Below are 56,178 nucleotides of genomic sequence, written 5' to 3'. Positions count from 1 at the left end.
ATTTATCTATAAAGCCTACATAAGCCATGAAAGAGAGTAGTTTAGCATACTTATCGCATGCATAATGAACCTGCGTTATATTTAGCTTCTTGGCAAGTAATGAACCTGACATCGCAGTATATTCACTATAATTCCCATCAACTTCAACGGTATTGTCAACCAATATTTCTAACACATCTATCATATCCGTCAATTTATCACCTATGCATCTTTGTATCGCGGGATAATCTTGTCTCACATCTATGGAACTAATTCTTTTGCTTAATTTAGCTAAGCTTTCTCTCACACTTGAGGCATGTTGTGATTCTAAATTCATATATTTCAATAAATAACGTTCTGCTTCTTTATAAGGTATCTTTCTAAGTTTAGCTACAACTTCTACGATATTCCCACAAAAAGAGGCACTATCACTGTGACATTTGTAAAGATAGATTCCCTCTTCATTTTGGAAAATGCTTGCTGATGGGCTACTCTCATCATGGAAAATATCATAAAATGTGCTGTCTCCTTCTATTTCTAAAACTTCCTTCATATCCAAAGTAAACAGGTACCTTTGTGCATCTCTTAAATTACTAATTCCCGATTCATTATATACCTTTAATTTCTCAGATACTTCTTCATCCTTAAAACACTTGATTAGTTCCCATACATTCGTTCCGCTTAACTGCTCATAGCTCTCAGTAACAACTTTTTTAGGACTCGTAGGTACATCAGTATATTCTCGTCGGATTGATTCACAAAAACGTTCTGACAATTTGTTATCAAAGTTCACTTCGTATACTTCTTTACCACCTAAATTTATTCTAGTAGAAGATTTGTGGACTTTATCTACTCCCACTGGCAAATTTTCGAAAATAGCTTTATAAATTTTCTGCTGCTCTTCGAAATTAGTTATCGCATCCTTTAACACAAAGACTAATCGATATCTATTACATTCAGGAGTAGAACTTAGTGTCTCATAAACAAAAGCACAGTTTTCTTTGACAAATGAATCCTTTAGTATATCTGTGACAGGAATATAGTTTTCTGAATCCTTATTGTCAACATCAACCATTATTAAATTAGTACTTTTAAAATATTCATCTTTTCGTTTTGGCCCGCTAAACTCACATGGTATCACAGCATAGCCATTACCCAAAAAATAAGCTAATTCTCTCACGCTAACTTCTACAGGGTTACCCTCTATTCTTTTAGATATCTTCCCCCACTCAGCATTAGCATCATTCTTGTCCGTATACTTATGTGTATCTCGGTATACTTTTAATGTCATTATTTAACCCCTTTTCTGATTATTGTTAATATATTAGTGAATTATAGTGTATGTAATATATACTAACTACATACATCATAATTTACTAATATGTATTATTCAGATTAAGAAGGGATAAATAAGACCTGCTCAGCTACACCTCTATTATATCATGTAACGTCAAAATATATTTAATAACTTAATAAAATTTAATATAAGTCATCAAAGTACATATCTAGATACAGCGCTGTAGAAAAACACTACTATCGAGTGTCACTTTCCCCAAACTATATTTTTATCATCAAGATAGTACCTTGATAATTCTCGATTGGAAAAAAGGATGTTTTATTCCACTATTTAGTTATTATTTTGCTATACCTTGATGAAAATACAATTTAATTACCGTTATAGCTTTTTAACTAAAAACACACCCCTTAAGCTGTATATAACCAGTATATAAGCTACAGGGGTATGGTATAGCGGTATATGAACGGGGTGGGGTTAACTAATCAATTATTTTGTAAACTCCCATCTCTTTTTCTGATCCATCATCATAACGAATCATCATAGTCAGCTTCTTATTTCTGTCTGACAAAACAAATCTTACGTCTACCACGGAGTCAATATAACTATTATATACATCGTTTTGATCTATGATTAGATTTTTTCCTTTCTTTTTATATTTCAATAAATCATTACCACTAATTCTTGTCTGTATCAGATTATGATCTTCAATCTTGATTTGGTAACGTTGCTCACCGCTTAGACTGTACTCATTTCCTACCAACTGACTATTTGAACATTCTTTTACTGTAAAGATTACGCCAACTACAATTAAAATGATTATGAGCGCTCGTTTAAGCATTCCTGATGTATACTGATTGATAAGTGTTCCAACAATAACAACAAGTGCAACCGTTATAATGATATTCAGCAAATAAGTCCCTCTTCTCTATTTTTTTATGAGATTAATAAGTTCAAAATTTCTAGTTAAGCCACCTCTCTATTGTAGTTCAGGATCATTCCCTAGTTTTGTTTTAAGAGCATTATCTGCATCCAATAAATACATATCCACATCCTCTTTTACGGATGAAATTTCTATCAGCATACCTTGATCGTAGTTAAACGCAGCATCTACAACATTTCCTGTTATAAACAATATCCCCTCGGACGCTTTATTTAACTTTTCCTGTACACTATCATAGCCCTTTGCTGGTCTCAAATCCTTGACTTCTAGCGCACATTTTTCTAATTCACTTACTGATTCTAGGAATGCGTCTTGCCACTCTTCACTCGTATAGGAATTATAAACCAAGAGATCATAATACCTATCATAAGAACGTCTTAACGCACCAACTTTTACAGATAATGCTTCTTCATATACTTCAACACTAGGTGCCTTATCCTGATTTCCGTTTTCAGAAATCGTAGAACACGCAGTCATATTTAAGATTAGTAAGATCATACCAAAGCAAGTTATCCAACGTTTCATAGTTCTATCCCTCCCTCTTCGCCTTTATAGAAAGCATCTTGAAATATTATCTCTTTTCTCACCCCAAAAATACCCTCGATTTTCTGCATATAGTATGGAGATGGGCTGGTTCTTCCTCTTTCCCATGAGCTAACTGTCTGCTGTTTAATATTCAGCACTTCTGCTAAGCTTTTCTGAGATAATCCCATACTTTCTCGTAATTTACCTAGTTGATTCATGCATTCCCCTCCTAAATTCATTATATAACTACAAATAGTTGTTATCAACTCTTATTAGTAGTATTACATCTTTTTTATTTTTTTATACAACAATTCGTTGTAAGGTATAATTGAGGTGTTAATTATGAATGTAAAATATAGTGCCAAAATTAAACTCGCCAGACAAAAGAAGAAATTATCTCAGGTAGAGCTAGCCCGACTGATTAATGTATCACAACAAGCTGTTGCAAGCTGGGAAGTTGGGCGTACCGAGCCGAAGTCAGAAAACTTTCATGCCTTATCTAGAGTCCTAGAACAGCCTATAAGCTACTTTGTAGATAATGAAGAGGAATACCGCCAGTTGTCTTTTAACAAGCTCTATGAGTCTTTAAATGCCTCTGATAAGGAATTAGTAATTAACTACATGCGCTTGTTAAAAAAACAAGAAGAAGAACGTCAAAATTTCCTCAATTAATCATGCTCACTCTGCCTTGCTGGTCGTTGAATGTCTTAAAATAATTTGCTGTAGTCCTTTTTCAGTTTGGACTGTCCTTTTAAATCATTTCCCCATATCTGAACATACCGCTTCGTAACCTCTAAAGATGAGTGACCTAACAAAGTAGCTAGTGAAAAAGCGTCCATACCTGCCAAAATAGCATTTTTAGCGTAAGTTCTCCTGCAAACATGGGGACTTACTTGTTTTTGCACTTTGCACGCCTTTCCAGCTTCTCTGAGATTCTGTTGGAAAGTATTTTTACTATACGGAAGCTGATCTCTATTAATAAATACTTTAGTATGTGAAATAGTACCTCGTATTTTTAAATAAGAATCTAATTTCCCCTTCATTCCCTTCGAAATATACACTATTCTTTGCTTAAGATTCTTTGATTCAACAACAACGATATAATCATTATGAATATCTTGTATATTAATACCCACAGCTTCCGAAATACGCACTCCCGTATCTAATAACAATTGGAAAATAACCAGATCTCGATAAGAACTAAACGTTTCTTTTTTCTTGAAATGGTTAGCTATTTTCTTGATTTCATCAGGATTTAAAGTCTCTCTTATTTCTTCTCTAACTCTTAATAAACTGAGATTTTCGCACGGGTTTAGCTTTATAAAACCTTGCTGATGTAGATAGTTATAATACGCCTTAATAGCCTTTATTTTGCTATTAATTGTATTAATCCTCATAAATCCTTTCCAATACATAATCATGTCCTCAAGGTCTCTCTGCGACAGATGCATGACAGGCTTCTCAACCTGAATATAGCCCCTATCTCTTTTGAGAACATTAATTGCATCCACATAGTACTTAATAGTCGTTTCCCGTACATTTCTAATCCGTCTTGATCGTATAAATTCCTCTAATACAAAATCATCGTCAGGCACAATCGTTTGATAAACGATTGCCTTCTCTTCTACACTTAATCGATTACTTCTTCTCATAAAAAAAATGACCTCCCCACTAGACTTACCCACTAGGTCAGAGACTCATTTAGCCTATCAAAAAAGCTTGCGGTCGTGGCGGAATTGGCATACGCGCAGGACTCACAAACTTATTGATATTACAGTATTCTTAATCCAAAATGATGCGGCCGAGAGGACTTGAACCTCCACGGGTTTTACCCCACTAGGCCCTCAACCTGGCGCGTCTGCCGATTCCGCCACGACCGCTCTATTAACACTAATTAATATTATATTATTGGAACCCCACCATGTCAATGGTTATCTCAAAAAACATGAATATTTATTCATCCACGACGCGAAATTAGCGAATCTCACATACAAAAAAACGTCCACCCATCTCTTTTCTTTCCGGGTAGGACGAAATCTCCGCTTCACACAAATCGAGCGAAAGCGTTTGTATTCCTCCGCATATACACAAAATAATGCTATGACCCGTACGGGAATCGAACCCGTGATACCGCCGTGAAAGGGCGGTGTCTTAACCGCTTGACCAACGGGCCTTGGTGTGTAGCCCTAAAGCCAACTTTTTCATTATAGCATACTCACCAAAACTTGCAATACCTATTTCAAATTTTCTAGAGAAGTCCCTACTTATCGCTAAGCAGAGACTCTTCCTATTTCCTAGATTTGTCTTCTTTTCCAACGAATCAGTATCAGCACACCCAACATGCTAAGTACCAATCCTAGGACAATGGCTAAATCCATCGACTTGTCTCCAGTTGTTGGTAGCACTCCTTTGTCTTCACTGTTTTCCGGACTCTTCACTATTTTTTCAACAGTTGGTGCTTTTTCTGGCTGATTCGGCACAATCTCTTTCTCTGGCGGTATTACGATTGTTCCATCTGGTTTTGGTGCCGGATCTGGTTTTGGTGTCGGCTCAGGTTCTGGCTCTGTTGGCGCGACTTTCGTATAGCTCACAATGACGGTCTGCGCTTGATCTGTGAACGTTCCCGTTGTTTGCGATGCTTTTTGTGTGTAGCCTGCAATCGCTTTTATTTCCGCTGCAAAATTTTCACCGACGTTCCCTTTTAAAACTACCGGTGACGCGATTTCTGCCCCATTTTCATCTTGGTATAAAACGGTCACATCGGCGCCTTGTATTTGGGCGATAACTGGGGCGGATTCATTGCTGGCAGCGTCCAGTGCGGTCACGACATAAGTGCCGGATTCGCTAATTGGATAGCTGAATTCCGATGCATCGCCGCGCCAAATTTTTGTAACGATATTGGCTGGGTTAGCGGTGATTTCTGCGGCGGTTCCGGTGCCTTATTCCACCACCTTGCCAAATCACCATAAGGAGCGGCTGCTTGGTCAAAACTCCAGTAAATTTGCGGTGTCATATAATCGACTTTCTCGTCTTTAATCCACTGATATGTATCAGCGAAAATGCTTTGGGAATAGGACTGCGAGGAACCTGTCGGCGTGTTGGAGCCGAGCGGATTATTCGCTTTATGCTCCCAAATTCCGAATGGACTAATACCGAATTGGACGGCAGTTTTTTTGGCCTGATTGCTCGTATCAATGGTACTTTTCACCTTGTCAATTAATGTCGTAATATTGTCACGGCGCCAGTCATCGATTCCCGCTTTCGTATTTGGATACCCAGCTGGAATACCATATTTAGCGAATGTTGCCGCATCTTCATCTTTATCGCCAAACAAGACATTTTTCCCATCCACTGTAATGCGATATGGGTAAAAATAGTCATCGAAATGAATCGCGTCCACATCATAATTTGTCACAACTTCCTTGATTGTTGCAGCAACGTGATCCTGCACTTCTGGAATACCAGGATTCAGAAATAGTTTTTCATCAAAGCGCAACACGTTCTCAGGGTGCAAAACAGCATAGTTCGTATCTGCTAAAAGTCCCGCCTTGTTCCATGCCGTGTTTGTGCGTTTCCTCGACCATGATGGCGAAGCGGATCGTACCCTGGATTCGCGCCTTGCACGCCGCTTGCGATGAACTCTGACCATGGATTTATTTTCGATGGGTAGTAAGCGTCAAGGAGCGGCCGAACTTGGAAAATCACCGCATTCATATTCCACATTTCAAAATCGTCCAGTACGGTTTTATATTGTGCACGGAAAGCTGATTCTGATGCCACTTTTGCGAAATTCAGACTTCCTTTTCACTTGACTTACTACCACTAGACTTTTTAATATCGCCAAAATTAACGATATTTTCCAGATGGCGATTACGGGTTCAATATATCATCTTCAACCACTGATTTCAACTTGTTTTTTAGAAAAATTAATCATATCGGGATTTTATAAAGAGTCAAAATAGGCCTCTATCCCTTTTATAGCAACCTATTTCACGTTTCAAACTAACTGAAATAAATTTTTAAACGTTTTTTGCAAGCGTTGACATTTTATTTCAAATGAACTAGAATACACCTTGTGAACTATTTTAATAAAAAGGAGGTTTGTCATCCATTATTCTCACAACAGAAGATAATACATAACTATCTTATAAAAGGGAGAGTCATTATGCAGAGATTTATGAATTTTTTAGAGAAGTATTTGTCGATTCCAATGGCAAAATTGTCTGAACAACGGCATCTACGCGCAATTCGTGATGGGGTTGTCTCATCGCTACCGTTTATCATTGTTGGTAGTATGTTTTTAATCGTTGCTTTTCCACCGGTTCCTGAGAGCACGGCACTTTACCAATGGGCCCAGGAGCATGCTTTTGAAATTTTAATTCCTTATAGGATGACGATGTTTATCATGTCGCTTTATATCACTTTTGGAATCGGTTACAATTTAGCGAAGAGTTACAAGCTTGATCCACTATCCGGTGGGCAGATCGCTGTTGCTTCGTTTCTACTAACCCTGACACCAGTCGCTCTTGATAAAGTCGGTTTTGTTCTGCCAATGGCCAATCTCGGCGGGCACGGATTATTTATGGCCATGATTGTTTCGATTTTTTCTGTTGAAGTGATGCGATTCTGTAAAACGCGCAACATTACAATCAAAATGCCAGAACAAGTTCCACCTAGTGTAGCAAGGTCGTTTGAAGCACTTATTCCTGTTGCTTTTGTTGTTTTATTTATGACACTAATCACGGTTGTACTCGGCATTGACCTCCATTCGCTTGTCGACCAAGCAGTGGCACCAGTTGTAAAGGCTGGCGATAGCTTATTTGGTGTCCTACTTCCCGTATTTTTAATTGGTTTCTTCTGGTCCTTTGGTATTCACGGAATTTCCGTCATTGGAGCCGTTGCAAGACCTCTTTGGGAAAAATATTTAGGTGCCAATGCCGAAGCTGTAGCGGCTGGTACTCCACTTCCTCACGTTGCTCCTGAGACATTTTTCCAATGGTTCGTGTGGATTGGTGGATCTGGTGCAACACTCGGCTTAGTTTTTGCCATGTTATTCTTTGCTAAATCTAGTTATTTGAAAGCGCTCGGCAAAACAACACTGGTTCCAAGTCTTTTCAACATTAATGAGCCTGTTATCTTTGGGACTCCGATTGTGTTGAACCCGATGTTGATTATTCCGTTTATCTTTATTCCAATGATTACAACAACGATCTCGTATTTTGCGACCGTTTTGGGATTCATCTCGCCAACGTATGTCATGGCGCCGTGGACTTTACCCGCCCCGATTGGAGCCTATCTTTCAACAGGCGGTGATTGGCGGGCCATCGTACTTGTTCTAGTCAACATTGCGATATCGTTCGTCATCTACATCCCATTCTTCAAAATGTACGATCAGAAGTTACTGGATGAAGAACAAGCGCAATCGGAGGAAAATAAAGAAACGCACAGCAGCGAGCCGAATCTGGCTTAACTTTAGAACACAAAGAGGGGCAGCATCATGTCCCTCTTCATTTAAAAAGGAGGTTTTACCCGTATGGAAACGAATAGTAAATGGATCAAGTTTAACTATAAAAGTGCGATTATCTTTTTCGCCATTACGATTCTAGCCAATCTTATTTTCCTTCCTGTACTTACCGGTCTTGGCGTTTCTAAGCCTTTCGCTTTATTTCTACTTACGAGTCTTGGCAGTAGCGCTGGGCTATCTTATATTTTACTCGCGAAACATGGTTTTTATAAGTCGAAGAAACAGGCGGCGATTTTTACAACAGTTGTTACACTAGTTTGCACGGCGAGTTGTTACTTTTTAATGTATCTGAGCTAAAATGAGGAGGTTCATATTATGTACGTTGTTGGATTAATGTCCGGTACGTCGCTTGATGGCGTGGACGTGGCTTTGCTTGATGTCAGGAAGATGGACGGAAGCTTATCGACAAAATTGATTGATTTCAAAACGGTGCCCTTTCAACCTAGAATCGTGGCGGAAATTCGTAAAAGTTTGAGTATAGAAGAATCTGATTCACAGCTGATTTGTAGTTTAAATTTCAAGTTGGGTGTGCTTTTTGCCGAAAGCGTGAAAATGATTTGTAGTAAAAATGGGCTTGCGACATCAGAACTTGGCGTGATTGGCTCGCATGGCCAGACGATTTTTCATCAGCCGGAACAAGTTGGGGATTTCGCTGCTTCGACATTGCAAATCGGCGAGCCTGCGGTGATTGCGTATGAAACTGGCGCGACGGTTGTCTCGAATTTTCGCACGATGGACATGGCTGCTGGTGGTCAAGGCGCGCCACTCGTACCATTCACGGAGTTACTGCTCTACCGTGACACGCACAAAAATCGCTTATTGCAAAATATCGGCGGGATTGGCAATGTGACTGTTTTACCTAAAAACGCGACGTTAGATCAGGTTTTTGCATTTGATACTGGTCCTGGAAATATGATTATTGATGATTTGATGCAACGCTTATTTGGACGCGGCTATGATGATGGCGGGGAAATGGCGGCGCACGGTACTGTAAACGCGGATCTTCTTGCTTATTGTATGGGTGCTCCTTTTATCACCGCTGCTATTCCAAAATCAACTGGGCGCGAACTTTTTGGGAAGGAATACACCGATGAGTTGCTGACTACATACGGACATTTGGCGCCGGAAGATTTGATTGCTACCGTGACCATGTTCACCGCCAAAACCATCGTTTCGAACTATGAACAATTCGTTTTTTCAAAAATGGCGATTGAGGAAGTAATTGTTAGCGGTGGCGGAAGTTATAACAAGACGTTATTGCGCTATTTGGCAGAACTTTTGGAGGGGCGTTGCAAGGTATTGACACAGGAAGACATTAGTTACTCTTCCGATGCAAAAGAGGCTGTCGCGTTTGGCCTGTTGGCGTACGAAACACTCCATGGTCGACCGTCTAACGTTCCGATGGCAACTGGCGCGCGCGAACATGTTATCCTCGGAAATGTCACCTATCCACCACTTAAATATAAGGAAGAAGGTACGATTCATGCATAAACTTGGTATCTCGATTTATCCAGAACACGCAACACCTGAAAAAGATAAGGCTTACATCAGTTTGGCACACAAATATGGTTTTACACGCGTATTTACGTGTTTATTGTCGGTAAGCGGCGATAAAGAACTGATTTTACGCGAATTTAAAGAGACGATTAGTCATGCGAATGCGCTTGGTATGGAAGTCTTGGTTGATATTTCGCCGCGCATTTTCGAAGCGCTTGGCATTTCTTATGATGATCTATCCTTTTTCCACGAGCTCGGAGCCTACGGAATTCGCCTGGATATGGGCTTTACTGGTAGCGAAGAAGCCGCGATGACGTTCAATCCATACGGTCTCAAAATTGAGATTAATATGAGTAACGACACGAATTATTTGAATAATATTATCGATTTCCAGCCGAATCGGGATAATTTGATCGGTTCTCATAATTTTTATCCGCATCGATATGCTGGTCTTTCCTATGATTATTTCGTGAAATGTAGCGAGCGTTTTCGTAGTTTTCAGATTCGAACTGCTGCTTTTGTCCACTCGAATGACGCAACGTACGGTCCTTGGCCAGTGACAGAAGGATTGTGCACACTTGAAATGCACCGCGGTTTGCCAATCGACACACAGGCGAAACATCTGCTGGCAACAAAGCTAATCGACGACATTATTGTGGCGAACGCCTACGCTTCTGAGGAAGAGCTCGCACAACTAAGCGCTGTGATGCAAGCAGAGAAATTCGGATTAAAAGTACAGCTTCATGATACGATAACCCCACTAGAACGCAAAATCGTCACGGAAGAACCTCACTTCTATCGCGGTGACGTATCCGATTATTTCATTCGCTCGACGCAATCACGCGTAAAATATCGCGCAGAAGATTTCAAACCAACATTCACACCAAACATCAAACGAGGCGATATTTTGATTGAAAACGAGCTGTACGGTCAATATAAAGGCGAATTGCAGATCGCTCTGAAAGACATGGAAAACCGCGGCAAAACCAATGTCGTTGGACGGATTCTAGACGAGGAGATTTTCTTGCTAGACTATATGGAACCATGGACAAAGTTTGAATTTCTTGTAGAATAGTTTGGAAGGCAGGTTAGTCTTTGGCTAATCTGTTTTTGCGCATGAAAAAAACCGATGAAGATTCATCGATTTGGATTTATAATATGGCGGAGAAGGAGGGATTTGAACCCTCGCGCCGCGTTAACGACCTATACCCTTAGCAGGGGCACCTCTTCAGCCACTTGAGTACTTCCCCATATTTGAATCGTCAGGCTTATAATATGCTCCTCGAAAGAACTCCACAGGCAAGACTCGAACTTGCGACCGATCGGTTAACAGCCGATTGCTCTACCAACTGAGCTACTGTGGAATAGCGTCATGTTTGTTTTTGCTGACTCTTTACATTATAAGCAGGAATACTGAAAAAATCAAGCTTTATCTGGTTATTTTCAGTAAAACAATTTTTCACCTGTTCACAAGTTCTTCATTCACATACGCCAATCGTCCATTACAGCGCCCACAACGGTATTTTTTCACGTCAAAACGGCGCTTGCGTAGGAATTCTGTTTGGCAGGATAAACAGGTGTAGCGGTGCATTTTTTGTATGGTTGGAATCGCTTGGCAAAACCTCGGAGCGTCGACTTCTGCTAGCAATGCCCGAAAATCGGCGTCACGGTGCTGGTAGCCTTTTCCATCGAGGTGTAGGTGGTAATGGCAAAGCTCGTGTTTCATAATTCCAATGAAATAGTCCAATCCGAAATTTTCTAAGTAGCGTGGATTCATTTCGATATCATGGCTCTGTAATAAATAACGCCCACCAGTCGTGCGCAGGCGCGAATTAAAGCGGGCTTGGTGCCGAAACCTCTTTTGGAAAAACTGCAACGACACACGTTCCATGTGCCGCTGCAACGCTTGTTCTGTCATCATCGGTTTACTTCCCTTGATCCGGACTCAGCATCGTCAGCGAAATCCGACCTTTTTTCTGATCGACGTCATCCACCCAAACCGTCACGATATCACCTACGGAAACGATGTCCATCGGCTTGCTAACGAACGTTTTGCTCAATTTCGAAATATGAACCAAACCATCTTGCTTCACGCCGATATCCACAAAAGCACCGAAATCAACGACATTGCGCACCGTTCCTTGTAGTTCCATACCGCTTTTCAAGTCTTCCATCGAAATAACATCTTGCTTCAAAAGTGGTGCATCGAGTTCGTCACGCAAATCGCGACCTGGTGCCACGAGAGAATCTACAATATCTTGCAGCGTTTCTTTACCGACCTCGAGTTCTGCCGCCATTTCCGTCAAGCTAAACTGTTCTAGCGCTTTCTTCATTTCTTGCGTGCCGAGATCCGTCAATTGGAAGCCCGCAGAAACGACGATTTTTTCTGCTGTCGCGTAGCTTTCTGGATGAATCGCGGTCGCATCGAGTGGGTGCTTTCCTTCCAAAATTCGCAGGAATCCGATGCTTTGCTCGTATGATTTTGCGCCAAGACGCGGTACTTTTTTGAGTTCTTTGCGTGATGCGAACGGTCCATTTTCCTCACGGTATTTGCGAATGTTCCCAGCGACCGTTTTGTTCAACCCAGCGACATATTGCAAAAGTGACGCTGAAGCCGTGTTCACATTTACGCCAACTTGGTTTACTGCAGTTTCCACGACGAAAGTCAGCGTATCGTTTAATTGTTTTTGCGCGACATCATGTTGGTATTGCCCAACGCCGACCGATTTTGGATCAATTTTTACGAGTTCGGCTAGTGGATCTTGCAAGCGACGGCCGATTGAAACTGCGCTCCGTTGCTCGACTTGGAAATCAGGGAATTCTTCACGCGCGATGTCACTCGCAGAATACACGCTGGCGCCGGCTTCGTTCACGATGCAATAATAAGCGTCCAGCTTCTCTTCCTTGATTAATTCCGCGACAAACTGCTCCGATTCACGCGATGCCGTCCCGTTTCCAATCGCAACAACTTCGACGCCATACGTTTTCATCAATTGCAATACTTTTTGTTTCGCGTCCGCCTTCTTGTTTTGCGGCGGGTGCGGATAAATTACATCGATAGTCAACACTTTTCCCGTTTTATCAAGCAACGCCAACTTACATCCCGTCCGATACGCTGGATCAAGCCCCAATATAATTTTCCCCTTCAAAGGCGGTTGTAAAAGTAATTTCCGCAAGTTTTCCGCAAAAATATGAATGGCCTGTTCTTCCGCGGCTTCCGTCAATTCCGCACGGATTTCGCGTTCAATCGCTGGACCGATAAAGCGTTTATAAGCATCCTCAAGCGCCGTCACGACATAACTTTCCACGATAGAACCCGATTTTTTAATCACCTGTTTGCGCAAATACTCGATGATTTTAAGTGGATCAACCACGACAGCAACACGCAAAATGTCCTCTTTCTCGCCACGGTTAAACGCCAAAACGCGGTGACTTGCCACTTTTCCGATGATTTCTTGGTAATCATAATACATCTCGTATACCGATTTCTCGTCCAATTCGACTTTTTTACCGACCGATTGCATCATGCCAAATTTCCGCGTAAATTCACGAATCCATTTACGGTAAGCTGGCTCGTCCGAAATAACTTCCGCAATGATTTCATGCGCGCCTAAAAGAACATCCTCCGTCGTTGCTAACTCATGCCCCGCCGAAATATATTTTGCCGCTTCTACCATCACGTCCCCCGATTGTGGGAATGTAAGCATCCAGATTGCAAGTGGTTCCAAACCTTTTTCCTTGGCAATCGTTGCTTTTGTGCGCTTCTTCTGCTTGTACGGCCGATACAAATCCTCCAACGCTTGGTGCTTCTCTGCCTTGGTAATCGCCGCCGCCAATTCCTCCGTCAGCTTTCCCTGCTCCTCAATCAATCGCAAAATTTCCTCTTTACGCTGTTCTAATTTTTCTACATAAGCATAGCGTTCTTCGATATTTCGAATCTCGACCTCATCCAAGCTACCAGTCATTTCCTTCCGATAACGCGCGATAAACGGCACCGTGTTTCCTTCATTTAGCAATCCGATAACCGCGTCGATTTGGTTCGGACGGTAAGGTAATGATTTATGTACTAACTGTATAATTTTCTCCATATTTTTCTTTGCCTCCATAAAATTCATCTTTTCTTATTGTACCACAGGGCGGCTCAATATGCATGAGGGCACGTGATTCCTCCAATTTATTAAAATCTCATCACATCCTCATATACCCTTCCTTTCCTTTTCATCTTGCAGCTGTAATATAGTCTTTGTAAACAAGATAGCTTTTACGTTTCCCCCCTTTTTCGTAATTGACTATCCACTCCTTTTTTCAAGCTAGTTCCCCTGCTAGCTTGTTTTTTTGTGCTTCCTTATAGTTGCGTTCGTCCAACGCGAACGTGCTATACTTCAAAAGTAAGTTCCAAATAGGAGGAGATTAGTGATGAATAAAGCAACAAAAATAACACTTATTACAGGAGCAAATCGCGGAATAGGATTGCAATTAGCAAAAGAAATCGGCAAGCACGGGCATCATATTTTAGTCGGTGCAAGAAGCAGTGAAAGCGGTCAAAACACCATCGAGGAACTGAAAAAGTTAGGAATTACAGCCTATTTTGTACAGCTCGATGTGACAGATCAACATTCTATTCAACAAGCCGTGAAAACCATCGAGCAAGACCATGGATATTTATCCGTACTAATCAATAACGCCGGCATTGCTTTAGACAATTTTGAACAACCATCTACCATGAAAACAGAGATTATGAGAAAAGACTTCGATGTTAACTTTTTCGGCACAGTTGATACGACCCAAGCGATGTTACCTCTTTTGAAGAAAAGCGGGCAAGCAAAAATCATCAATATTTCCAGTATGATGGGATCACTTGGCGCTGCAGTCGATCCAAATTCACAAATTTATAACGTCAGCGCAGTCGGCTATCAAGCTTCCAAAGCTGCACTCAACATGTTCACCATCAGACTGGCAAAAGAACTGGAAAAATTAGAAGATGTGACGATCACTGTTAATGCGATAGACCCTGGTATGGTCGCAACTGAATTCGGCGGTGGGACTCCTGATGCTGCGAAGAAAATGGGTGCAAAACCTGTGGAAGAAGGCGTCAAACGAACGGTGAAACTAGCGATAGATGAGGAAAATAACACCAATATCACATTTAGCAATACGAGCGGAATTGTTTCTTGGTGAAGGTCTCTTATGAATTAAAAATACGTATCGAAAATCTAGTTACAGATTTTCGATACGTATTTTTGCCGTTTAGAGAGTCTCTTGCTTAGCTAAATCTTTTCTGATGCGCTTAAGACGCTTCATTTTCTTTTGGAGATAGACTTCCTGCTCTTTGATTTCTAAAATATTTCGTTGAAGCTTTAAATCAAGCCGTTCTAAAAATTCGATTCGCTTTTGTAAAATGTCACTTGTAACTGTCGCTTCATCAAAATTAAATTCCTTGATTTCTTTAAGAGAAGCGCCTAATTTCCGTAAATGAACAATTTTGTTAATTTCCAGGAGATCTTTTTCAGAGTAAGAGCGAATTCCATTTTTATCACGAGCCACCGAATTTAATAGCCCCTCTTTTTCATAATAGCGTAGAGCATTTTTAGAGATGCCAAATTTTTCAGCTGTTTCAGCAATTGTGTCCATTTTTATCACGACCTTTGTTGTGGCTCTTATGAAGCATCTTTTGCTGATTTAGAGCCTCAATATGCATGAGAACGAAGGGAACATGTAATCCCTACTTCATTCTCCCCACCAAAAACGTTACATCATCCTCGGGTACATCCGCGACATTACTCTCGATGCAGTGTCCTGTATTTTCAACGGCGCCGCTCGCGTAAAGGTATTTTTTAATTCCGGCCAGCGTCAAGCCGTCCGAATGCATCAAAAACGTCGATCCAGGTTTGTATGCAAATTCTTGCGTCCGAATTTTTTGTCTTCTTCCAGACAGAAAGCCCGTCGAAGAAATCGGGTACACCAACTGGTCATCCGTACCCACTAAATAAAATCGGATATTCCCAATTCCGCAATAAATCAGCTTCTGCTTTATCCAGTCCGCACGCCATATTGCAATTGCAGCGCCCCTTAATCCGGCTACCGCTTCGTTAGAGCGCGCTATAATGTCCGCTAATGACTTTGACGAACTATTCGCATCAATTATCTCAACAACTGCTTTGGCGGCCTCCTCCGCTTCCTTACCGCTTCCAAGGCCGTCCACAATTGCACAGAGAAATCCTGATGCATCCTCTTTAATAAAAAATTGATCCCCGCAATGTCGCTGTAAATGTTTCGCCCGTTGAAAAACATAGACTTCCGTATCAAAATCCGACTGCCACATCGCATTCATTTATTCTAAATCCTCATCTTGCAATGCCGCGCGCAACTTCTTAATCGCTTGGCGCTGAATCCGTGACACGTGCATCTGCGAAATATCCAGCAAATCGCCAGTTTCTTTTTGACTGCGATTCTCAATGAACGTATACTGCAAAATTTTCTGCTCCCGCTCATCTAGTGCCGGCAACACCTTCTCAAGTAACATCCGCTGATTCACCCGTTCAAAACCGTCATCCTCGCCGCCAACAACATCTAGCAACGTAATTGTGCTCCCATCCGAGTCCGCTTCAATCGAATGATCCACTGACAACGCTTGATAGCTTTTGCCCATTTCCATTGCTTCTAAAATTTCCTCTTCCGTCGCACCGATAAAATCCGCAATATCACTAATTTGTGGTGAGCATTGCAATTCGCGCGTCAGCTCTTCCACCGCATTTTTTATCTTCGGACCGAGTTCTTTAATCCGACGTGGTACGTGAACACTCCAAGTTTTATCTCGTAAAAAGCGCTTGATTTCCCCGACAATCGTTGGTACCGCAAACGCTTCGAAACTCTTACCGAACGTTGCATCATATCTGCGAATCGCACCTAGCAATCCAATATTTCCAACTTGCACTAAATCTTCATGAAATGATTTACCTTGAGAATACTTGCGGGCAATGGATTCCACCAAATTCTTATAGTGAACAACAAGCTCATATTGCGCTTCCTCATCGCCGGTTTCTTGGTAATCACTAATCCATTTGTAGACCTTCTCTTTGGCCTTCTCACGGGCTTCCTCCCTTGCCGCTAGTTCCTCAGGTCGAGATAATTTTGGCATTCCCCTCCACCTGCTTTTCCTCTATATATTTAGTCATCACAACCGAAACGCCGTTATCATAATGCAATTCCACATCATCCATCAACGCCTCAATCAAAAATAAGCCTAAACCTCCAACGCGCAACATGTCCGCATCACTTTCTTCTTCATATGGACCAATTTCAGCCTTGCGTTTCTCCAGATCAAAGCTCTTGCCCTCATCGGTGACACGCACCTCTAATTTATCTTCATAAACGGAGAAAGTAATCTGAATTTCACCACTATCCTCTTCACTAAAAGCATGTTTTACAGCATTCGTAATCGCTTCACTAATCGCAATCTTTAAATCTTCAATCGCTTCAAAAGAAAAACCGATTCGGCTTGCGACACCCGATACTGCTAATCGTCCTAAGCTTACAAACTCAGGTTTTGCCGGAATTTTTAGCTCAATCGTGTCATACATTGTTGCCATTCATTTCACCCTCTACATTTTTGATTTCAATAATATCAGTCAAACCGGTAATCTCGAATAAACGATAAATACGATCTGACAAGCCAACTAATTCTAATTCACTCTTCTTCGCACGCAAGTTTTTAAACAGGCCGACAAAAATGCCTAAACCCGTGCTATCCATGTAACTCACGCCTGCTAAATCAATCTGTAAATGAAAACTCTCCTGATCCAAAAACTCGCTCAAGGCCTCTTTTAATTTTGGTGCCGTGTACGCGTCAATCTCGCCACCCACAACTACTTTCGCATGATTACTATCAGTTTCTCTGATCTCTACTTTGATATTCATCACTTCACCTCGCCCATTTTGTATATCCAAAGTAATTACCCTGAATACCATCACCTTAAACACGTTTTAAACAAATTAGTGTAAAATCGTCGCGCAATTCATAGTCCTGCACTTTACACAAATGATCATACACCTCCTTAACCAACCTCTGAGGTGGCAAATCAATGCGCTCTTTAAAAACAGCAATCAAATCCTCACGCTCAATGAATCCCTCCGCCGTCCGCGTTTCCGTCACACCATCCGACATAATAAAAATCATATCATCCGGCCCCACTTCCTTTTCAAAAGCACGATACGTAGCGCTACGATCAATACCCAGAGGTAACCCACGTGCATACAAATCGCTAAACTGTCGCGTTTTTGCGCTAAAATATAGCCCCACTTCATGGCCCGCCGACGCAAATTCAAACAAATGATGCGCCGTATCGTATAAGCCATAAAACATCGTGATAAACATATTATCCGCAATATTCGTTTCCGCGACCTCATTCAGGTTCTGCAACATCTCACTCGGCGTCTTTGCATCACCGCCATAGTTATCCGCCGCATATTTCAGCATCGACATACTAAATGCTGCCGGAATCCCTTTTCCAATCACATCCGCAAGCGTAACACTAATCTTATTTTCGCCCTCATTCGTAAAACTGTAAAAATCGCCACTCATCTGACGCATCGGCACACTGACCGCGCCAACCTCAAGCCCTTTGACCGTCGGGATATCCGATTTCATCATTGTTTTTTGCATGTCCTCGGCTTGAGCAATTTCATGCCGGAGCGCTATCTGCTCTGTCCGCAAACTCAAGTGCTCCATGTATGCCAACCCATAGCCGACCATCATTTCGAGCAACACATCAAACGAAGAAGAAACATATTCCGGCAAATCCGCATCATATTCCTCTAAAATCGAACGATGCAGATTCACCACTTCCTCTGGCGACACACGATTTTCCATCGCCTCACGCGTCAATCTTTCGCATGAATACAATATTTCCTCATCTTGATGTTCTAAGTATTTCAGCATAATTTCACGATATTTCTCTTTAAAATCCTTAATCTCCCTAGCTTCCATGTAGCGTCGTCCTCCCTAGCGGACCCACTTATGTGTTGTAATAATGGTTCCCTGTGCCCCTTCTTCCACGCTAGATACTAAATCAAACGTATCCATCAATCGCTTCACACCTGGTAAACCTGCACCCAGACCGCCCGATGTTGTGTAGCCATCTTGCATAACTTGCCTGACATCTTTGATTCCTGGACCTTTGTCTTTTGCGACGATTTTCAGTCCGTCTTTTCCTGCTTCTACCATCTTTTCAATACATATCTCTCCAGTTCCCGCATAGAGAAAAATATTTCTTGCAAGCTCACTAATTGCCGTTGTGATTCTCGCTTGGTCCACCGTACCAAAACCGATTTCCTTCGATATTTTTCTCCCCAACTGGCGAGCGGCGACAATGTCCCACTCATTAATAATCTTGACACAGGATTGGAATTCCATCTCTATTCCCCCAATTCCTGTTTTAATTTTTCCAAACCGCTTTCTAGATCCATCGCGGAAAGGACACCCTCAAATGTAATACCTAGCTCAATCAATGTAATCGCAACTGCCGGCTGGATTCCCGTCACAACCACTGTTGCCCCCATCAATCGAGACATGCTGACAACATCACCTAAAATTTTGGCAATGAAGGAATCGATAAAATCAATCGATGTAATATCAATCACGACTCCACGTGCAGATGTTTCATGAATTTTGGCAAGTAGGTCCTCCTGGAATTCTACAGCCGTTTGGTCATCGAGTTCACTCTGGATGGAAATTAATAGACATTCTCCCAATTTCAAAATCGGAATTCCCATTCTCTCACTCCTCTTTTTCTACAATCTCTCTATTCGTCATCGCGAGTGCCTTTTCCATGCCTTTTTTCATCGTGCTCGTCGTGATAACTTGATCTAATTCTATCCCTAAATTCACAATCGTCTGCGCAATCTCAGGCCTTATTCCAACGAGCATCGCTTGGCATCCCACCAACCTGACTGCATCACTGGCTTGAATAATATGATGCGCCACCATCGTGTCTACAATCGGAACACCCGTAATATCAATCAGTACAACATCCGAGCGATTCTTCACAACGCCAATCAGCAAATTCTCCATAATCAACTTCGCCCGCTCTGTATCAATCGTACCAATAAGTGGCATCACCGAAATCCCATCGAAAATCGGTAATAGCGGCGCCGAGAGCTCCTGTAATGCCGTTTTTTGAATCGATACCGTCTTCTCCCAAGAATCAGCATACGCATTCACAACAACATTATACATTGAGGACAACCAATTCTCAAAATGATAATAAATATCCTCATCCGCATTCTTTTTCGCGGTACTAAATAGCCCTTGCCGCTTCATCTCGCTATACACTAGAAGCCCAAACGTTCGCAAACCACTTGTCACAAAATGCACCGACCAACCGAGATGTACTACTTTTTGCGCGAAATCATCTAGCTTTTCGCTAAAAGAACCATCTTTCGTCCCTAATACATTCGCAACAATCAAATCTAAAAATTCACGACTTGTATCCTCATATAGAATATCACTCGTCACTAGAAGAATTGCTGGGTCTGCCTGCTCTTTCATCTGTTCCATCCACTTACTTAGCAACACATCTTTGTTTGTATGGATAAAATTCGCAAAATCTCTATACATATCTCTATTTCCAACCTTTCTCCTTGATTGAAGCTCAGTCTAATCTTCCTAAAAAAAAGAGACACAAGAAAAGCAAGGGGGGGAGCAAAATGGGGTTTGCCACAGCCTAAGAAGCTTTTCTCATGTCGGGTACTACAAGCCAGACATTATATTCTAAACTCAAGTATCATCTAATATGTAATTCTTTGTGTTCCTTTGAATCTTCGCGAAACCTTCACGTACTGCCTCGTCATTCGACTAGTAAAGCCGTGCTTAACCATCAATTATGTAAAAGACACATCCGCTCTACTACTCATAAATATCCGCAATTTTAAAAATCTACCAAGCCCATGCTAATTTCTAACGCTTTATTTACTTGATTCATCAAGCTATCGTCCAGATGCGTAATCTTGTCCGTCAAGCGTTGTTTATCAATCGTTCTCACCTGTTCGAGTAAAATAACAGAATCACGATCAAAACCATGTTTCCGGGCTGCCTCAACGTGAGTCGGCAATTTGGCTTTAGAAATCTTTGCCGTAATTGCCGCCACGATGACAGTAGGACTAAATCGATTGCCAATATCGTTTTGAATAACGAGAACAGGCCGTATTCCCCCTTGCTCACTTCCAACAACGGGAGATAAGTCCGCGTAGTAAACATCCCCACGCTTCACCATCGGCTCATTCATCCTCCTAAAACTTGTAAATTTTTATCCTCGGCTTCCGATTCTACATGTGTACATTCACACGCAATCGAAAAGTTAATAGAAGCCATTTCAGTATACCCACGTTCCATTTCGTCACGCAAATCGCGCGCTTTTCTTTGACGTAAAAACTGTTGTGTTGCTTCCATAATCATTTCACTCCGCCCCATTTTTTCTTTTGCCCGAGCCTCATCTAAGTCGTCCAATACCTGCTGCGTCATTTCTACCCAGATTTCTGTCGTGTCTGTCTTTTCTAACACGCGTCACACCCCCAGCTGTGTATTACTCCATAACATGTATATCGTAACACTATAGGCGCGTGATTGAAAGGCTTTTCGGAGTGTTTTTCACTAAAAATACGCTTTTAGACCTGATTCCCTATTCTTTAGGCTAGACTGAATACCTAAGAGTTAGGAAATATGTTGTGTACTTTCTCATTATAATTCCTAATTAAAAACTATGCACGTAAAAAACCTTACTAGATGTATTTTTTTGGAACCCTATCCGAAATAAGACACGTGATTTCATAATTAATCGTCTTCAAATGGCTTGCCGCAACGTCTGCTGAGTTCGGCCCACCAATGAGCGTCACTTTTGTACCAACAGGATATTCGTGTGGCAATTTAATGATGCACTGATCCATACAAACCCGACCAATAACCGGCATTAAAACACCATCTACCGATACGTGAAAACCAGTATACGCTCGAATAAACCCATCCGCGTAACCAACTGGTAAGGTCGCAACCCATTCTCGCGCTTCTGCTTCATACGTGGCGCCATAGCTCACATGATCTCCTGGCATCAATTCCTTCACCTGCACCATTTCCGTGTATAGCGATAAGGCTGGAAGTAGCTCAAACGGCAAAGCAGGAATAATTTCCGGTGACGGCGTTAAACCATACATCGAAATACCGAAACGCACCGCATCGAAATCCACCTGCTCATGCAATAACGCCGTGGCACTATTCGCACAATGCACAACAGCCGGGCGCACCTCCATCGAAGCTATCACCTCACGAAAACAGGCCAATTGCTTCTCAAAATATGATGTTTCTAGTTGATCCGCCGTAGCAAAATGCGTAAAAATACCTGCCAGCGTGATATCCTCTCGTTTGGCGATTGCTGCCTCTATCTCACGCACTGCCTCCATAGAGCGCAGACCCAATCGCCCCATACCTGTATCTACTTTCAAATGAACATCCAGATTCGCTGGCAACGGCCCCACACCGATTAACCATTCTAAATCAAATACCGTCACAGCAATCCGTTTTTGCGCAGCGAGTCCTGCAAAGCCTTGCGGAACCGCCCCCATTACCAGAATAAAATCATCAAACCCAGCTTCACGTAATGCTAAAGCCTCATCCAGAATCGCAACACAAAACCCTTTAGCACCAGCTTCTTTCGCTATTTTTGCGACTTCCAGCATCCCGTGCCCATACGCATCTGCTTTGACGACAGCAAATAAAGCAACATCAGCAGGCAAAAGCGCCCGCTCATTCTGAATATTATCCCTAATCGCCGTACGATCCACTTCCGCCCATGTCGGACGATGCCAACCTGTTACTGCCATTCTTTCTGCCTCCGATCTACCTCTTCAATGATGACTTGCGCCGCGGCACTTCTTCCCGTATGCGTAATACTAACAAAAACCTGCTCATCCAAACGCTTTGGCTTTGTCAAAATCGGCCGCCCATTCGGCAATGTCAAAATTTCCACATCCGTAAAGCTCAATTCCTTGCCAAATCCCGTCCCGTTAGCCTTCGCATAAGCTTCCTTCGCAGAAAAACGCCCTGCTAAAAACTCCACCTTGCGAGAACCACTATACTTAGCAAGCAATTTCTGCTCCTCATCCGTCAAAATTCGTTCCACAAACCGCGGATTGTGCGCTAAGACTTTCTCTACACGATCTAAATCAATCATATCTAATCCGATACCTTTTATCATGGCATCACCTGTTCCATTTGTTGACATGCCTCACTTGCCGCCGTTTTACTGGCCTGAATACAATCAGGAATTCCCACGCCACGATACGACATCCCTGCTAGAAAAATAGTTGGGTGGCTATGTCGCAGCTCTTTTTCCACAAGCGCAAGCCGTTCTTGATGACCCACCGTATATTGCGGCATAGCTTCTTTCATTCGACTTACTTCATAAAATAATGGCTCTCCTTCAAGCCCAATCATTTCTTTCAAGTCCGCTTGCACTTTATTCGCCATTTCCTCATCCGTCTGATCTAATAAGCCCACTTGCCCAGCCTTCCCAAGAAAACCGCGAAGCAAAATTTTCCCTTCCGGTACCATGTGTGGCCATTTTTCATGTACCCACGTGCAAGCCGTAATATTATAATCACCCGTTCTCGCTACCAAAAAGCCCGTGCCCTCAGGAATTGCCGGAACCGCTTCTGAATCAAAAGCTAGCGAAATCGTCGCCAAACTAGTCATCGGTTGCTCTGCCAGTGGTTTAACTGCTGGCGCGTCGAGTAGCGAAAGCACCACATCATGCGTTGCGGCAATAATAATCGCATCCGCAACAATGCGTTCGCCATTCTCCAAAACGACCGTTGTATTTTCAATCGCCTTCACCTTTGTACGTGCGTGCAGTCGCTCCTCTGGCAGGGAATCTACCAAAGCATCTGTTAACGTTGATAAACCTCCCGCAAGTGTTCGAAAAGCACCTATCGTTTTGGCAGTTCCAGTTGTATTAACCGTCTCTGGGCGATGGCTCTTCAACCCATACATCAAACTCCGGTGTTCCTTCGCTACTTGCTCAAATTGTGGAAAAGTAGCTCGCAAACTCATCTCATATATATTTCCCGCATAAATACCCGCCAGTAACGGCTCGATTAAGCGCACAACCATCTCTTTTCCAAAACGGTGTTCAAAGAAGGCACCTATCGACTGGTCCGCCTCCGTCACATTCGCATCTAACATCAATTCCTCTAATGCCCTGATTTTACCGTCTTGCGTCAATAAATCGCTTTCTAGGAGCGCACGAATATCCGTCGGGATTCCCATCACAGAGCCTTCTGGAATCGGATGCATCGCCGAGTCATGATAAATATACGATTTACCAGTCGCGTTTGTAATGAGTTGATCCGTTAATCCTAATTCATCCACAAGTGCCAGCCCCGCCGGTTTTCGTGCCAAGAAAGAATCTGGTCCTTTTTCAATGATAAAACCATCGCGATGAACCGTATTGAATTTCCCACCGAAATGATCGTCTGCCTCATATAATTGCCAATCTACCACTTCCTGATTGGTCTGCTTATTAAGATAATGTGCTGCGGATAAGCCTGTCAGTCCGCCGCCAATAATGATGATTTTTTTCATAATAGGTTCCTTCTTTCTAAATAAAGCTTTCTTATTTTGATGGCTGATACCAATGATACAATCGATTCGCATCTTGCTGAGCAATATAGTTAACCTCTGACTTCAAATGTGTTTGCCCCGATTTCATGAGTACTTTAAAATGAACAACATTGCCTTTTTTCATCCAAATACTTTGCGCGTAGTCCACCGATTGAACGCGGCGCTTCAGCATGAAATTCGTTTGCTTCGAGATAAAAGCACGACCTTGCATGACAAGTTCTGTCTCCGTCGTGTGAAAACCAGTTGCTCGGTAGGCACCGTATGCTACACATCCAAATATAGGTAACAACAACAAGCTGAATAACCCCCATGGGAACAATAAAATACTGACGAGTAAAATAACAGGAATCGTCCAAATTAGATTAATAAAGTAAAACCGTCTCAAGCTCTTTTTTGGCGCTCGCTCTAGCTTTTCTATTGGAAACTGATAATCCTCCAGAAACTGCGGTAATATCTCCAGTGCTTTCGCCTTTTTCACAATAGGCAAAATTAAAATGTCTCCGGAATGCTCATCGTCACCGGAACTTCCAGCCGTTACAACACGTACCGACGCCAATTTTAACATTTGACGAAGCGGTGATTCGATTAATTTAATCGATTGAATCCGTTCAAAAGCAATTGACGTATGCTCACGTTGCAATAATCCTTTTTCAATAACGATGTGGTCGTCGAATTTCATTAGCTTGAACTGGAAATACTTGAATAACGTGCTAACTATCGCAATTCCCCAAAGAATAAGCAGTACAACAAAGCCAATGATGACAAGGATAAGCACGCCATAACGAAGGATGGTATCGAATTGCTCTTCCACAAAATCAGCCGGAATCAAGTCACGGAATTGCTGACCGAACGCCAAAATAATGAAGAATATCCCAAAGACGCCGCCCGATGTCACCGCCATGAGTAGCAACTCTTTGACCTCTAACTGAAATGTAAGGAGTGGCTTCTCGTTCTTTTCCTCGACAACCTGAATTTCTGCCGTCTCCGAGCTCTCCTCTTCCACCAATTCAGCTACTTTTCCAGCACGTAAATCTTTCAATTCCTGTGCCACGCTTGCAGGAACTGCGCTCAAATCCGCTTCGGCTTTCCCGCCGCCAGCTGTTTCAATCAAAATTTGAACGACATGAAACGGCATATAGAAAAACCATTGTTTCTGCTGAACCGTTTGAATTCGCTCATATGGAATAAAAATATTTTTTTTGAAAAACAGGCCGTACTTCACGCGAATTCCCTTATCATCCATCCGATACCGGTATGTAAAATACTTGATTAAAGCCGGCATTAATAACAAAATAATCAAAGCAATAACGAGCAGCGGATACATCCACCAAGATAGTATCCCATTGTCATTCAAATTCCGAAACACCGCAAATATAACAACCGCAATTGGAATAATGCTCTGCCTTACACTGACAATTAACTCCTTAACAAGTGCAATCGGATGCAGACGTCTATCTTCATACATCTTCCTTCGCCACCTTTACAAGCTCTAAAATATGGTGTCTCAGCGCATCCGATTCTTCCGCTCGAACAGCCTCGATAGTGTGCACTGTTGCCGCTGTTGAAATGGATACACTCACCAATTTCTGCTTTCTTAAGAGCGGTCCCTGATCGGTTTCCACGTGCTGCACTCGAATCATCGGAATCAACACGCGACTTCTAAAAATAATCCCATGCTGAATCTCAATTTCGTCATGCCTGATTTGATAACTCCATCTTGCCCAACGAAAAGGTACAATCAAGAAAAACGTCAAAATAAAATATAGAATCGTAAACGCAAAACCAATCGCGCTCCACCAAAGTGATACATCAATCGCATAAAACAGAATCGCCGCCCCAATCGATGCAGCTAAAAACACCAAAATCGCAATCGCATACCCTTGGCGCCATACTGTTTTAATCTTCTCAGGTAATTTTTGTGCTAAATTCTCAAGCTCCATAAAACGCCCTCCCTTTTCTTTTAATAATACCTGAAACCCCTTGAAAAATAAAGCTTTATCCTCTACTATTTCGCGTCCCTATCAAGCATATTTATCCCCTTATTGCTCGATTTTGTGTATACTTAGTTTCTAATATAAACTTCTTAATCTGTTCGTTTTTCGTTCATAGTTTGTTCATTTCTTGGTTTTATAATGAAAGATAGAAAGGTGGTAGTAAGCATGAAAAAACGATTTTATGGATTCCTATTATTTATTTTATTCTTTTCAACGAGCATACATATTCCAGTGAGCGCGGCCACAACGAACCCTACTACTTCCGACGAAAACGCCAATGACTTTATAGAAATGTTCGAGATAGACAATTATACAGCAGCAAACCCATATATTTTAGTAACTGGAAATGCCGCGACTATCATGTTTACAACAGACGATAAGGCCAAAGTGAGCATTCGTAGCGGTTCTATTTATGTAAAAACAACGGACTATACACGTGACCAAGAACTAGCTATTAATCAATTAGAAGCAACCAACCATCTCATTTTAACCGTTACAACTAAAGCTGGTGTTAGCACTTCTTATCCAATCACCATTAAAACAACACCCAAATCCAAGCATAAAGTCGTACCAAGAATCACCGAAACATCGCTTTTATCCTCAAGAAGAACTGATTCTTAGAGAACTCTTCCGCGATTTTCATTTTCATCTCACCTTTATCCAGTAGTATAGACTTAACTACTACTGGAGGGATGTCAGCCTTGAAAAGGAAAATCGGATTTGGTGCCTTATGTTTCTTAATCGCTTTAGGCGCTAGCATCTTACTCACACGACCTGATGTAAAAGACACGGCCAGCAAATTAAAAACAGACTATATAGACGCAACTACCATCGAAAATGTAAACGATCCGTTCTCAAAGCTCGTTGATGACCAGAAAGAATGGTTTATGAAGAAATTAAGCGGATTATAAAAAAAGCATGATAACAATCGCGATTTTTAGGCGACTTGTCATCATGCTTTTTGACATTCTAATTGATAATTTTTTTGAAGTCAATCCGCTTGTTAATATAGTACATAATTGGTGCACCGATAGCTAGAACGACGAACTCGCTGATAGCCAGTGTTAACCATGTATACAAAAACGGCCATTTTAATACTACAGCCAATTCCCAGGCAATGATAAACATCGTCGCAGAAAAAACGAGCGTCGTCAAAACCATTCTCACCTTCACATTCGCAACGTAGCGACTTAGCAAAATAACAATGGCTAGCGAGATGGCGGACTGCCCTACCCCAAACACCCAATCATACCAACCGAGCGGGGAAAAGAAGTTCGCAATTAATACCCCGATTACAATTCCAAAAAAGTACTTCTTATCAAACACGATTAAATGATTGAACATCTCTGACAGACGAAATTGAATATTCGTAAATCCAAAAGGTGCTACAACCAGCGTCACGACAACATAAAGCGCCGCAACAATCGCATTTACCGTCAACGTTTTTATTTTCATTTCATATGAACTCCCCTTAGTTTTTTTACGTAGGATGGTCTCGAACTACGTTTTCTCATCTATGTTACCTTAAAACCCCTGCTATATCAAGGTCATTTCAACTTTTTTCACAAGTAAACGGTTTCTTATTAAAAAATACTTGCTTTTTTTCGCAAATGGGTGTAAATTCAATTATAGACTTTATTTGTCCACGATGGATTCGTTCCATTCTAATTAGGGACAAAATATATCCACAATGAAAACGAGGTGAATATCCAACATGCAATTAACCAAAGGCGTAGAGCAAGCGATTTGTATCATCGTCCTGCTGTCCACCCAAGATAACAATAATCCACTAGCATCCGACACGATTAGCGAGCATTTGCAAGTATCTCCTTCTTATTTAAAAAAGATTATGCGCAAACTCGTTGTCCAGAATATTATCCGGTCCGTGCCTGGCAATAACGGCGGTTTTTCACTGGCGAAAAGTCCAGAGCAGATTACGTTGCTAGAAGTCGTGGAATCGATGGAAGGCCCCATTTCAATTTATCCAGACACAGGCTTGATTAACAAAGTTTTCCGCGATGGCGAGCACACTTCTAAAGGGGAAGCAGTGTTACACGATGTTTTTAACGGCGCCAATGACCTTATTCGCGACTACTTATCCAAACAAACAGCCGCAGACCTACTGAAACGCACGATGGAACAATCTGAAATACCAGTACTTAACTGGAACACAATGAATCTAAGCAATCAAAAGGAGAAAGAGTGAGTTTTATGAATATGTTAAAAAAAGAATGGAAACGACTTTTAAACAACAAAATCCTGCTCGTTTCGACGATCGTTATTATGTTTATCCCGATTTTATACGGTGGCGTTTTCCTAAAATCCGTTTGGGACCCTTACGGCAAAACAAGTGAGCTTCCTGTTGCTGTCGTCAATGAGGACCAAGCGGCTAATTACGAAGGCCAAGAGCTCGATGTCGGGAATGAACTCGTCAAAGAACTGAAGAAAAATAACGATTTAGGCTGGAATTTCCTTGATGCGAAGACCGCCAATGAAGGTTTGAAAGACGGCAAGTACTATATGGTCATCACGATTCCGAAAGACTTTTCCAAAAATGCCTCTACCGTTCTTGATGCAACGCCTAAAAAAATGAATCTCTCTTATGAAATCAACCCCGCGCAGAACTATATCGGGGAAGTCGTAACTGGCCAAGGCGCATCAGCAGTCAACGCCAAAATTTCGAAAAAAGTAACGGAAAGCTACGCCAAAGCAATTTTTTCACAAATTTCAAAAGTTGGTGATGGCATGGAAACGGCCGCGGATGGTTCTAAGAAAATCGATGACGGCGCGATTCAATTGAAAAATGGCAGTAAAACGCTGACCGAAAAACTCAATGAACTCGCGAAAAGCACGCCGAAACTGGCAGATGGCGCGAATAAAATCAATGTAGCGCTAAGCACGACCGTTTCAGATGGCGTGAGCAAATTAAACGATGGCGCTGGAAAACTAAACAGTTCCCTCGGTCAATACACAGCAGGCGTTTCCCAAGTGCAATCAGGTCTTGGCAAATTGCAAGACGGAACAGCGAAACTAAATGCGAATTCTCCGGCCTTACTTGATGGCAGTAGTAAACTCGCAGATGGCCTTAGCACGTTAAACGCTAGTACAGGAACACTCGCCGCTAAAGTCCCCGAATTAAACAGCGGACAACAATCTTTGAACAGCGGTTTACAAAAATTACAAGCAGGAAGCACAAAACTGGATGCTGGTCTCAATAAACTATCAGACGGACTTCCAACCGCTTCTAACGTCAAAGAACTTACAACTGGATTAAACGCCATGAAAGATGGTATCAGCACAATTAACTCGTCTCTACAAGCAGGTGGAGATCTAAGCGCTTCGATGAAAACACTGCAAACGAACCTACAAACAATGGAATCCGCCATCACAGATCTAGGAAAATCAATCCAGACAAATGGCAAAAACACAACCACAGCTGTCGCTAGTACAACCGCATTCCAAACCCTGACACCAGCACAGCAAAAAGAAATTACCGACGCGCTTAGCAAAGAACTGACACAACAAGCTAGCCAACAAGTCGCAATCGCTCAAAAACTCGGTAATAACCTATCAAGTACAGCGGACATTTTACAAAACAAATTACAACCAGTCGCTGGAAGCTTAGGCACACTAAAAGCTGGCGTTGCAGAGCTTAATAGCAAAGCATCTACCGGCCTACCAGTTGCAATCAAAGCAATCCAAGGCTACGACACAATCCGCGGTGCATTTACAGCGCCAAACAACGGAATTTTATCAGGATCAGCGCAATTAAAAGCAGGTCTTGATTCAGCCGTATCTGGAAGCAACCAATTAGCATCTGGAACAGCTACCTTAAACAATAGTGTCCCTGCCCTAGTCGGCGGCGTATCGCAACTTGCAGAAGGATCTAACGCTTTAAACAGTGGCCTACAAACATACACAAATGGCGTAGGTACAGTGAATAATGGCATCAACCAAGCCAACAACGGTGCCACACAATTAACACAAAACAACCCAGCCCTACTTGCAGGCTCATCCGCACTCGCAGCTGGCACAAATACACTAGCTGGCGGCTTGCCAGAACTTGTGAGTGGCACAAACGCACTCGCAACTGGCGCAACACAAGTCAGCGATGGCTCTGGCAAACTAGCAACAGGCTCTGGAACAATCGCTTCCAACCTCGTGAAATTAAACGACGGTACAAGCGAACTGGCAACCAAACTAAAAGACGGCGCAGCAGAAGTTGGCAAAATCGATCCTTCGTCAAAAACATACGATATGATCGCACAACCAACCGACCTCACTGAGAAAAAACTAAGCAACGTACCAAACTACGGTCACGGTCTAGCACCTTACGTCCTATCTCTTGGCTTATACGTCGGCGCATTGGTATTCAACTTTATCTTCCCAATCCGTCGCCCATCGATGACACCAACATCTGGCGTTTCATGGTGGCTAAGTAAATTCTCGATTGGTTTTGTCGCAGCGATTTTACAAGCATTGATTCTTGATTTCGTCATGTTAGCACTCGGCTTAGAAGTGGCACATATGGGAGACTTCTTCTTAATCTCGATTTTGACGTCGCTCACCTTCATGTTCCTCGTTATGCTCTTGGCAACGGCACTCGGAAATCCTGGTCGCTTCATTGCGATGGTTATCCTCGTCTTGCAACTCGGAGCAAGTGGCGGTACATTCCCGATGCCACTCACAGACGGATTCTTCAACGCACTAAATCCATTCCTACCGATGACACATTCGGTTTACGGTTTCCGTCAAGCAATCTCATCAGGACTTGGAAATAATATGTTCGTAGTCAGCGCCTGGATCCTAGTCGGCTTGATTGTCCTATTCAACGCCCTGCTCATCCTGACGCTAACAATCAGAAAAAATAAGCGCTTCCCAGTGACAGAACTACACGAACAAACGATATAACTCAAAATACCGCGAAAATCCGGCTCTTCAAAATGCCGGGTTTCGCGGTATTTTTTGGCGCATAGGAGGTTCTTTCTTGCCTTAGTCCCAACTCCAAGGTTTATAATAAAGGATGGAGGTGAACAAAAATGAACATTAAACAAGCAGCAGAGATGTTCGATTTAACCGTTGATACATTGCGCTATTACGAACGAGTTGGCGTTATTCCACCCGTTCATCGCAATGCGAGTGGCTATCGGGACTATGCGACTGGCGATTTAAACTGGATTTACCTCGCGAAAAATTTGCGCAAAGCTGGTCTCTCCGTGGAGTCTCTCATCGAATTTGCCACGCTCGCTCAATTACGGGAAACGCAAAATGTCGAGGAAGCTCAAAAACAAGTTTTGCGAGATCAGTTGAAAGAGCTCGACGATAAATTGGCGGACATGAACGAAGTACGTGATCTGCTCGTCTATAAAATCGAAACGTACGACGAACATATTGCCAAATTTAAGACTGGTGAAATAAGTGCAGAAAACATCGAAAAACTCTGGGAACGAAAATAAGAGTTGATTACTTGCTATGGAGTGGGCTTCAAGGTTTATAGTTAAATTTAGAAATAGCAATAAAATCTAGGAGGAGTTATTTATGAAAACTGTCACATTAAATAATGGTGTTGAAATACCAATTTTAGGATTTGGAACATTTCAAATTACAGACCCCGAACAAGCGGAAACAGCTGTGCAAGAGGCGATTAAAGCTGGATATCGTCATATTGACACGGCGCAGAGCTACATGAATGAGGAAGCGGTTGGCCGAGGTATCGCTAAATCTGGTGTCCCACGCGAAGAACTTTTCATTACGACAAAGGTTTGGGTTGAAAATGTGAGCTATGAGGGTGTACTAGCATCATTCGAGCGTTCTTTGAAACGCCTTGGCCTAGACTATATTGATTTATTATTGATTCACCAACCATTCGCCGATGTTTACGGTGCTTGGCGTGCTATGGAAGAACTGCAAAAACAAGGAAAAATTCGGGCGATTGGCGTTTCCAATTTTGCAGTGGATAAAGCTGTGGACTTAGCAGAATTCAACACGGTTACTCCGCAAGTCAACCAAATAGAGATTAATCCATTCCAACAACAAGCGAAAAACATCGCAGCGCTAAAAGCAGAGGGTATCATGCCAGAAGCCTGGGCACCGTTCGCTGAGGGGAAAAACGATATCTTCCACAACGCCATTCTTGTCAAAATCGGTGAGAAGTATAGCAAATCCGTCGCACAAGTCATTACTCGCTGGCTAGTGGAGCAAGATGTCATCGTCTTGGCGAAATCGGTGAAACCTGAACGTATGCAGGAAAATCTCGATGTATTTGATTTTGAGTTAACAGCGGAGGATAAGCAGCAAATCGCGACGCTAAACGAAGGTGAAAGCCAGTTCTTCTCACATGCCGATCCAGAAATGATTCGCTGGATGGCCAGTCGAAAAATGGATGTTTAAATAACGTAAGAGCTTCGTACCATGAGGGATCATCCTTGATACGAAGCTCTTTAAATTCATCTCATATAAAGATTCTATAATAAATATTGGGATAGAAATGAATCTGTCTTGCCCTTTTCTATTCCTATTCAAGGGAAAAAATACACAGTAATATCAACATCCTTTAAGATAAAAGTGACCAAACCCAATACAAAGGAGCGATATTACCATGACAGACCAGGTATCATATAGTCCGTCGATTTAGAAAATAAAAAAACACGCAACCCAACTTCCTTATTTCACCGCACTATATCCATAACTTTCCAACAATCCTTGGACCGTTTTTAGGGAATAGGTGTCATCATACACCTGCGAAATTTCATTTATATCATTAACATCCACATTTCTATATTTATCTATTAAAATGTTACTATATCCTACAACTTCAATTAGTTCTCTTTTTTTATTACCATTAATAACAGACTGTTCAACCGAATATACACCTAATAAAGTCCCATCCTCATCATTACGTTGCAAAGCATCAGTATCGTTATCCCTATCGTTGCTATTTCTACTATCTTTGGTAGATCCTCTATAATAAAAACCATCAAAATGAATTTTGGAAGCAATGGCGAAAGCAGAAGTCGAATCTGAACTTTTGTATCTCGTATTGACGCTCTTCATAATCATATCTTTGACATAATCTATATTATTAATTTCCGCCACATTTTGAGCAGCATTTTCTAATCTACTAACAGAATAAACACTTGTTCGTTTTCCTTTAAATAAAAAACCATTATTCGCCAACACGTCCACGGCATTCTTACTCATAACAAGCGATACATTTTCTCCATTTTTTAAATCCTTATTATTTTCAACTTTAAAATCATCCCTTGTTAATCCTGTAGCAACATCAAAATTCGTTTCTACTTTTGCATGCCCCTTTCCATTTGCACCGCTAAAAAATAAAAAGACATGTTTCTTTATATCAACATTAGTAATCCTTTTGCCTTTTTTTAATCCAGAGACTTTAAATTTTTTAGATGATTTTTCTTCTAATCCCTTACTCTTATTTGGATTTACAGATACAGATACTTTTATCTTATCTCCATTTGATAAATCACTTGTTTTATCAATTTTTATTTTATACGAGCTTAACAAATTATTAATTTTCTTGGTAGTCTCATCATCTACCTTATCTCCATCCATATCCACATTGTAAAGGTCTTTTACTAAAGCCTTTTCATTCAGGGAATAGTCCGCTTCTCCTTTTGAATTTATCCCTGTGTAGGACACATCAATATACTGTGTTAAATCTGTTTTCCCACACCCCGCAAGCATTAATAAACATGAAACAAAAACTAACCCAATAACTATTCTCTTCATTCAAATCCCCCTTAATTTCACAGTCTAATTATAGCAATATCGTACCAATATAGCTATTACGCATAGTAGGGTTATCATCAGAACTTTCATCATTTCAACAAAAAGACACGTTTTCAAAAAAATATGTCTTTTTTTACTCGTAAAATAAATGCAATACTTCCATTCATTCCTGTAACCACTATTTATCCAAAGAATTCATAGGAGGGATTAATAATTGAACCAAAGTCTTAAAACGTGGCGCTTATGGCTTTCAATGCTTCGAAAGATTCCGAGCCAAACACTTTATTCAAGATTTTTACATTTCTATAAGTTAAGAAGAGGCACGAGCTGTTGACTATCTAACTCGTACCATGATATTTCACCCCAACAATTGACATAGAGCCGATATTTTCATCCCAAAAATCGGTATAGATCCTACAAAAAAGCCCCGAACCAGCCAATAAAGACTAATTCGGAGCTTTGATTTATTTATTATTTAGCGTTGCCGCCTTTGTTTCCGCCGCCAGAGCCAGCTTTGCGATCGTTGCTGTAACGACGTCCGCCGCCATTTCCAGCGCCTGAACCGCCTTTGCCGCGATAACCGCCGCCTCCGCCTTTGCGATCTCCACCGCCAGAGCCACCACGATAGCCGCCTTTACCGCCTCCGCGATAGCCGCCGCCACCTTTGCCTTTACCGCCTCCGCCTTTTCCTCCGCGATGAGGTAATGGACGTTCTTCGGAAATATGGACTGGTGTTTGGTCTGGTTCTTTCGATAACAGTTTCAACATTGCTGCTGCGATATCTGTTGGATCGTATTCTTCTAGTAATTTCGTTGCTACTACTTTATAGTCAGCTAGGCTGTCTTCGCGAACGATATCGCTAATTTTTTCAGTAGCTACGCGCAATTGACCTTCGAATGCTTCGTCCCATGTTGGTGGTTGAAGTGGTGTCATGCGTTTTTTCGTAGTATCTTCCACGATTTTTAGGTAACCCATTTCACGTGGTGATACGAATGTTACTGCCATACCTTCTTTACCGGCACGACCAGTACGTCCAACGCGATGGACATATGACTCTGGATCTTGCGGAATATCAAAGTTATAAACATGTGTTACACCAGAAATATCTAGACCACGTGCTGCTACATCTGTCGCAACAAGGATATCGATTTTTCCTTCTTTAAACTTACGCAATACGCTCATACGTTTCGCTTGGGTCAAATCACCATGAATACCTTCCGCAACATAGCCACGCATGTCAAGCGCGCGAGATACTTCGTCAACACGGCGTTTTGTACGACCAAATACGATCGCAAGTTCAGGTGCTTGTACGTCTAAAAGTCTAGAAAGAACATCAAATTTCTCTCTTTCGTTTACTTTCACAAAGAATTGCTCGATTAGTAGAGCTGTCATTTCTTTTGCTTTTACTTGTACCAATTCTGGGTTTTTCATGAAACGTTCTGCGATGCGTTGGATTGGTTTTGGCATTGTTGCTGAGAATAGCAACGTTTGACGCTCGTCTGGAACTGTTTTTAGGATCGACTCGATATCATCGATGAATCCCATGTTTAGCATTTCATCTGCTTCATCCAATACTAACGTTTCTACGTTTTCTAGACGCAACGTTTTACGGTTGATGTGATCTAGAATACGTCCTGGCGTACCAACAACGATTTGTGGATTTTTCTTCAATGAACGGATTTGACGGCTGATGTCAGAACCGCCGTATACTGCTAAAACGTGAAGGCGTTTGTCAGATGCTAAGCGATATAGCTCTTCTGAAACTTGAATCGCAAGCTCACGTGTTGGCGCGATAATGAGCGATTGCACCCCTGTTTTTTTAGTGTCAATTTTGTTGATAAGTGGCAAACCAAATGCTGCCGTTTTACCTGTACCTGTTTGTGCTTGTCCAATAATATCTTTACCTAAAAGACCTAGTGGAATTGTTTTTTCTTGGATTGGGGTAGCTTCCTCAAATCCCATTCTGTTTACTGATTTAACAATTAGCGGATCTAAACCGAACTCCGAAAACTTTGTCAATGTCATTTCTCCTTTAAAAATAAGTTTTTTTGGGAGAGCACTTTCTCATCTTCATCATCTTTACTCATCGTTTTAATTCATCTGGTTAATGCAAGCAAGTTGTTATTAACTGAAACTTTAATGCCCGCATATTTCATTTTTCTGCAATAGAAAAGCTTGGATAAACCAAGCATATGATTCACGACATAATGGAGGCTGGGAGCAAACATCAACGCCGACAAGCGATCGATTCAGTCCACAGTCTCTTACGCAAAAAATAAAAAAGCCCTCTAATAATAATGTAGGCTTATCGTAAAAACCTAATTAACTTCCACAAATCATCATAACATGAATTCCTTGTGTTTTCAATGATTATACTCGATTTCAGTGTGATATTTGCGTTTTATTTTTGAGTATGCGCATACATTGAAGTGTGTACGCAATTTGGCACTTATAAAAAAGTAGCTTGCAACAACTTAAATTGTCGGAAGCTACTTTTAGATTAGTTTGTAGTGTATTTTTTGATTAGTTTTACAAGGAGGACAATGAGTAGTATGAAAATCATGAGTATGAATGATTGGACTGCTCTTAAAAGCAAGGCGCCCAGTATATCAGAAAGTTTAGTATCCATGAGTAACATGATATCAACAAAACTGCATACTACGAAAAGTGATATCCACGTTATCCATAACATTTTTTTCATGTCAGTACTCCTGCGTTCTTGTTAATGCTTCTACAATATCCTTTAATCCCATACCGTAAGAGCCTTTGACCATGATGTACTCGTCTCCGGTAACTTGTGCTAATATTTCGGTTTTAAGCGCATCTTTCGTCTCGAAGTAGAACACATTTTCTTCGCCCATTTGCTCTGCTGCAGCTTTTTTGAAGGCTTCGATGTGATTTCCGTATGCAAAAACTTTATCGATGCTACCTTTTTCGATGGATTTTCCGGCTTTGTAGTGGAACAAATCTGCGTCCTCGCCTAGCTCAAGCATATCCGCCACGACGACAAATTTCTTTTTATCGCCAGCGTTTAGATGCATGAACGTTTTTAAAACAGCCATTAGTGCGGTTGGGCTGGAATTATATGCATCGTTTAGAATATCGCTACCTTTTGCGCCGACCAGCCATTCTAAGCGGCTATTGGAGCGCTCCATATTCGCCAAAGCTTCTTTTACATCAAGTGCTGAGATACCGAGTTCGTTCGCGGCTAACATTGCTGCCATTGTATTGAAAACGTTATGCTCCCCAACGATTGGCACGAAAATTTCGACCTCTGGTGCCATATTTGTCGTGAAGGACGTGCCCTCCATTTCTGTACGCATCATCAGCGGGTGTAAATCGCCTTTTTCACCAAAAGTGGCGACGCGATATTGATCGGTTATTAGTGGTTTCAGAAGTTCCTCTTCACTCGGATAAATCAATAAACTAGTGGACGCCAAGCCTGCTGTTATCTCCATTTTTGCTTTAGCGATTTCTTCACGTGATCCTAAATGCTCCAAATGCGCCTCGCCGACGTTCGTAATTAGCGCGATATCTGGATTCACAATTTTTGTAAGGACTTCGATTTCGTGACGATGATTCATCCCCATCTCAAGCACTGCAACCTCTGTATTCGCAGGCATGCTAAGAATCGTGAACGGTAAACCGATGTGATTATTAAAATTACCGCCAGTTTTATGTACGCGATATTTCGATGATGCGATTGCTGCCATAATGTCTTTCGTTGTTGTTTTGCCGTTACTTCCGGTGATTGCGATTGTTTTTGGATTTACCTCATTTAAATATGCTTTCGCCAAGTCTTGTAGCGCCGTTAATGTGTCTTCCACCATCAAAACCGGAACACTAGCTGGCGGATTCGGCACGTCTTTTTGCCAGAACGCCGCGCTTGCTCCTGCTTCATGCGCATCTTTCACAAACGCGTGGCCATCACGAGATTCACCGACAAAAGGTACGAATAAGTCACCCGTTTTGATTTGACGCGTATCGAAACAAACGCCTGTTAACTCGATGTCACGCCATTCACTTACATCATTTAGAATAGAAATCATATCTGCAATTTCTGCTATCGTTTTTTTCAATTCGTCACCCTCCAAAATTCCGAGAAAAAGAGTATGGGACATAACCCAGATAAATCGGCGACAAGCGTTCGCATTGTTGGGGTTGTTCGAAATGGAATGAGTTACAACCCCAATATGCCTATGAGTATCACGAATAGGCGTTCCTTCAGTGGATTTAGAATAAGGATGCGGTACATCTTTAAGGTTCTGCTACACACGAGCGGCTACGCTTAACTTCTTACATGGTCGAGGAAATTAGCCTCTCCCTGTTTTTGTTGTGGTTCTTTGAAGCAAAGCGAATTAGAACCTCAATATGCAGAGGAATGCAGTGAGTCTGCCTTCCCCATCCTCATTCCACCAAATCCCTTGAATACAAACGCTTTCGCTCGATTTGTATAAAGCAAAATTTTTCGTCCTACCCGAAGAAATGGGAGGGCGCTTTTGCTTTATATTGAGTTTGTCCCAGCTTCTTCCTCATTCTGATTAACCTTCTAATGTATATTTCAATTTATTTTTCGCATCATGTCGTTCTTTTGCCAGCTCAACCAATTTCACGATCAGCTCGGAATATGGCAAACCTGTTTCCTGCCAAAGTAGCGGGTACATGCTGTATGGCGTAAATCCTGGCATCGTATTGACCTCATTTAAGAAAATCTGATTATCGTCTGTGACAAAGAAGTCCGCGCGCACAAGTCCACTACCATCAAGACCGAGAAAAGCGCGTTTTGCATAATCCACCAATTGATCATAAATCGCAGAATCAAGCTCTGCTGGAATTGCCATCACCGTGTCATTATCTTGATACTTCGCCCGGTAATCATAGAAAACCGCCTCCGCACCTTTTGGAATGATTTCTCCTGCAACAGAACAAGCTGGCGTATCATTACCAAGAACGGCAATCTCCACTTCACGAGCAACAACGCCCTGCTCCACAACGATTCGGCGGTCGTAACGAAGCGCCTCCACCATGGCCGCAACAAGTGTCGCGCGATCCGTTGCCTTGCTGATTCCCACACTCGAACCAAGATTCGCTGGCTTCACAAAAACCGGATACTCGAGCGCCGCCTCAATTTTTGCAACCATCTCGTCTTTTGTTTCTTGCCACTCGATCGCGCGAACCGGTACAGCTGGAACTTGCGGAATGCCCGCATCAGCGAACACCATTTTCATCACAATTTTATCCATTGCCGCCGCTGAAGCCAAGACTCCCGCTCCAACATAAGGTAAATTCAGAACCTCTAGCAAGCCTTGTACCGTGCCATCTTCACCGTTTGGCCCATGCAATAATGGGAAAACAACCATCCTGTCCATGTCCCCTTCTTCACGTAAAGAAGCTGGACTAACCGCTAAGCCATGCGATGCTGCATCTTTTGTTTCCGTAAGCCTCAAAACATCCTTCTGTTCGAATCGCAATTGCTCCACAAAGTCCAATTTCTCAGTCAGAGCCGGTCCTTGCACCCAGTCGCCCTCATTCGTTATGTAAATCGGTTTTACTTCAAATTTATCGAATTCCAGCGCATTAATCACTGAAAAAGCCGTCTGTAAGGAGATTTCGTGTTCCGCCGATTTCCCACCATATAAAAGCACTAATTTTGTCTTCATGATACCCCTCCGTTTACTACCTAAATCAATACAATCTATTTTAACACGTTTTTGATGGAATAACAGAAAAAGCACCGAAAAAATTTCTCAGTACTCAAATCTCTAAAGTTTAGTCTTTAATGTCTAATCTCTAAATCCCCGATACCCCGCCGTATCCTAAACGTGGCGACAAATGCTTAGATTCTAGGCAAAGCCGAGCATCGGAGCGGAGCGTACGATTTGTACGTGAGCACCGAAGCACAGGCTTTAACGACGAAGCTGAGCGTTTGTCGCCACGTTTAGACCCCGCTGGTGAGTTTTAGGCCGATAACTCCTGCAACAATTAGTGCGATGAAGAAGAGTTTTAGCGCACTTTTTTTCTCCTTAAAAAGCAACATTCCCATCATAACTGAGCCAACCGCACCAATACCGGTCCAAATCGCGTAGCCCGTCCCAATCGGAATCGTCTTCAAAGCAAGTGAGAGTAAGAAAAAACTCGCAATCATAAATAGAATCGTATAAACGGAATAATTTAGCTTCTTAAACCCTTCTGAAAGCTTCATCATCACGACAAAAGCCATTTCACAAAGTCCAGCAAGCAACAGAAAAATCCATGCCATCACGCGTCACCAGCCTTTTCATCCGACTTAGCGCCGCCATCTACCAATTTCAGACCAATAATCCCTGAAATCAGAACAATCAGCGAGATAATTTTCCAAAGATTTGCCGATTCATTCAAAAAGAGCATACCAATAATCGCCGTTCCTGCTGCGCCAATCCCTGTAAAAACAGCATACGCCGTGCCAATCGGAATCTTACGCATCGCCCGCGCGAATAAATAAAAACTGACGATTAAAAACGCAATCGTTAACAAACTCCATCCTAGCCTACTAAAGCCGTGCGCTTCTTTCAAACCGAACGCCCAAACGATTTCAGACAATCCAGCGAGCATTAAATAAATCCATGCCATCACTTTTTCCTCCTAGATACTGGGATGTCCCAAATTTGTTGAAAATACGATCTATCACGTATCCGAAAGGTCATCCTCTCTTTCTTACAATAACGCTGCCAATGCTTCCCATGCTGCGTCGCGCCGTTTCGCGAAATCCTCGACACCATAGATTTCATGCTCCAAGCTCAATCCATCAAGCAAACAATAGAACACATAAATCCATTTCTCCTTCTGCACCGCGTCTAGCTCCTGGCCTAAAATCGCACCAATAGATTCTGACGTCATCGCTTCATACGTGGTCATCTCCTCACGCATCTGTTTTGCGAGTGATTGAGGTGGAAAGAAAATCGCGCGTTGGAAAAATCGTTTCACATCAGGATCCACACCAAAATCAGTGACTTTATAGAAGAAAGCGCGCAATTCTGCTTCCATCGTGCCATGTTTTTCCTTCGCAACTTCTTCTAGCATCACCAATTCGTGTCGCATCACATCTCGATAAATTTCCAAAAACAACGCTTCCTTCGAGGCAAAATGCGCGTAAATCGATGGCGTCTTAATTCCAACCGCCTTCGCAATTTCCGATAGCGCCGTTCCCTCATAACCCTGCTCTGCAAAAAGTGGTAATGCCGCCTCTTTCAATCGCTGACTTGACATACGAAACCCCCTAACTAACATTCATTAGTTTTATTATAGCAATAAAAATAGTTTACGTAAACCTAGAAACTCTAGTTTTACGTAAACTGTCGCATAATTTGTCAAAAAGGCGTATTATCCATCAATAACAGACCATTCATTTTGTTTCATATCATAGATTAAATGGGCAACCACGTGCTCATATTCAATTAAATCATTCGAACGCAACAACTCTTGCATATCGTCTTTTAAATTCAAGCCAATTGGCACCTCAATCTGATTCCGCGTCTTCACCGCATCGTCAAACGAAATACATGCCCCCTCCCGGAAATACTCCGCGAACTTCTTCAACAAATCTGTTGGTATATCAGCAATTTTTTTCCGTTTCATAAATGGAAGGACGATTTTCTCTGTTGTCATCTGCATCATATTTTTCCAAATCGCATAGCCAAGTACATGATAAAACTGGTCTAAATTGCGGTAATAGACCTTATTATAGCGTCCATCCTCTTTCGTTAAATAAACGAAATTATTTTGTAGTTTGTAGTAAAATGGGGAGCGTAAATGCCTACCAGTATGTGCCAAATAAAGCAACTCCGCCACTTCTTGCGCTGTTAACTGATTCACTAAATCAAGATCTTCAAAATCTACCCAGCAAAAATCTGCATATTGCGAAACTGGCGCCTTCTTCAATTCCGATAAATCGTTCACTTCACTGTAATGAAAAGATGTATGCGCATTGAAAGATGCCTCTGGAAATTGATGCTTTAACAACAAAACATTTTGAGGCGGGGTCATGACACCATTCATAAAATCACAAAATGTAATACCGCTCGTCACAACATTATTTATCACATTATCCATATGTACATAAATCGTTTGCTGCTTCAATATCTCTTTTTTCATTGCCTCACTCACCCAATTTCTCATATTTCTATCCTCTTTCGCGCAACTATACGTCTATCATACAACACTTATGTCAAAATGTATGTGTCAATTGATTCAAATCTTAGTTACTAATTGATGACAGACTCGGGCAAAAAACGTTTATCGAAATTAAATCCATATAAAAAAGCCGATATGCAGAATACCGACTCCAAAATGTGTCTATGTAGTTCAACGAATGCCTAGCTTCACAATGTTCAAATTGTTTTTTTGCAGATTGCGCCAAATGTCATTTCTGGATTTGGTCTTCTCTACAAAAATACCTTTTTTCTCTAATTGTTGGATTACCTTATTCAATACATCTTTATTTTCTTGCAAATGGTATCACTCCAATCGCTTTTTACAAGTTATCCCGTTTGTATTTTCTCTATAGGTTCACTTTAACACAAAACCGCTGACAAAAATACCCCTATTTCAAAAAATATCTCTTATTTACGAATTATTTTTTATTTTTAAGTCCTGTAAACGGTTTAAACCCGAATATTATACATCAAAAGGGACTTTTTTAAGAAATTTTGTTACAATTAGAAAATACGAAGGAGTGATGAACATGGCGATTTCACAGGCCAAGAAAGCGCGAATGAAGCGTGTTAGAGAAGGAAAACTGGATCCGGCGATTCATAGAAGTGCTTTTGCAACGTTGGATTTACGGACGAAACGAACAAAAACAAAGCAAGCGAAAATGAATCAGAAAAAATACAAGCCCTCTTATTCCAATGCGGAACAGGATAGCTTGTATTTTTTATTTGTCTAGCCTTTTAGATGGCCGTCTTCTATTCTGATAACGCGGTCAACCAAGTCCAGTACGCGCTCGTCATGAGTCACCATGATTGCTGCTTTGTTATTTCGCTTCACTTCTTGGGCAATCATTTGCACCACTTTATGCCCCCGACTCGCATCTAGACTTGCTGTTGGTTCATCAGCTAAAATCACATCTGGATTGTTCATCAAGGATCTCGCAATCGCAACACGTTGTTTTTCACCGCCTGATAAGCTTTCTGGATAATTATGTTGGCGCGCGGTAAGTCCTAATTCGCTGAGCAATGTGTCTGCCTTTTGTTTCGCTTGGCTACCACGATGACCCGCCAACTCAGCAATAAGTAGGAGCTGATCACGAACATTTAAATACGGAATCAGATTCGCGCCTTGGAAGATGAAACCGACTTTTTCAAGACGAATTTCTGTTAGTGCTTTGTTGGAAAGTTGGCTGAGCTCTGTGCCACCTATCGTTATTTCTCCAGCTGTCGGTGATAAAAGCGCCCCTGCGATGGATAAAAAGGTACTTTTCCCAGCACCCGACGGACCGACGATTGCGACGAATTCTCCTTGTGCGACTTCTAAAGATACATTTTTCAAAACCTCAACAACCTGATCTCCGTCTTGATAACTTTTAGAAATATTTTTCATCGTTAATGTCATTAGATTGCCCTCCCAATTGCTTCTAGTGCGTCTACTTTAGCCACGCGGTAAAGTGATAGCATCGATCCAGCTACGGCCACGGCAAGGAATAAGACCGAGCACCCGATGGCGAGTAGTGGGCTGAGTGTGAATGGCATACTAGCTGGCAAAATCGCGGCTAAACCGAACGTTAATCCGTTCCCAATGAGTAGACTAACGACTGATAAAAAGACGACTTGACTGACAATGCTTCGTCCGAGGTACGCGGTTCTTGCTCCGACAGCTTTTAAAACGCCAAATTGATTGATTTTCTGAATCGTGATGACGTAGAAAAAGGCGGCTAAAACAAAGGCGGCAATGACGAATAAAAAGGCGATCATCATGAGTAGCGAACCTTGTTCTTCGGAATATCCCGGAATGCCTTGAAGCACCTCTTTGCTCGATGCCAGTTCTAATTTTCCGAGCGATAAACTCTCGGCTTTGCTTTCTGAAACATTTAGCGCGACCGCTGTATATTCACCCTTGGCTGCTTGATTCGTTTGATGAATCATTTCCCAAGCGTCCCAACCGACAAAAATAACGGGGGAATGGCTAAATGTATTATTTTTCGTAAAAGCGGTAATTTGGAACACGTTTCCTGTTGCGCTATCCTTTATTTCACTTTTCAATTTGTAACCTGATTCTTTCAATGAGATATCTGCTATCACCTCGTTTTTTGTTTGAGGCGCTTTTCCTTCTGTGATTTCCGGTTTCATGAAGCTACTCTTATCGATGCCAAAATAAGTAATGTCTGTTTTCTTGTCTTTCGCAGGTGGCGTTACCGTCCCCATTTGCACGCCAAGGTTCGTACTATCCGATTTCCCGACTTGTTTTGCAATCTCCTCTGTCTCCACCGTGGTTAAGTTCGACCTCGTTAAGCGATTATCCGAGTCTTTCTGCAACACGTAATAGGTCGCTTGATTCGATGAAATCGCGGCTCCGTTATCATTTGCGAGCCCATTTGCTAAACCCGTGACAAACAAAACGAGCCAAGCGATCAACACCATAATAAGCCCTATTAAAAAATAGCGTAGTTTTGCATGTTTCAATTCTCTTAACGCCAAAAACATTCCGTTCAACTCCTCTATAAGATCTTACACTTAGTTTAAAGGAGTTTTGTAAACGGAATGTGAATCGGATTTTACAAATTTAATTTTTAGGAAGAATGATAGTGAATTTCGTGCCTTCGCCTAGCTTACTTTCGACGAGGATGGTTCCGTGGTGTAACTTGATAATTTTTTGGCTGATGGATAGGCCTAGACCACTAGATCCTTCCTCGCGGGACCGGCTTTGATTGGCTTTGTAGAAGCGGCGGAATATGTTAGGGATTTCTGCCTCGTTTATCCCGATACCGCTATCCTCGACTTCTACGCACACATCATCGGTCGTTTCATAGAGCCGAATCTTGATGGTGCCTCCTTTTGGTGTAAACTTAATCGCGTTTGTTAACAGGTTGGACCAGACTTGATAGAGCAATTCCGCGTCACCACTGTATGCCACATCTGCCAACTCAATATCCATCGTTAATTCCTTGGCACGCCAACTCCATTCGGTCATTTGCAGTAGTTGGCGCCATTGTTCTTCCAACTGAAATACATCTTTTTTACGCAACTCGGCTTCTTGATCCAATGATGCGAGAGTTAGTAGCTGCTTCGTCAAGGAAGATAGGCGCATCGTTTCCTCAGATAAAATGGCCAAATATTCCGCTCGTTCTGCGGTTGTCAGTGTTTCTGAACCAAGCAATGTCGCGAATCCTTGCATAGATGTAAGTGGTGACTGCAATTCATGCGACACATTGGCAACGAATTCTTGGCGCGCAGCCTCCGATTTCTCCAGTTCCCCGGCCATTTTTGCAAAGGAATCGGCGAGCTGGCCAATCTCATCTTTGCGCCGAACTTGTAAGCCCACATCATAGTTTCCCTTGCGAATCTGCTTCGTCGCGTTCGTCAATTTTACAATTGGATTCACGATATAGCGCCCACTAATAAGTACGAACAAAATACTGATAACCGACGTAAAAATGAGAATCATCGCAAAAAAGATCCGCAACTCGCCAAATTGCCGTTCTGGGTCTTGTCGTAAAAACAGCGCCATCGTTTTCCCATCTGATTCCACTGGCACACCAATCGTATTTCGAACATCATTATCGAAAAATCCCGTGATGAAAAGGCCTGTCTGGAATGAATCGATACCGTGATATGTCTCGCCAGCTAGCACTTTTTGCACTGTTTTTGGCGGCAAATAGGTTTCTCGGAATTCACCACCGAAATAACGAGAGGTCGCGTCGCCATCCGTAAGGTATAGTTCATAACCAAGCGTACCAACGTTTTCAAGATAGCTGTCCAATGAAATCGTATCGTTAGTCTGATAGAATTGCTGAATCGATGTTGCCATATCGGTGATTTTTTCGTCGTTAAATGGTTTTAGCTTCACTTGGTAATAAATATTAGCGAAAAAGAAACCCAGTAAACTGCTGGAAAGAATGACAACAAGCATCGTAATGACAATTCGGGTGTACAGCGATTTCATATTGTCTCCTCCAATTTGTAGCCGACACCGCGCACCGTCGTAATCCGAATGCCGTCTTTTGTTTCATCAAAATGATCTCGTAACCGCTTAATATGTACATCTATCGTCCGATCACTGCCATCGTAATCACGTTGCCAAATGCGTTCGAGTAGTTCCTCTCGTGTGAAAATACGTCCTGGATAGCTCGCAAGCTGGTAAAGTAGCTCGAACTCTTTGACGGGAATCATTCTTTCGCGGTTGCCGATCGTGATGCCATAACTCTTTTGGTCGATGGTGATATTGCCAATTTTAATTTTTACTTCGCTTGATTGATTGGAACGTCGTAACAAAGCCCGAATCCGAAAAACGAGTTCTTGGGGCTCGAATGGTTTCGTGATATAATCATCGGTTCCAACTTCAAAACCGCGTGCTTTATCGGCTAGCGCGTCTTTTGCCGTTAGCATAATAACCGGGATATCTGGATAACTCGCATACATTTTTTCGCATAGTTCAAAACCGTCCATATTGGGCATCATGATATCGATTACCGCCAGATGGACTTGTTGCTTTTCAACGATGATCTCAGCCTCCGCACCATCGCTTGCCTCAAGTACGTGGAACCCTTCCGCCCGTAAGCAATGCCCCACCAATTGGCGAATATGCCGATCGTCATCTACCACTAAAATTTGCTTCATCTTCCTCGCTCACCTGACCCGTCCTACTTTTACTGCATCATATCAAAAAATCCGCCACAATGCCAAAATTTCGCGAAAAAAAATCATGTCTCGGGTGATGGAGACATGATTTTCAAACTATAATACTTTTTCTAAGAAGCTGATGGTACGTTCATGTTGTGGTGCGTCAAATACTCGCTCTGGTGTACCTTCTTCGACGATATAACCGCCGTCCATGAAAATAACTCGGTCACCAACTTCTTTTGCGAAGCCCATTTCATGCGTGACAACAATCATCGTCATGCCTTCTTTCGCTAAATCCTTCATAACGCCCAGAACTTCGCCGACCATTTCTGGATCGAGTGCTGACGTTGGCTCATCAAAAAGCATGATATCAGGATTCATCGCGAGCGCACGGGCAATCGCGACACGTTGTTTTTGTCCGCCAGAAAGTTGGCTTGGTAGCGCGTCTGCTTTATCAGATAAGCCGACACGTTGCAGGAGCGCTAGACCCGTTTTCCGAGCTTCTTCTTTCGATTGTTTGCGTAATTCTGTTGGTGCAAGCGTGATATTTTTCAAAACAGACATGTGCGGGAAAAGGTTGAAATGCTGGAATACCATCCCAATGTTTTCGCGTACTTTGTTGATGTCTGTTTTTTTATCGGTAATCTGGAAGTCGTCAACGATTACATCGCCAGCTGTGATTTCCTCGAGGTTATTCATGCAACGCAAAAATGTACTTTTTCCAGAACCAGACGGGCCGATGACGCAAACTACTTCGCCTTCTGCCACTTCGAGATTAATTCCTTTTAAAACTTCATTTGTGCCGAAGCTTTTCTTTAAGTCGGTTACTTTTAGTTTAGTCATTATTTACCCTCCGTTCCATCACGTTCGATAGTTTCGTCAAGGCGGTGATGACAATCAAGTACATGATTGCAACAATCAGCCAAATAGTGGACGATTCGAATGTACGCGCGATGATGATTTTACCAGATTGTGTTAACTCGACAAGACCGATAACACTCATGATAGACGTATCTTTCAAGGTGATAACGAATTGGTTGATAAACGACGGGATCATGACGCGAATCGCTTGCGGCAAGATAATTTTGATCATCGTTTTGCCGTATGGTAAGCCGAGCGAACGACCCGCCTCCATCTGACCTTTATCGACAGCTTGAATTCCACCGCGGATAATTTCGGTAATGTAAGCCCCCGCGTTTAAACTCAAGGTGATGACTGCGGCGACGGTAGCATCCATTTTAAAGCCCATCGCTTCGGGAATCCCAAAATAAATAAAGAATGCTAGGACGATTAGCGGAATACCGCGGAAAATGTCGACATAAACCGTTGCGATACCGCGCAATACTTTGCTGCGACTCACTTTTAGGAAACCGAAGACAAGTCCTAGAATTGCTGCAAAAACGAGCGAAATGAGCGTTAATTTAATCGTGTACCAAAGACCTAGAAGCAAGGCTGGCGCGCTTTCGATAAGTAAATCCCAGAATGATTGTGGTTTTACGTCGCTTCCAATATAGCGGTCAATGATTTCTTTGTATTCACCACTTGCTTTGATGTTCATTAGCCCAACGTTGAATTTCTCAAGGAGTTCTTGATTTTTGCCTTTGTTGACTGCAAAACCGTATGAATTACCTTTTTCTTTTTCCGTGACGATGTCGAGGCCATTGCCTTGTTTTACGCCGTAAGCGAGTACTGGATAATCATCGAAACACGCGACAGAATTGCCAGTTCTAACATCTGCGTACATGCTTGCCGAGTCATCGAATGGCACGAGTGTGTAGCCGTATTTTTCTTTATTGGCATCTGCAAAAGCATAGCCTTCCGTTCCTGTTTTGACAGCGACTTTCTTGCCGCGTAAATCTTCATAGGATTGAATCGAATCGTCGCCTTTTTTGATCGCCATGACGATGCCTGATTCAAAATAAGGATCCGAGAAATCGAATTTTTGCTTGCGTTCATCGGTAATACTCATTCCTGCGATAACGCCATCCACTTGATTACTCGTCAACGCTTGAACCGCCGCATTAAACCCGAGTGGCTTCACGTTATACTGAAAATCTTGATCTTTGGCGATGGCTTTCAGGATATCCATGTCAATCCCAACAAGCTCGCCTTTCTTATTCTGAAATTCAAACGGCGCAAAAGTTTCGTCTGTCCCGATTTCATACACTTTTTGTTCTGCTGCCTGCGCTGTTGGTACAAAACTACCTGCAACCATTGCGAATACTGCCATAAATGCCAAAAGTAAAAATAGTATTTTCGTCTTTTTCATTATTTCCTCCCCATTTTGCAAGTATGTATATAAATTATTTCTGTACTTTTGATGCTGTAAAAAACATAACACATCCTCGATTTTATCATAATGTAACCTTATTGAAAATACCCTATTCGGATAAGGTTTAGTGGAAAACATCAAAAACCTCGGAATAATCGCGCTATTCCAAGGTTTTTTCATGTCTTTCGGTTTATAAATTTTGTTAGGCTTCGTCGCCCCAGACATTTTTTGCAATCGCTACAACGTGTCCTAATTTTGCCCATTGTTCGTCTTCGGTAAGGATATTTCCTTCTTCTGTTGATGCAAAACCGCATTGTGGGCTTAAGCAAAGTTGGGAAAGTGGGACGAACTCGGATGCTTCTTTAATTCTTGCTTTAATAGCGTCTGGGTCTTCTAGGCCGCCATTTTTTGATGTGATAAGGCCGAGAATAATTTTCAAATCTGGGCGCTTGACGTAGCGTAATGGAGCAAAATCGCCAGAACGGTCATTGTCATACTCTAGGAAAAAGCCATCGATATTTAGACCGCCAAACAGGGTTTCGGCAACGGGTTCATAGCCACCGGAAGCAATCCATGTCGACCGGAAATTGCCACGGCAAATGTGCATTGTGATCACCATATCCGCTGGTTTTTCGGAGATGGCCTCGTTGATTAGATTTTTGTACGTTTCTTGTAAGGCATCTGGGTCAAAACCGCGTGAACGAACGACTTCGCGTTGCTCATCGGAACATAAATAACTCCACGATGTATCGTCAAGTTGCAAATAACGGCAACCCGCATCGTAAAAAGCTTGAATCGCTTCTTTATAAGCATTCGCCAAATCTTGAACGAACAGCGCATTGTCTGCTAAATACGGCGCGTACTCCATATCCCCGCGGTAGTGCAACATCGCTGGACTCGGAATCGTCATTTTTGCAACGGCGTCGTCTCCCGCAATGCTATGTAAAAACTGATAGTCCGCAAGCATCGGGTGGTTGCCAAATCGAATCGGCGCTACAATTTTGACGGAGTGTGTTTTCGTTTGGACGTTGGCGAACTGAATGCCATCCTGCGCGTCATATCCTTCCACGCCATCCAATCCCTCTAGAAAATCGAAATGCCACCAAGCGCGGCGGAACTCGCCATCGGTCACAGCTTTCAGACCCGCCTCTTTTTGTTTAGCCACGATATATTTGATTTCTTCATCCTCAATCGCGCGTAGTTCTGCGTCGTTTATTTTGCCTGATGCTTTGTCTAACCTTGCCTGCTTGATCGCTTCCGTTCTTAAAATACTACCAACCTGATCTGCTTTAAATGGTGCTTTTCCCATAATATCCACTCCAATCCCCAAATTTGAAAAAACCGAACCTTTTTACAAGGCTCAGCTTTTTATTCTATGCTTCTGCGATTACTTCGATTTCAATATCCGCGTCATTCGGTAATTTAGCCACTTGAAAAGCGCTACGTGCCGGGTAATCTCCTTCGAAAAACGATGCATAAATCTCATTGACCGCGATAAAATTACCAAGGTCTTTGAAAAGTACGGTTGTTTTGACGATTTTATCTAGGCTTGAACCGCCAGCTTCTAGCACCGCTTTGATGTTCGCGAATGCTTGCTTTGTTTGTGCTTCCACGCCTGCCACCATTTCACCTGTTGCGGGATCAATGCCTAGTTGCCCTGATGCATAAATAAAACCGTTTACTTTTACCGCTTGAGAATAAGGTCCCAACGCTTTTGGTGCTTGATCTGTATGAATTATTTCTTTTGTCATGTATGAAATCCTCCTAAATTCTGTTTATGTTAGTATTGTATGTCAATTCAGATAGTTTTGCAATCTTTAAATAGGCAACTTATCACGGAAATCATTCCATCGTTCGAGAATAAGGTGTTGCACTTGGCCTGTGACATCGTGTACATTCGACATAAATACTTGGATAAGTAAATACATGCCGAGCAACGTTATGATTGTAACGGCTACAAATACTAAAATACTAACCCAATACACATCGACGCGTGATTTTTCATAATGTCCGATAATAAAATACATGATTGCGTATGGCAGAAATAATAAGGCCATCATGCAGAGTAGCACGGAGATAAGCACCGAACCGAAGCTTGTCATGATAATAGATACAATCAAAATAACAAGCGGGAACGTGATCATACCGCCGATTCCTGCAGCGCTTTTCATGAATGTCACTTCTTTAATCCCCATAATATAGCGTATCGCGACCCAAGCAACGGTGATATTTAGCAACATTAAAATCAAGATATACAGGAAAACTTGTCCCGAAGAAACAAAAATGGCGGTAACTATTTTTTGTAATATCGGATACTCTTGCATCGCGTTTAGTATTAATCCCTTCATGTTCCAGCTGTACTGCAAAGATAGTCCTATGACAAATAATAATATGTGAAATAATCCAAATACCCCTTTTTCCTTACTTGCTTGCATACTTGTTTTTACTGGTCGAACAATTGTCATCCCCACATACGAAAAATAATCTCGAATCATCTCAAAACTCACTCCTTTTTAAATATGATATAATTATAACTTGTCGCCATTCATTTGGCACTTTTAAAACATTTTTTGTTAAGGAAACAGGAGGAAAATCATGTTTATCACATTACTTATTCTATATTATGCGGTTATCAATAGTATCGGTTTTGCGACCATGGCTATCGATAAACGAAAAGCAATCAAGCATCAATGGCGCATTCCGGAAGCTACACTTTTACTCGTTGCCTTTCTCGGTGGTGGAATCGGCTCATGGATTGGTATGCATACTTGCCACCACAAAACGCATAAATGGAAGTTTAAAATTGGCGTTCCTTTCTCGATTGTCCTGCATATTGGCGCCATCCTCTATCTTATGACTTATTTTAAGTAGCTTTATCACAAGCGCCGAAGTTGTTTTCTACCCCCACTATCCTTTAAAATAAAACTATTCGAGAGGGGTTTTTAATGATGAGTTTTAATCTTATTTCCGTAGAAGAATTAGAGAGTCGTTCTGCAGAGAACATTATCGATGTGCGTGACACGGACGATTTCAACGCCGTTCACATTGAAGGTGTCCGCAATATTCCGCTGATTGGCTTGCCAAATTTTGTAGATGAATTAAATCCAAACACCATTTACAGCGTGATTTGTTATTCCGGTAAACGCTCTACACAAGCATGCGAATACCTAAGTGCACGCGGGCTCCAATGCGAAAATGTCGTCGGTGGCATGAACGCTTGGCTCGAAAAAGAAAACTAAGACAAGAGGTACGCCACATTTGCGGAAAAAACCGTGTCTGGCGTACCTCTTTGTTTTGTGTTATTTCCCTTTTCCAATTCGACTTACTAGTTTGCCAAGTTCCATCAAAATCACAGCGGCAAGCGCAAGTCCTGCAGCAATTCCCCACTCGTTTAGACCGAATGATGCTGGAATCGAGAAGACTTCACGCGCACCTGGAAGTATCGTCACGCCATAAAGCACAAAACATACCAATACAGCGTAAATCACGTATTTATTACTGAAAAATCCTGCTTCAAATGCAGTTTGCTTATTAGAACGTGCCGCAAAAGTTTGCAATGTACGAGCCAAGATCAGCGTCGTAAATGCCATCGCAACGCTAATTTCAGGCGAGTGTTGCAAGCCGATATATTGCGAAATAATAACCGCAACCCCAATCAAAACACCACGCGTAATGACTGCCTGCATCGTTCCGCCCGCAAAAATGCCTTCTTTAATATCCCGCGGTTTACGCTCCATCACATCTGGCTCCGCTTTCTCCATTCCGAGTGCTATCGCTGGCAAGGAGTCATTGACCAAGTTGATAAACAGCAGTTGCAGCGCCGTAAACGGATTAATCCAGTCAAATACTAACGCAAAAAGAATCGCAATAATCGCGCCTAGATTCCCAGCAAACAGGTACGCAATCGACTTTTTAATATTATCAAAAACAGTACGGCCGACTTCCACCGCGCTTACAATCGAAACGAAATTATCATCCGTCAAGACCATCGCCGAAGCATCTTTGGCAACATCGGTCCCACTTCCCATCGCCACACCAATATCGGCTTGCTTCAAGGCCGGCGCATCATTCACACCATCCCCCGTCATCGAAGTAACCTTCCCTTTTTTCTGCCAAGCTTTCACGATTCGAATTTTATTTTCAGGAGACACCCGGGCATAGACCGAAATATGTTCCAGTTTTTCATCCAGTTCTTGCTCCGATAACGCATCGAGTTCTTGCCCAGTAAGCGCGATGTCATCCGGTTGCATCAAGCCAATGTCGCGTCCAATCGCCTGCGCCGTTGTCTTATGATCCCCAGTAATCATCACCGTGCGAATCCCAGCCTTTTTCGACTCCTCAATCGCCGCATAAACAGCTTCACGCGGCGGATCAATCATCGCCGTCAAACCAACGAGCACCAAATCATGCTCATCAGCCAAATCAACATCCGACTGCGAACCGTCCAAACGCTTATACGCATACGCCAAAACCCGTAACGCCTGATTCGAAAAGTCCTCATTCGCCTGCATCAAGGTCGCCTTCAATTCCTCTGTCAACGGCTGCTCCTTACCATCCAAAAACACTTGGCTACAGCGCGCAAACACGACATCCGGTCCACCTTTTGTCAGCATCGCTTTTTGCCCATCAAATGTATGCACCGTCGACATCAACTTCCGTTCCGAATCAAACGGAATCTCCGCCTCACGCAAATAACGCTCCCGAATCTCGTTGTAATTCTTATTGTTCTTATTACTAAACGCGATCAGCGCAACCTCCGTCGGGTCCCCAAGCTCGAGACCCTCCTCATTAATATTCGAGTCGTTACAAAGCACCGCGATATGAATCAAACGACGCTCACCCTCCGACCACGTATCCGGCGTATCCGGGAAAACTTCCTGCGTCCCATCCGGCAAATAATAATCTACCACCGTCATTTTATTCTGCGTCAACGTCCCCGTTTTATCCGTACAAATCACGCTCGTCGAACCAAGCGTCTCCACCGCCGGCAACTTCCGAATAATCGCGTGCCGTTTTGCCATCTTGTTCGTCCCAACAGACAACACAATCGTCACAATCGACGACAACGCCTCCGGAATCGCCGCAACAGCCACAGCCACCGCAAACATAAACGCATTCAAAATCGCTTTCGTCATGTCTCCACTGCCGCCACCAAGCCAAGCACGCCCAGCCTCAATCGCGAAAATCAAGATACACAACAGCAAAATCCCGACACCCAGTTTCTTACTAAAGCTCTCCAATTTTTGTTGCAATGGCGTCTGTTTCGCCTCAGCACTCTCAAGCAGTCCAGCAATTTTTCCGATTTCCGTACCGCCACCCGTTCCAGTCACGACAAAAGCACCACGACCATAAACCGTCAGCGCGCCACTGAAGACCATGTTTTTCCGATCCCCAAGCGCCACGTCCTCCGAAATCACCCGAATATGTTTTTCGACCGCCTCCGATTCCCCCGTCAACATGCCCTCGTCCACTTTAAGCGAACCACTTTCAAAAATCCGCCCATCCGCCGGAACAAAATCCCCAGCATCCAGCAAAACAATATCGCCGACAACGAGTTCCCGCGCAGCAATCGTCAACTTCTCACCGTTCCTGATCACCTTAGCCGCGGGTGCCGACATCTCTTTCAGCGCATCAAGCGACCCTTCCGCCTTCCTCGTCTGCACAACACTAATCACCGAGTTCAGAATCAGCACCGCAAAAATAATCAGTGACTCCACAACCTCGCCAATCAAAATCTGCACAAACGCCGCTGCAAGCAAGACAATCACCATCGGATCCTTAAACGTCTCCAAAAACAGTTTCCATAAAGGATCCCGTAACTTGTCTTTCAACTCATTATAACCATCCCGCTCCAACCGTTTCGTAACCTCAGCCGTCGTCAACCCAGTTTTCGCAGAAGTTTCTAACTCTTCTAATACCTTATCCGCTTCCTCTTGATATCTCTGCATCCCCAAACACCTCTTTTTTTACAGTATATTACCCATTATACCCGAAAAACCCCATTTTCAAATCAAAAAACCACGAAATCGCGAAAAACACCTTAACTAAAGATAAAAACTAGGCTCCTCAAAGAAAGCACCCGATAGTATGTTCTGAGGTGGTATAGTCTTCCGCTCTCGTCTAGCTTTCTTCTTTTTTGGCAGATTGTTGCAACCCTTTCCATAATTGGATATAATTAGCTTAGTGAATGCATCTACAAAAGAAGGTGGAAGAATGTCAAAATATGATGCTGAAATTGCAAGTGTGCAACAATCCATTACAGGGCAACAAGAAAAGATACGAAGATTAGAAGAACTCGCTACAAAAGTACAAAGAAAAGGCGAACATGTTGGAAACCTGCCAACTCGTCAACTTGATTTGCCACAAGATTTCTGGCAAGATACATCTGATAGCGTGATACGGCAAGTCCTTCAAAGGCGACTTCAATTTTGGAATAATCAAAGCACTGTTGTCAGTGACCTTGTACGAGAGATACGCATAGAAATCAATCGTGCACAGAATCAAGTGAGTGATTTTCAAGCAGATTCGCGCTACTACACCAATCTAAAACAACTGGAGGAAGAAGCCAATGTCTGATATACACGTTAATGAATCGGCAATATTACAAAGTACGAGCCAGTTTGCAGGGAAGCAACAAGTTTTCTATAAAAAAGCCTCCGCTGCTGCTCGTAAGAATCAATTAGCATCAGCAACTAAAATACAAGTAATCATGACCAAAACTGATACCCATATGGAGCAATTACAGCAATTTGGTGATCGTACAACACAAGATATTGAAAAGAATTGTGCAGAATTTGTAAATGTAGATAAAAATATATTAACAGATATTGAAGTTACGTGGGTGTAGAATAAAAGTTGGACAAAAGATGATAGAATAAAACATATCAAATACATCGGAGGAATTTGTTCAATGAA

General features: G+C 42.3%; 63 protein-coding genes, 4 tRNA genes and 1 riboswitch (1 of these 68 only partly in view). Of the genes, 17 read left to right on the top strand and 50 right to left on the bottom strand.

Annotated features, from left to right (window positions below):
* The 4 genes from HCJ66_RS13180 to HCJ66_RS13165 all read right to left on the bottom strand — a co-directional run.
* Positions 1 to 1,270, bottom strand: the 5' portion of a protein-coding gene (locus HCJ66_RS13180) for a hypothetical protein (protein WP_187133545.1). Its footprint begins 614 nt before the window's first position; the window shows 1,270 of its 1,884 coding nt (coding positions 1–1,270); its start codon is at positions 1,268 to 1,270; its stop codon lies beyond the left edge, outside the window.
* Positions 1,271 to 1,754: 484 nt separating this feature from the next.
* The gene (locus HCJ66_RS13175; protein WP_187133544.1) at positions 1,755 to 2,186 is read right to left on the bottom strand and encodes a hypothetical protein; all 432 of its coding nucleotides are present in this window, start codon (positions 2,184 to 2,186) and stop codon (positions 1,755 to 1,757) included.
* A gap of 66 nt (positions 2,187 to 2,252) precedes the next feature.
* Complete coding sequence (locus tag HCJ66_RS13170; RefSeq protein ID WP_187133543.1) at positions 2,253 to 2,741, bottom strand: hypothetical protein; 489 nt, start codon at positions 2,739 to 2,741, stop codon at positions 2,253 to 2,255.
* Entirely contained in the window at positions 2,738 to 2,959 is a 222-nt protein-coding gene (locus tag HCJ66_RS13165; RefSeq protein WP_187133542.1) for a helix-turn-helix transcriptional regulator, read from the bottom strand. The genes HCJ66_RS13170 and HCJ66_RS13165 overlap by 4 nt, the downstream gene beginning before the upstream one ends.
* A 124-nt stretch (positions 2,960 to 3,083) precedes the next feature.
* Here HCJ66_RS13165 and HCJ66_RS13160 point away from each other — a divergent pair, with 124 nt between their 5' ends.
* A complete protein-coding gene (locus HCJ66_RS13160; protein ID WP_187133541.1) occupies positions 3,084 to 3,413 on the top strand; it encodes a helix-turn-helix transcriptional regulator in 330 nt (109 codons plus the stop codon).
* Positions 3,414 to 3,448: 35 nt separating this feature from the next.
* On the opposite strand, the gene HCJ66_RS13155 is transcribed toward HCJ66_RS13160, so the two are convergent.
* From HCJ66_RS13155 to HCJ66_RS16025, 6 genes are all read right to left on the bottom strand, one after another.
* The gene (locus HCJ66_RS13155) at positions 3,449 to 4,393 is read right to left on the bottom strand and encodes a tyrosine-type recombinase/integrase (protein ID WP_187133540.1); all 945 of its coding nucleotides are present in this window, start codon (positions 4,391 to 4,393) and stop codon (positions 3,449 to 3,451) included.
* A 144-nt stretch (positions 4,394 to 4,537) separates the two neighbouring features.
* Positions 4,538 to 4,621 (bottom strand) — tRNA-Leu (locus HCJ66_RS13150).
* A 221-nt stretch (positions 4,622 to 4,842) separates the two neighbouring features.
* Positions 4,843 to 4,914: transfer RNA gene (locus HCJ66_RS13145), tRNA-Glu, on the bottom strand.
* A gap of 121 nt (positions 4,915 to 5,035) precedes the next feature.
* A complete protein-coding gene (locus tag HCJ66_RS16035) occupies positions 5,036 to 5,566 on the bottom strand; it encodes a MucBP domain-containing protein (RefSeq protein WP_222717506.1) in 531 nt (176 codons plus the stop codon).
* Positions 5,563 to 6,237 (bottom strand): glycoside hydrolase family 10-like protein, encoded by a 675-nt coding sequence (locus HCJ66_RS16030; RefSeq protein ID WP_222717505.1) that lies wholly within the window; start codon positions 6,235 to 6,237, stop codon positions 5,563 to 5,565. Before HCJ66_RS16030 ends, HCJ66_RS16035 begins: the two co-directional genes overlap by 4 nt.
* A 38-nt stretch (positions 6,238 to 6,275) precedes the next feature.
* Positions 6,276 to 6,521 carry a family 10 glycosylhydrolase gene (locus HCJ66_RS16025; RefSeq protein ID WP_343069010.1) on the bottom strand — a complete coding sequence of 82 codons (246 nt, stop codon included), beginning with the start codon at positions 6,519 to 6,521 and terminating at the stop codon, positions 6,276 to 6,278.
* 385 nt (positions 6,522 to 6,906) lie between these two features.
* Here HCJ66_RS16025 and HCJ66_RS13135 point away from each other — a divergent pair, with 385 nt between their 5' ends.
* From HCJ66_RS13135 to HCJ66_RS13120, 4 genes are all read left to right on the top strand, one after another.
* Positions 6,907 to 8,211 carry a PTS sugar transporter subunit IIC gene (locus HCJ66_RS13135; RefSeq protein WP_187133539.1) on the top strand — a complete coding sequence of 435 codons (1,305 nt, stop codon included), beginning with the start codon at positions 6,907 to 6,909 and terminating at the stop codon, positions 8,209 to 8,211.
* A 63-nt stretch (positions 8,212 to 8,274) separates the two neighbouring features.
* On the top strand, positions 8,275 to 8,562 hold the full coding sequence (locus HCJ66_RS13130; RefSeq protein ID WP_187133538.1) for a hypothetical protein: 288 nt from the start codon (positions 8,275 to 8,277) through the stop codon (positions 8,560 to 8,562).
* 18 nt (positions 8,563 to 8,580) lie between these two features.
* Complete coding sequence (gene anmK, locus HCJ66_RS13125) at positions 8,581 to 9,756, top strand: anhydro-N-acetylmuramic acid kinase AnmK (RefSeq protein WP_187133537.1); 1,176 nt, start codon at positions 8,581 to 8,583, stop codon at positions 9,754 to 9,756.
* Positions 9,749 to 10,837 carry a DUF871 domain-containing protein gene (locus HCJ66_RS13120; RefSeq protein ID WP_187133536.1) on the top strand — a complete coding sequence of 363 codons (1,089 nt, stop codon included), beginning with the start codon at positions 9,749 to 9,751 and terminating at the stop codon, positions 10,835 to 10,837. The genes anmK and HCJ66_RS13120 overlap by 8 nt, the downstream gene beginning before the upstream one ends.
* Before the next feature lie 84 nt (positions 10,838 to 10,921).
* On the opposite strand, the gene HCJ66_RS13115 is transcribed toward HCJ66_RS13120, so the two are convergent.
* The 4 genes from HCJ66_RS13115 to HCJ66_RS13100 all read right to left on the bottom strand — a co-directional run bounded on the left by HCJ66_RS13115 (position 10,922) and on the right by HCJ66_RS13100 (position 13,850).
* Positions 10,922 to 11,012, bottom strand: a tRNA-Ser gene (locus HCJ66_RS13115).
* Between the two features lie 41 nt (positions 11,013 to 11,053).
* Positions 11,054 to 11,126, bottom strand: a tRNA-Asn gene (locus tag HCJ66_RS13110).
* 95 nt (positions 11,127 to 11,221) lie between these two features.
* On the bottom strand, positions 11,222 to 11,680 hold the full coding sequence (locus tag HCJ66_RS13105; RefSeq protein ID WP_187133535.1) for a SprT family protein: 459 nt from the start codon (positions 11,678 to 11,680) through the stop codon (positions 11,222 to 11,224).
* Between the two features lie 7 nt (positions 11,681 to 11,687).
* Positions 11,688 to 13,850: a Tex family protein gene (locus HCJ66_RS13100; RefSeq protein WP_187133534.1), complete on the bottom strand. Its 2,163-nt coding sequence runs from the start codon at positions 13,848 to 13,850 to the stop codon at positions 11,688 to 11,690.
* Positions 13,851 to 14,178: 328 nt separating this feature from the next.
* Here HCJ66_RS13100 and HCJ66_RS13095 point away from each other — a divergent pair, with 328 nt between their 5' ends.
* A complete protein-coding gene (locus HCJ66_RS13095; RefSeq protein WP_187133533.1) occupies positions 14,179 to 14,940 on the top strand; it encodes an SDR family oxidoreductase in 762 nt (253 codons plus the stop codon).
* A gap of 69 nt (positions 14,941 to 15,009) precedes the next feature.
* On the opposite strand, the gene HCJ66_RS13090 is transcribed toward HCJ66_RS13095, so the two are convergent.
* The 16 genes from HCJ66_RS13090 to HCJ66_RS13015 all read right to left on the bottom strand — a co-directional run bounded on the left by HCJ66_RS13090 (position 15,010) and on the right by HCJ66_RS13015 (position 26,370).
* Positions 15,010 to 15,393, bottom strand: coding sequence for a MerR family transcriptional regulator (locus HCJ66_RS13090; protein WP_187133532.1), 384 nt, complete (start codon positions 15,391 to 15,393; stop codon positions 15,010 to 15,012).
* Positions 15,394 to 15,484: 91 nt separating this feature from the next.
* Entirely contained in the window at positions 15,485 to 16,084 is a 600-nt protein-coding gene (locus HCJ66_RS13085; RefSeq protein WP_425489672.1) for a PP2C family serine/threonine-protein phosphatase, read from the bottom strand.
* A gap of 9 nt (positions 16,085 to 16,093) precedes the next feature.
* Complete coding sequence (gene sigB / locus HCJ66_RS13080; RefSeq protein ID WP_187133530.1) at positions 16,094 to 16,900, bottom strand: RNA polymerase sigma factor SigB; 807 nt, start codon at positions 16,898 to 16,900, stop codon at positions 16,094 to 16,096.
* Entirely contained in the window at positions 16,878 to 17,351 is a 474-nt protein-coding gene (gene rsbW, locus HCJ66_RS13075) for an anti-sigma B factor RsbW (protein ID WP_181677176.1), read from the bottom strand. Before rsbW ends, sigB begins: the two co-directional genes overlap by 23 nt.
* Positions 17,335 to 17,679 (bottom strand): STAS domain-containing protein, encoded by a 345-nt coding sequence (locus tag HCJ66_RS13070; RefSeq protein ID WP_181677175.1) that lies wholly within the window; start codon positions 17,677 to 17,679, stop codon positions 17,335 to 17,337. The genes rsbW and HCJ66_RS13070 overlap by 17 nt, the downstream gene beginning before the upstream one ends.
* Before the next feature lie 55 nt (positions 17,680 to 17,734).
* Positions 17,735 to 18,748 carry a PP2C family protein-serine/threonine phosphatase gene (locus HCJ66_RS13065; RefSeq protein ID WP_187133529.1) on the bottom strand — a complete coding sequence of 338 codons (1,014 nt, stop codon included), beginning with the start codon at positions 18,746 to 18,748 and terminating at the stop codon, positions 17,735 to 17,737.
* Positions 18,749 to 18,763: 15 nt separating this feature from the next.
* Positions 18,764 to 19,174 (bottom strand): anti-sigma regulatory factor, encoded by a 411-nt coding sequence (locus tag HCJ66_RS13060; protein ID WP_187133528.1) that lies wholly within the window; start codon positions 19,172 to 19,174, stop codon positions 18,764 to 18,766.
* 2 nt (positions 19,175 to 19,176) lie between these two features.
* Positions 19,177 to 19,533 carry an STAS domain-containing protein gene (locus HCJ66_RS13055; protein ID WP_181677172.1) on the bottom strand — a complete coding sequence of 119 codons (357 nt, stop codon included), beginning with the start codon at positions 19,531 to 19,533 and terminating at the stop codon, positions 19,177 to 19,179.
* 4 nt (positions 19,534 to 19,537) lie between these two features.
* Positions 19,538 to 20,377: an RsbT co-antagonist protein RsbRA gene (locus HCJ66_RS13050; RefSeq protein ID WP_187133527.1), complete on the bottom strand. Its 840-nt coding sequence runs from the start codon at positions 20,375 to 20,377 to the stop codon at positions 19,538 to 19,540.
* A gap of 310 nt (positions 20,378 to 20,687) precedes the next feature.
* On the bottom strand, positions 20,688 to 21,032 hold the full coding sequence (locus tag HCJ66_RS13045) for a type II toxin-antitoxin system PemK/MazF family toxin (protein ID WP_181677223.1): 345 nt from the start codon (positions 21,030 to 21,032) through the stop codon (positions 20,688 to 20,690).
* An 8-nt stretch (positions 21,033 to 21,040) separates the two neighbouring features.
* The gene (locus tag HCJ66_RS13040; RefSeq protein ID WP_036079655.1) at positions 21,041 to 21,319 is read right to left on the bottom strand and encodes a hypothetical protein; all 279 of its coding nucleotides are present in this window, start codon (positions 21,317 to 21,319) and stop codon (positions 21,041 to 21,043) included.
* Between the two features lie 218 nt (positions 21,320 to 21,537).
* Positions 21,538 to 22,632, bottom strand: a complete 1,095-nt coding sequence (gene alr / locus HCJ66_RS13035) for an alanine racemase (protein WP_187133526.1) — start codon at positions 22,630 to 22,632, stop codon at positions 21,538 to 21,540.
* On the bottom strand, positions 22,623 to 23,006 hold the full coding sequence (gene acpS, locus HCJ66_RS13030) for a holo-ACP synthase (protein WP_187133562.1): 384 nt from the start codon (positions 23,004 to 23,006) through the stop codon (positions 22,623 to 22,625). The genes alr and acpS overlap by 10 nt, the downstream gene beginning before the upstream one ends.
* Positions 23,003 to 24,391, bottom strand: a complete 1,389-nt coding sequence (gene hemG / locus HCJ66_RS13025) for a protoporphyrinogen oxidase (protein WP_187133525.1) — start codon at positions 24,389 to 24,391, stop codon at positions 23,003 to 23,005. Before hemG ends, acpS begins: the two co-directional genes overlap by 4 nt.
* A 31-nt stretch (positions 24,392 to 24,422) precedes the next feature.
* The gene (locus tag HCJ66_RS13020) at positions 24,423 to 25,895 is read right to left on the bottom strand and encodes a PH domain-containing protein (protein WP_187133524.1); all 1,473 of its coding nucleotides are present in this window, start codon (positions 25,893 to 25,895) and stop codon (positions 24,423 to 24,425) included.
* Entirely contained in the window at positions 25,888 to 26,370 is a 483-nt protein-coding gene (locus HCJ66_RS13015) for a PH domain-containing protein (protein ID WP_181677166.1), read from the bottom strand. The genes HCJ66_RS13020 and HCJ66_RS13015 overlap by 8 nt, the downstream gene beginning before the upstream one ends.
* A 219-nt stretch (positions 26,371 to 26,589) precedes the next feature.
* Here HCJ66_RS13015 and HCJ66_RS13010 point away from each other — a divergent pair, with 219 nt between their 5' ends.
* Both HCJ66_RS13010 and HCJ66_RS13005 read left to right on the top strand, forming a co-directional pair.
* Positions 26,590 to 27,045: a hypothetical protein gene (locus HCJ66_RS13010; RefSeq protein ID WP_187133523.1), complete on the top strand. Its 456-nt coding sequence runs from the start codon at positions 26,590 to 26,592 to the stop codon at positions 27,043 to 27,045.
* Positions 27,046 to 27,125: 80 nt separating this feature from the next.
* On the top strand, positions 27,126 to 27,335 hold the full coding sequence (locus tag HCJ66_RS13005; protein WP_187133522.1) for a hypothetical protein: 210 nt from the start codon (positions 27,126 to 27,128) through the stop codon (positions 27,333 to 27,335).
* Between the two features lie 58 nt (positions 27,336 to 27,393).
* Here the strand turns inward: HCJ66_RS13005 and HCJ66_RS13000 are convergent, their stop codons facing one another.
* Positions 27,394 to 27,879, bottom strand: a complete 486-nt coding sequence (locus tag HCJ66_RS13000) for a QueT transporter family protein (RefSeq protein ID WP_187133521.1) — start codon at positions 27,877 to 27,879, stop codon at positions 27,394 to 27,396.
* A gap of 10 nt (positions 27,880 to 27,889) precedes the next feature.
* Positions 27,890 to 27,934: riboswitch (PreQ1 riboswitch) on the bottom strand.
* Between the two features lie 204 nt (positions 27,935 to 28,138).
* Between HCJ66_RS13000 and HCJ66_RS12995 the strand changes: the two genes are divergently transcribed.
* The 4 genes from HCJ66_RS12995 to HCJ66_RS12980 all read left to right on the top strand — a co-directional run bounded on the left by HCJ66_RS12995 (position 28,139) and on the right by HCJ66_RS12980 (position 32,814).
* A complete protein-coding gene (locus tag HCJ66_RS12995) occupies positions 28,139 to 28,630 on the top strand; it encodes an RrF2 family transcriptional regulator (protein WP_036058499.1) in 492 nt (163 codons plus the stop codon).
* Positions 28,631 to 28,635: 5 nt separating this feature from the next.
* Positions 28,636 to 31,335, top strand: coding sequence for a YhgE/Pip domain-containing protein (locus HCJ66_RS12990; protein WP_187133520.1), 2,700 nt, complete (start codon positions 28,636 to 28,638; stop codon positions 31,333 to 31,335).
* A 128-nt stretch (positions 31,336 to 31,463) separates the two neighbouring features.
* Positions 31,464 to 31,880 carry a MerR family transcriptional regulator gene (locus HCJ66_RS12985; protein WP_187133519.1) on the top strand — a complete coding sequence of 139 codons (417 nt, stop codon included), beginning with the start codon at positions 31,464 to 31,466 and terminating at the stop codon, positions 31,878 to 31,880.
* Positions 31,881 to 31,962: 82 nt separating this feature from the next.
* Positions 31,963 to 32,814: an aldo/keto reductase gene (locus HCJ66_RS12980; protein ID WP_187133518.1), complete on the top strand. Its 852-nt coding sequence runs from the start codon at positions 31,963 to 31,965 to the stop codon at positions 32,812 to 32,814.
* Positions 32,815 to 33,087: 273 nt separating this feature from the next.
* On the opposite strand, the gene HCJ66_RS12975 is transcribed toward HCJ66_RS12980, so the two are convergent.
* The 9 genes from HCJ66_RS12975 to HCJ66_RS12935 form a co-directional block, all read right to left on the bottom strand.
* On the bottom strand, positions 33,088 to 34,179 hold the full coding sequence (locus HCJ66_RS12975; RefSeq protein WP_187133517.1) for a hypothetical protein: 1,092 nt from the start codon (positions 34,177 to 34,179) through the stop codon (positions 33,088 to 33,090).
* A gap of 471 nt (positions 34,180 to 34,650) precedes the next feature.
* Positions 34,651 to 36,198 carry a degradosome RNA helicase CshA gene (gene cshA, locus HCJ66_RS12970; RefSeq protein ID WP_187133516.1) on the bottom strand — a complete coding sequence of 516 codons (1,548 nt, stop codon included), beginning with the start codon at positions 36,196 to 36,198 and terminating at the stop codon, positions 34,651 to 34,653.
* A 683-nt stretch (positions 36,199 to 36,881) separates the two neighbouring features.
* The gene (locus tag HCJ66_RS12965; protein ID WP_187133515.1) at positions 36,882 to 38,258 is read right to left on the bottom strand and encodes a UDP-N-acetylmuramoyl-tripeptide--D-alanyl-D-alanine ligase; all 1,377 of its coding nucleotides are present in this window, start codon (positions 38,256 to 38,258) and stop codon (positions 36,882 to 36,884) included.
* A 462-nt stretch (positions 38,259 to 38,720) separates the two neighbouring features.
* Positions 38,721 to 39,839 carry a D-alanine--D-alanine ligase gene (locus tag HCJ66_RS12960; RefSeq protein WP_187133514.1) on the bottom strand — a complete coding sequence of 373 codons (1,119 nt, stop codon included), beginning with the start codon at positions 39,837 to 39,839 and terminating at the stop codon, positions 38,721 to 38,723.
* Positions 39,840 to 40,117: 278 nt separating this feature from the next.
* A complete protein-coding gene (locus HCJ66_RS12955) occupies positions 40,118 to 40,438 on the bottom strand; it encodes a DMT family transporter (RefSeq protein ID WP_187133513.1) in 321 nt (106 codons plus the stop codon).
* The gene (locus tag HCJ66_RS12950; RefSeq protein WP_036079683.1) at positions 40,438 to 40,788 is read right to left on the bottom strand and encodes a DMT family transporter; all 351 of its coding nucleotides are present in this window, start codon (positions 40,786 to 40,788) and stop codon (positions 40,438 to 40,440) included. The genes HCJ66_RS12955 and HCJ66_RS12950 overlap by 1 nt, the downstream gene beginning before the upstream one ends.
* 84 nt (positions 40,789 to 40,872) lie before the next feature.
* Complete coding sequence (locus tag HCJ66_RS12945; RefSeq protein ID WP_187133512.1) at positions 40,873 to 41,424, bottom strand: TetR/AcrR family transcriptional regulator; 552 nt, start codon at positions 41,422 to 41,424, stop codon at positions 40,873 to 40,875.
* Between the two features lie 114 nt (positions 41,425 to 41,538).
* Complete coding sequence (locus tag HCJ66_RS12940; protein ID WP_187133561.1) at positions 41,539 to 42,309, bottom strand: hypothetical protein; 771 nt, start codon at positions 42,307 to 42,309, stop codon at positions 41,539 to 41,541.
* A 210-nt stretch (positions 42,310 to 42,519) separates the two neighbouring features.
* Positions 42,520 to 42,666: an Lmo0850 family protein gene (locus HCJ66_RS12935; RefSeq protein ID WP_181676135.1), complete on the bottom strand. Its 147-nt coding sequence runs from the start codon at positions 42,664 to 42,666 to the stop codon at positions 42,520 to 42,522.
* Between the two features lie 232 nt (positions 42,667 to 42,898).
* On the opposite strand from HCJ66_RS12935, the gene HCJ66_RS12930 reads away from it, so the two are divergent.
* Complete coding sequence (locus HCJ66_RS12930) at positions 42,899 to 43,102, top strand: hypothetical protein (protein WP_187133511.1); 204 nt, start codon at positions 42,899 to 42,901, stop codon at positions 43,100 to 43,102.
* On the opposite strand, the gene HCJ66_RS12925 is transcribed toward HCJ66_RS12930, so the two are convergent.
* The 9 genes from HCJ66_RS12925 to HCJ66_RS12885 form a co-directional block, all read right to left on the bottom strand.
* Complete coding sequence (locus HCJ66_RS12925; protein WP_187133510.1) at positions 43,099 to 43,767, bottom strand: ABC transporter ATP-binding protein; 669 nt, start codon at positions 43,765 to 43,767, stop codon at positions 43,099 to 43,101. The genes HCJ66_RS12930 and HCJ66_RS12925 overlap by 4 nt on opposite strands.
* Positions 43,767 to 44,855, bottom strand: coding sequence for an ABC transporter permease (locus HCJ66_RS12920; RefSeq protein ID WP_187133509.1), 1,089 nt, complete (start codon positions 44,853 to 44,855; stop codon positions 43,767 to 43,769). The genes HCJ66_RS12925 and HCJ66_RS12920 overlap by 1 nt, the downstream gene beginning before the upstream one ends.
* Before the next feature lie 79 nt (positions 44,856 to 44,934).
* On the bottom strand, positions 44,935 to 46,314 hold the full coding sequence (locus tag HCJ66_RS12915; RefSeq protein WP_187133508.1) for a sensor histidine kinase: 1,380 nt from the start codon (positions 46,312 to 46,314) through the stop codon (positions 44,935 to 44,937).
* A complete protein-coding gene (locus HCJ66_RS12910) occupies positions 46,311 to 46,988 on the bottom strand; it encodes a response regulator transcription factor (RefSeq protein ID WP_187133507.1) in 678 nt (225 codons plus the stop codon). The genes HCJ66_RS12915 and HCJ66_RS12910 overlap by 4 nt, the downstream gene beginning before the upstream one ends.
* A 117-nt stretch (positions 46,989 to 47,105) precedes the next feature.
* Positions 47,106 to 47,834: an amino acid ABC transporter ATP-binding protein gene (locus HCJ66_RS12905; protein WP_187133506.1), complete on the bottom strand. Its 729-nt coding sequence runs from the start codon at positions 47,832 to 47,834 to the stop codon at positions 47,106 to 47,108.
* Positions 47,827 to 49,221 (bottom strand): amino acid ABC transporter substrate-binding protein/permease, encoded by a 1,395-nt coding sequence (locus HCJ66_RS12900; protein ID WP_425489671.1) that lies wholly within the window; start codon positions 49,219 to 49,221, stop codon positions 47,827 to 47,829. The genes HCJ66_RS12905 and HCJ66_RS12900 overlap by 8 nt, the downstream gene beginning before the upstream one ends.
* A 244-nt stretch (positions 49,222 to 49,465) precedes the next feature.
* A complete protein-coding gene (locus HCJ66_RS12895) occupies positions 49,466 to 50,572 on the bottom strand; it encodes a 5-methyltetrahydropteroyltriglutamate--homocysteine S-methyltransferase (RefSeq protein ID WP_222717503.1) in 1,107 nt (368 codons plus the stop codon).
* Positions 50,573 to 50,636: 64 nt separating this feature from the next.
* Positions 50,637 to 51,014, bottom strand: a complete 378-nt coding sequence (locus HCJ66_RS12890; RefSeq protein WP_187133504.1) for a RidA family protein — start codon at positions 51,012 to 51,014, stop codon at positions 50,637 to 50,639.
* Positions 51,015 to 51,080: 66 nt separating this feature from the next.
* The gene (locus HCJ66_RS12885) at positions 51,081 to 51,758 is read right to left on the bottom strand and encodes a hypothetical protein (protein WP_187133503.1); all 678 of its coding nucleotides are present in this window, start codon (positions 51,756 to 51,758) and stop codon (positions 51,081 to 51,083) included.
* A 100-nt stretch (positions 51,759 to 51,858) separates the two neighbouring features.
* Between HCJ66_RS12885 and HCJ66_RS12880 the strand changes: the two genes are divergently transcribed.
* Together HCJ66_RS12880 and HCJ66_RS12875 are read left to right on the top strand one after the other, a co-directional pair.
* Positions 51,859 to 52,134: a DUF1294 domain-containing protein gene (locus HCJ66_RS12880; RefSeq protein WP_187133502.1), complete on the top strand. Its 276-nt coding sequence runs from the start codon at positions 51,859 to 51,861 to the stop codon at positions 52,132 to 52,134.
* A 74-nt stretch (positions 52,135 to 52,208) separates the two neighbouring features.
* Positions 52,209 to 52,502, top strand: a complete 294-nt coding sequence (locus HCJ66_RS12875; RefSeq protein WP_246438680.1) for a rhodanese-like domain-containing protein — start codon at positions 52,209 to 52,211, stop codon at positions 52,500 to 52,502.
* Positions 52,503 to 52,562: 60 nt separating this feature from the next.
* Here the strand turns inward: HCJ66_RS12875 and HCJ66_RS12870 are convergent, their stop codons facing one another.
* Entirely contained in the window at positions 52,563 to 55,211 is a 2,649-nt protein-coding gene (locus tag HCJ66_RS12870) for a cation-translocating P-type ATPase (protein WP_187133501.1), read from the bottom strand.
* Positions 55,212 to 55,476: 265 nt separating this feature from the next.
* Here HCJ66_RS12870 and HCJ66_RS12865 point away from each other — a divergent pair, with 265 nt between their 5' ends.
* A complete protein-coding gene (locus HCJ66_RS12865) occupies positions 55,477 to 55,839 on the top strand; it encodes a hypothetical protein (protein ID WP_187133500.1) in 363 nt (120 codons plus the stop codon).
* Positions 55,832 to 56,110 (top strand): hypothetical protein, encoded by a 279-nt coding sequence (locus tag HCJ66_RS12860; protein ID WP_187133499.1) that lies wholly within the window; start codon positions 55,832 to 55,834, stop codon positions 56,108 to 56,110. The genes HCJ66_RS12865 and HCJ66_RS12860 overlap by 8 nt, the downstream gene beginning before the upstream one ends.
* Positions 56,111 to 56,178: the final 68 nt, after the last annotated feature.

Source organism: Paenilisteria portnoyi, from assembly GCF_014322795.1.
GTDB lineage: Bacteria > Bacillota > Bacilli > Lactobacillales > Listeriaceae > Listeria_A > Listeria_A portnoyi.
This window is presented reverse-complemented; position numbering and strand designations above follow the sequence as displayed.

Excerpts from the sequence above, each read along its gene's own strand:
- HCJ66_RS13100 (WP_187133534.1), bottom strand. The coding sequence starts at position 13,850 with ATGGAGAAAATTATACAGTTAGTACATAAATCATTACCTTACCGTCCG.
- HCJ66_RS12950 (WP_036079683.1), bottom strand. The coding sequence starts at position 40,788 with ATGGCATGGATTTATTTAATGCTCGCTGGATTGTCTGAAATCGTTTGG.
- HCJ66_RS13045 (WP_181677223.1), bottom strand. The coding sequence starts at position 21,032 with ATGGTGAAGCGTGGGGATGTTTACTACGCGGACTTATCTCCCGTTGTT.
- HCJ66_RS13050 (WP_187133527.1), bottom strand. The coding sequence starts at position 20,377 with ATGTATAGAGATTTTGCGAATTTTATCCATACAAACAAAGATGTGTTG.
- anmK (WP_187133537.1), top strand. The coding sequence starts at position 8,581 with ATGTACGTTGTTGGATTAATGTCCGGTACGTCGCTTGATGGCGTGGAC.
- HCJ66_RS13120 (WP_187133536.1), top strand. The coding sequence starts at position 9,749 with ATGCATAAACTTGGTATCTCGATTTATCCAGAACACGCAACACCTGAA.
- HCJ66_RS13090 (WP_187133532.1), bottom strand. The coding sequence starts at position 15,393 with ATGGACACAATTGCTGAAACAGCTGAAAAATTTGGCATCTCTAAAAAT.
- sigB (WP_187133530.1), bottom strand. The coding sequence starts at position 16,900 with ATGCCAAAATTATCTCGACCTGAGGAACTAGCGGCAAGGGAGGAAGCC.
- HCJ66_RS13155 (WP_187133540.1), bottom strand. The coding sequence starts at position 4,393 with ATGAGAAGAAGTAATCGATTAAGTGTAGAAGAGAAGGCAATCGTTTAT.
- HCJ66_RS13105 (WP_187133535.1), bottom strand. The coding sequence starts at position 11,680 with ATGACAGAACAAGCGTTGCAGCGGCACATGGAACGTGTGTCGTTGCAG.
- HCJ66_RS12980 (WP_187133518.1), top strand. The coding sequence starts at position 31,963 with ATGAAAACTGTCACATTAAATAATGGTGTTGAAATACCAATTTTAGGA.
- HCJ66_RS12985 (WP_187133519.1), top strand. The coding sequence starts at position 31,464 with ATGAACATTAAACAAGCAGCAGAGATGTTCGATTTAACCGTTGATACA.
- HCJ66_RS12900 (WP_425489671.1), bottom strand. The coding sequence starts at position 49,221 with ATGGCAGTATTCGCAATGGTTGCAGGTAGTTTTGTACCAACAGCGCAG.
- HCJ66_RS13170 (WP_187133543.1), bottom strand. The coding sequence starts at position 2,741 with ATGAAACGTTGGATAACTTGCTTTGGTATGATCTTACTAATCTTAAAT.
- HCJ66_RS12940 (WP_187133561.1), bottom strand. The coding sequence starts at position 42,309 with ATGAAAAAAGAGATATTGAAGCAGCAAACGATTTATGTACATATGGAT.
- HCJ66_RS13065 (WP_187133529.1), bottom strand. The coding sequence starts at position 18,748 with ATGGAAGCTAGGGAGATTAAGGATTTTAAAGAGAAATATCGTGAAATT.
- HCJ66_RS13095 (WP_187133533.1), top strand. The coding sequence starts at position 14,179 with ATGAATAAAGCAACAAAAATAACACTTATTACAGGAGCAAATCGCGGA.
- HCJ66_RS12995 (WP_036058499.1), top strand. The coding sequence starts at position 28,139 with ATGCAATTAACCAAAGGCGTAGAGCAAGCGATTTGTATCATCGTCCTG.
- HCJ66_RS12975 (WP_187133517.1), bottom strand. The coding sequence starts at position 34,179 with ATGAAGAGAATAGTTATTGGGTTAGTTTTTGTTTCATGTTTATTAATG.
- HCJ66_RS13000 (WP_187133521.1), bottom strand. The coding sequence starts at position 27,879 with ATGAAAATAAAAACGTTGACGGTAAATGCGATTGTTGCGGCGCTTTAT.
- HCJ66_RS12910 (WP_187133507.1), bottom strand. The coding sequence starts at position 46,988 with ATGAAGCAAATTTTAGTGGTAGATGACGATCGGCATATTCGCCAATTG.
- acpS (WP_187133562.1), bottom strand. The coding sequence starts at position 23,006 with ATGATAAAAGGTATCGGATTAGATATGATTGATTTAGATCGTGTAGAG.
- HCJ66_RS12990 (WP_187133520.1), top strand. The coding sequence starts at position 28,636 with ATGAATATGTTAAAAAAAGAATGGAAACGACTTTTAAACAACAAAATC.
- HCJ66_RS13070 (WP_181677175.1), bottom strand. The coding sequence starts at position 17,679 with ATGAATATCAAAGTAGAGATCAGAGAAACTGATAGTAATCATGCGAAA.
- HCJ66_RS12925 (WP_187133510.1), bottom strand. The coding sequence starts at position 43,767 with ATGACATTAACGATGAAAAATATTTCTAAAAGTTATCAAGACGGAGAT.
- HCJ66_RS12920 (WP_187133509.1), bottom strand. The coding sequence starts at position 44,855 with ATGTTTTTGGCGTTAAGAGAATTGAAACATGCAAAACTACGCTATTTT.
- HCJ66_RS12915 (WP_187133508.1), bottom strand. The coding sequence starts at position 46,314 with ATGAAATCGCTGTACACCCGAATTGTCATTACGATGCTTGTTGTCATT.
- HCJ66_RS13135 (WP_187133539.1), top strand. The coding sequence starts at position 6,907 with ATGCAGAGATTTATGAATTTTTTAGAGAAGTATTTGTCGATTCCAATG.
- HCJ66_RS12870 (WP_187133501.1), bottom strand. The coding sequence starts at position 55,211 with ATGCAGAGATATCAAGAGGAAGCGGATAAGGTATTAGAAGAGTTAGAA.
- HCJ66_RS13060 (WP_187133528.1), bottom strand. The coding sequence starts at position 19,174 with ATGGAATTCCAATCCTGTGTCAAGATTATTAATGAGTGGGACATTGTC.
- HCJ66_RS12905 (WP_187133506.1), bottom strand. The coding sequence starts at position 47,834 with ATGACTAAACTAAAAGTAACCGACTTAAAGAAAAGCTTCGGCACAAAT.
- HCJ66_RS12945 (WP_187133512.1), bottom strand. The coding sequence starts at position 41,424 with ATGTCAAGTCAGCGATTGAAAGAGGCGGCATTACCACTTTTTGCAGAG.
- HCJ66_RS12955 (WP_187133513.1), bottom strand. The coding sequence starts at position 40,438 with ATGGCATGGATTTTTCTGTTGCTTGCTGGACTTTGTGAAATGGCTTTT.
- HCJ66_RS13055 (WP_181677172.1), bottom strand. The coding sequence starts at position 19,533 with ATGGGAATTCCGATTTTGAAATTGGGAGAATGTCTATTAATTTCCATC.
- HCJ66_RS12960 (WP_187133514.1), bottom strand. The coding sequence starts at position 39,839 with ATGAAGACAAAATTAGTGCTTTTATATGGTGGGAAATCGGCGGAACAC.
- HCJ66_RS12875 (WP_246438680.1), top strand. The coding sequence starts at position 52,209 with ATGATGAGTTTTAATCTTATTTCCGTAGAAGAATTAGAGAGTCGTTCT.
- HCJ66_RS12895 (WP_222717503.1), bottom strand. The coding sequence starts at position 50,572 with ATGGGAAAAGCACCATTTAAAGCAGATCAGGTTGGTAGTATTTTAAGA.
- HCJ66_RS12860 (WP_187133499.1), top strand. The coding sequence starts at position 55,832 with ATGTCTGATATACACGTTAATGAATCGGCAATATTACAAAGTACGAGC.
- HCJ66_RS12930 (WP_187133511.1), top strand. The coding sequence starts at position 42,899 with ATGGCGATTTCACAGGCCAAGAAAGCGCGAATGAAGCGTGTTAGAGAA.
- HCJ66_RS13085 (WP_425489672.1), bottom strand. The coding sequence starts at position 16,084 with ATGTGGCAGTCGGATTTTGATACGGAAGTCTATGTTTTTCAACGGGCG.
- HCJ66_RS12890 (WP_187133504.1), bottom strand. The coding sequence starts at position 51,014 with ATGACAAAAGAAATAATTCATACAGATCAAGCACCAAAAGCGTTGGGA.
- HCJ66_RS13165 (WP_187133542.1), bottom strand. The coding sequence starts at position 2,959 with ATGAATCAACTAGGTAAATTACGAGAAAGTATGGGATTATCTCAGAAA.
- HCJ66_RS12865 (WP_187133500.1), top strand. The coding sequence starts at position 55,477 with ATGTCAAAATATGATGCTGAAATTGCAAGTGTGCAACAATCCATTACA.
- alr (WP_187133526.1), bottom strand. The coding sequence starts at position 22,632 with ATGGCAGTAACAGGTTGGCATCGTCCGACATGGGCGGAAGTGGATCGT.
- rsbW (WP_181677176.1), bottom strand. The coding sequence starts at position 17,351 with ATGGCAACAATGTATGACACGATTGAGCTAAAAATTCCGGCAAAACCT.
- HCJ66_RS12885 (WP_187133503.1), bottom strand. The coding sequence starts at position 51,758 with ATGATTCGAGATTATTTTTCGTATGTGGGGATGACAATTGTTCGACCA.
- HCJ66_RS12880 (WP_187133502.1), top strand. The coding sequence starts at position 51,859 with ATGTTTATCACATTACTTATTCTATATTATGCGGTTATCAATAGTATC.
- HCJ66_RS13160 (WP_187133541.1), top strand. The coding sequence starts at position 3,084 with ATGAATGTAAAATATAGTGCCAAAATTAAACTCGCCAGACAAAAGAAG.
- hemG (WP_187133525.1), bottom strand. The coding sequence starts at position 24,391 with ATGAAAAAAATCATCATTATTGGCGGCGGACTGACAGGCTTATCCGCA.
- HCJ66_RS13015 (WP_181677166.1), bottom strand. The coding sequence starts at position 26,370 with ATGGAGCTTGAGAATTTAGCACAAAAATTACCTGAGAAGATTAAAACA.
- HCJ66_RS13020 (WP_187133524.1), bottom strand. The coding sequence starts at position 25,895 with ATGTATGAAGATAGACGTCTGCATCCGATTGCACTTGTTAAGGAGTTA.
- HCJ66_RS13010 (WP_187133523.1), top strand. The coding sequence starts at position 26,590 with ATGAAAAAACGATTTTATGGATTCCTATTATTTATTTTATTCTTTTCA.
- HCJ66_RS13130 (WP_187133538.1), top strand. The coding sequence starts at position 8,275 with ATGGAAACGAATAGTAAATGGATCAAGTTTAACTATAAAAGTGCGATT.